Consider the following 44,858-nt stretch of genomic DNA (forward strand, 5'->3'; position numbering starts at 1 on the left):
AAAAATTGTCTATGCAGGCGATGCTGACTTTTGCTGCCATGAATTTGAAGAAGCTGGCCTGCTGGACATGGAAAGGTCCAGTAGCATCATAAAAATAGACCCTCGCAGAGGGCAAAATGCACGATTCTCGCCCATTTTGCAGTTAGTTTCCAAGAAAACCTCATCAAAATTTAAAAAGGGACTTGGAATGAGGCCATTCCAAGTCCCTTTTGTCTACAGTCTGACCGGCGGAAATTTCCGCCGGTTTTTTTATTGCCACACTGGGCCGTTTGCTTCCACATTCAATTGTAAAATATCACAGTCTGGAAACCGCTCCTTGAAAGCCGATGCAATCGCTGCACCTTTGCCGAGCGGCGCCAGAGTCAAAACGGTCGGGCCTGCACCGCTGATAACCGTCGCATACGCCCCGAGCTCTTTCGCCTTCTCGCGCGCTGGAGCAAATTCTTTAATAAGTGCAGCACGGTACGGCTCATGAAAAACATCACGTTCCATCATACGGCCGGCTGTATCATAATCCCGCTGCATAAACGCCGCTGTGAGCATATTGGAAACCGCACTGGCTAAAACCGCGTCCTTACGGCTGAACGAATCCGGCAAAACGTTGCGTGCATCTTCCGTTTTTAATTCATACGGCGGCACAATCGCAATCAAATCTACATCAGGCGCGGGCAAAGACAGCAGCTCCGCCTGCTCTCCCAGCGACACACCGCATACCATACCGCCAAACAGAGAGGCACCGATATTGTCCGGGTGCCCTTCAAATTGATCACCGATGTTTAATTTTTCCGCATCCGTTAACTGTAGGCTGGCAAAGCGGTCGGCAATTTCAATACCTGCTGCAATGGCGGCTGCACTGCTGCCAAGGCCTCTGGCAAGCGGAATCTCACTTTTTAGCACCGCTTCTACCGGCGGCATTTCTACGCCGCGAAGAGCGGCTGTTTTTTTTGCTACGACCGCAATTAAATGGCGGTCATCTTCGGGGAGTCCCGCAAGCAGGTCGGATTCGTGAGAAAATGCCCACTGCTCCGCCTGCTTAACGTCTACCGTTAAATAAAGGTTAAAAGCAAGGCCGATCGAGTCAAATCCAGGCCCTAAATTGGCCGTTGATGCCGGCACTTTCAAAGAGCCGGAAGAAATCATGCTTCCACCACTCCGCGGATAAAGTTAAACACCGCTTCTTCACTGTTTGGCAGAACCGTTGGCTTTTTCTCGATTTGCGCAATCGCTGTTTGCGGATCTTTCAAGCCGTTTCCAGTCAGTACAGCGACAATGTTTGCTCCCTGCTCGATTTCGCCTGATTTCACATGCTTGATGATACCCGCGATCGACGCATTTGATGCAGGTTCTGCAAAAATACCTTCTTCACGTGTCATCATTTCGTATGCTTCTAAAATTTCAGCGTCTGTAACAAAATCGATTTTACCGCCCGACTCATCACGCGCTGCTTCTGCAAATTTCCAGCTGGCCGGGTTACCGATCCGGATTGCCGTTGCCACTGTTTCCGGCTGGGCAATTGGCTCTCCCTGAACGATCGCTGCCGCTCCTTCTGCTTCAAATCCGTGCATGCGCGGAAGGCCCGTGCCGAATTTTTCATTGTATTCTTTAAAGCCTTTCCAGTATGCGGTGATATTACCGGCATTTCCAACCGGGATCGCTAACACATCCGGTGCTTGTCCAAGCTGGTCGCATACTTCAAATGCAGCTGTTTTTTGTCCTTCGATCCGATATGGGTTCACAGAGTTTACAAGTGTAATCGGTGATTTTTCGCTGATATTGCGGACCATTGTCAAAGCTTCATCAAAGTTTCCTTCAATCGCGACAATTTCAGCTCCGTACATCATTGCCTGTGCCAGTTTACCAAGAGCAATTTTGCCGTCAGGAATGACAACAATGGTTTTCATTCCTGCACGCGATGCATACGCAGCCGCTGCGGCAGATGTGTTCCCTGTTGACGCACAGATAACCGTGTTGCTTCCTTCTTCTTTCGCTTTGGCTACTGCCATTACCATACCGCGGTCTTTAAAAGAGCCAGTTGGATTAGCACCCTCTACTTTTACGTGAATGTTCACACCGAGTTTTTTAGAAATATTCACAAGCGGAATCAGCGGTGTGTTTCCTTCCATTAGTGAAAGGGCCGGTGTGTTTTCCGTAACCGGTAAAAATTCTTTGTATTGGTGTAATAAACCTTCCCATTTTGCCATAATTATGCTCCTTCTCCTTCAACGCGGTAGAAACTTTCAATTGAACGAACAACCGCCAAGTCTTTGATTTGTTCCTGCATTTGTTTGTAGCTTTCATCTGATGCTCTGTGTGTAACAATAACAATCTCAGCGACACCGTCTTCTTCAAGCGGCAGCTGAAGAATTTTTTCAAAGCTGATGCCATTACTTGAAAACAGCTTCGTCAGCTCAGAAAACGCGCCTACTTCATCGCGAACGTGAAGACGGATAAAGTATTTCGCAAATTTTTCATCTGATGCTTTCAGCTGCTTTTCAAACTGCGGTACAGCGATGCTTTTTCCATTTACACCGAGTCTCATGTTGGTAATAACGGCAACAAGGTCACTGACGATCGACGTTGCTGTCGGAAGTCCGCCGGCACCCGGTCCGTAAAACATCGTTTCACCAACCGCATCTCCGTACACGTAAACGGCATTGTATTCATCGTTGACAGAAGCAAGCGGGTGATTGTTTGATAGGAACGTTGGCTGCACGCTCACTTCAGCTCCGCCATTTTGCTGATCTGCATAGCCAATTAGCTTCATCGTGTAGCCAAGTGTCTGGCCATGTTTTAAATCGCTGTCTGATACTTTAGAAATTCCGCTTACATCTACATCTTCAAGCTCGATATCCATCGAGAAAGCAAGGCGGGCCAGAATTGCCATTTTACGAGCGGCATCAAGACCTTCTACGTCGGAAGTCGGGTCTGCTTCTGCAAAGCCAAGATCCTGTGCTTCTTGAAGCGCCACTTCGTACGACATGCCTTCTTTGTTCATTTTTGTCAGGATAAAGTTGGTCGTACCGTTGACAATCCCCATCATCGTTCTGATTTTATCAGAAGCAAGTCCATCTGCAAGACCCCGGATAATCGGGATACCGCCGGCAACACTTGCTTCATAGTAAAAGTCACAGCCATTTTCTGCCGCTGCCTTCAGCAGTTCTGACCCGTACAGCGCCACAAGGTCTTTGTTCGCTGTCACAACGTGTTTTTTCTGATGAAGTGCATCCAGCAAAAGCTTTTTCGTTTCATCAATACCGCCCATTACTTCGACGATCACATCCACGTCCGGATCGTTGATTACATCATATGGATCAAGTGTGAGGGACTCTTTTGCCAGCTCCACTTCACGCTTTTTCTCAACATTTTTGACCAATACTTTTGTGACTTCAACCGAGCAGCCAACGCGGTGAGCAAGCTGTTCCTGATGATCCTGAATCATCTTGACAACGCCTGTGCCAACTGTCCCGAGACCGAGTAATCCTACTTTTACATTGTCCTTCATCCTAAACGTCACCTCAACTATGTATTTTTCTGATGTACATTTGTTTTTGTATAGTAGACATTATATCGGTCTTTCTACTTGAATACAACCCTATCTTTTGGAAAAATAGAAAAATCACTTTTTTAATAAAACAATATTTTCGCACAATTCTTATATTATAGAAAACAACCGCTCGTTTCAAGCGGTTGTCGTGTTTTTCGATGAAGCGCTCGTTGCACCCGCCGAAATAGAAAGCGGGCATGGTCCACAATTAACAAAACGGGCATTTTCGATCGTCACATATTCCGGTTTGTTCGCGCCGCCGAATACTTTGAGCGCAGCACCAGCTGTAGCAAAATCACGCATGGCTATGTCGCGAATATGCACATGTTTCGCTTTGTATTGAATACCTGCTACAGGCAGATTTTTATAATCATACGCCGGATCACCAACTGCACGCAGCCCGTTCACCACAACATGATGGTAAGCGGACACAGTTAAAACGCGCGGTTTTGATACAGCATATAGCTCTGTGTAAATAGGGTGAATAGAGACAATGCGCGTTGCGGTAATGAACCGGGCTGTTTTTGAATCCGGATCTTCTGCTGCGTGATGGCCGATATGGCGGAAATTAAATGATCGATTGTCGTTTTCGGACAGATGGCCAATAATATGCACATTGGCAGCCGCTGAACTGGTTGCGTGTGCTTTAATTTCTACACCGCCGAAGCAGCGGGCCGACACATTATTCACGAGCCAGACCGTCCGCGAGCCGTCGTCGACTTCAAATCCGTTGGAGTTTGAAATTCCTTTTTTATGGCTGCGCCCTGATGGATCACACATAAAACAATTCGAAATGAAAATGTAGTCACTGTGATGTGTCGTCACGCCGTCGTCCCCAAAGCCGGTTCCCGTACAGCCGTCAATCCAGACAAAGCGGCTTCCGCCTCTGGCGCGGTGGCCGTCTCCCGAATAATCGTACAGGGTCGAGGATACGTCATAGCAATGCAGGCCAGGATTGATCGCATCACAGTTCCGAATCCAGCCGTATGTGACATTTGCAAAAGTTAAACAGCTTGACCGGTTGTTTCCGCTGGATGACTTTTCATCAGGATGAAGCCGCTCAAGCGACCAATCAAGTGTTAACCCTTCTATTAATATGTGATGGTTGCCTTTCACATGATTTTCATTTGTCAGCACAAAGCTTCTTTTCGGGGCCGTGTCCCGGAGCTTTAGGATCGTTTTTCCTACCCCCGCTCCCCTGACGATGGTATTCGATGGAACGTGCAGTTCATCGACGATGTATGTTCCTTCCGCTAAATAAATGGTTTTTCCGCCTCCAGAAAGTGCGCCTTGAATGTCGTCTCCGGGTTTTACATAAACAGTAGAGACGGCCCGCTCTTCCAGCACGCTGTATTCCCGGTCCAGCACTGGCTTCCAATCTGGATAAGCCCCTGTTTCATCTACAAGTGTACGGTGCAGCTGGATCGGTTCCTCTCGTCTAGTCCATAGAGATTTCAAAACGTCAAACAGCGATTTTTTTTCTTCTTCCGGCTTCCATTCTGCCGCTGAAGCAAAAAAAAGGCTGTTTGTTTCCTCGACAGCTTGAAGCAGCGGCAGGCTGTCTTTAAAATAAGCTTCGATCAAATGCATATTTGTTTTTGGATCATGGCTTCTTTTTAAAGGCATGTTTATTTTTCCTTTCTTTTTGAATTTTGCACATAATGTTATTAGTAAAAATCCAAGGTAAAAGATTGTTCTTTAAAGGGTTTGCCCGATTTAAAAGTCCGCTCTGTCCATTGTGCCTGCCGGCAGCTGTTTACCTGGAGGACAGTAGAGCAGCGCGTACCATAGTGCGGGCTTTCAATAAAAATCGGCGACAGCAGCCGTTCCCACTCGATCGTTACCCCGGTGTCTGGCAGAGCCTCATCGGCTGCGCGCTCCCTGTCTTGAAGCATAGAAAACATCTCTTCTTTTCGCCCAAAAGATTCTTTCATTCCCTGCTTAATTTTGACCGTTTTCGGCCACGGCGTATTTAAAAAAGCATTGCTGATGGCATGAATACCTGGTGGAAGACGAAATGGCCGGCTCCCTGATCGGCTGCTGTATACCCATAACGCTTCTATCGTACCGGCAATTACATTAAAACCGGGATAGCGTTTTTTTTCCCTGTCCAGGTTATTCAAAAACACTTCTGCACTTGCCTCGCTTTCTAAAAAAGAACGGACAATATGGCCGCGTGATGCTTTTTCTTTTCCTTCTACGCCCGGCTCCCGGTAATTCGTCAGCGCACAAAAGCGGCCGTTTTTGGAAAGCTCCATCCAGGTGCCACCCTTTTCCAGATCACGCCCCGCTAAAATGGGGGCTTCCTCCCACCAGTGAGAGGGGAGCGTCGGCCGCCCATAAAATTCATCCCGATTTGCTGCCACAACGAGCGGCTTATCTCTGTTCACCTGATAAGCAATGGCAATTAAACACATATGCTTTCCTCATTTCCTTTTTTTCATTATACGCAGGAGTGGCCAAATAGAACAAACAACACAAAAGGATAGTCAGCTATATGAACTTGCTGCAGAAATTAATTTTTAGAAGCGGATTCGCTTCATGAATTCGGAGAGAAAGTATTAAAGATTGCCTGTATGAAAAGCGGCTGTAATAAGCCGGAAGCGGAAGCGAAGAATATCTCGTAAAAAATGTTTGAACACTTAAAGCAAATGAAAAAGCCGCTGTTATTTAAATGAAATGAAACAAGCCCCAGTCTGAAGGGGCCTGTTTCGTTTATATATTGAGCTCACGGCGCTCTTCTTCAGTAAACACACGCGATCTCGTTAAAAACCGTTTTCCCTCCGGCCCTTCAAGTGAAAACATACCGCCCCGCCCATTTACCACATCAATAATGAGCTGTGTGTGCTTCCAGTATTCATATTGGGCGTCACTGATGTAAAACCTGGCGCCGCCAATTTCACCAAGCAGTTTGTCTGAATCTCCCGTTAAAAATTCACCATCCGGGTAGCACATAGGAGAGCTGCCATCACAGCACCCCCCTGACTGATGAAACATAAGCGGTCCATGCTTTTCCTTCAGCTTTTCAATTAACTCTATGGCCTCGGACGTTGCCGTTACACGGTCTACCATGCTTCTCCCCTCCTGACAAAAAGAACGCCGCCGCACAAAAGCGGCAGCGCGTAATGGTTTAAAAGAATCCAAGTGCGTCTTCTGAATAGCTGACAAGCAGGTTTTTCGTCTGCTGGTAATGATTCAGCATCATCAAATGGTTTTCACGGCCGATACCGGACATTTTATAGCCGCCGAATGCCGCATGCGCCGGATACTGGTGATAACAGTTTGTCCACACACGACCTGCTTGAATGCTGCGACCAAACCGGTATGCCCGGTTTTGATGACGGGACCAGACCCCTGCGCCAAGACCGTACAAAGAATCATTGGCGATTTCAAGGGCTTCCGCTTCATCTTTAAAGGTTGTGACCGACACAACCGGTCCGAAAATCTCTTCCTGGAAAATACGCATTTTATTATGGCCTTTGAAAACCGTCGGCTTAATGTAGTAGCCGTTTTCAAATCCTTCCACCGTATTTCGCTCACCACCGGCCAGGCACTCGGCTCCTTCCTGCTTGCCGATATCAAGGTATGACAGAATTTTTTCCATCTGCTCGTTTGACGCCTGTGCCCCCATCATTGTATCCGTATCAAGCGGGTTGCCTGTTTTAATTTCATTCACCCGTTTAATGACGCGTTCCATAAATTTGTCGTAAATATTTTCGTGAACAAGCGCACGGGATGGGCATGTACATACTTCTCCCTGGTTCAGGGCAAACATGACAAATCCTTCGACCGCTTTGTTTAAAAACGCATCATCTTCTTCCATAATGTCATCAAAGAAAATATTCGGCGACTTGCCGCCAAGCTCCAGCGTGACCGGAATCAAATTTTGCGAAGCATACTGCATAATCAAGCGGCCAGTTGTCGTTTCACCGGTAAACGCAATTTTGGCAATTCGTTTATTAGAAGCAAGCGGCTTTCCGGCTTCGAGCCCAAAGCCATTGACAATATTAACAACGCCTGGCGGCAGCAAATCTTCAATTAGCTCCATAAACACCAGAATAGACGCCGGAGTCTGTTCTGCCGGCTTCAAGACCACACAGTTTCCTGCTGCCAGTGCCGGCGCCAGTTTCCATACACCCATGAGGAGCGGGAAGTTCCACGGAATAATTTGGCCGACAACGCCCAGCGGCTCATGAAAATGGTAGGCGACCGTCGTGTCATCAATTTGTGATAGTGAGCCCTCTTGAGCCCGAATCGCCCCGGCAAAATAACGAAAATGATCAATCGCGAGTGGCAGATCCGCATTAAGCGTTTCCCTGACTGCTTTTCCGTTGTCCCATGTTTCCGCAACTGCCAGCATTTCCAAATTTTCTTCCAGACGATCGGCAATTTTATTTAAAATGTTCGCACGCTCGGCCGGCGACGTTTTGCCCCACGCTTCTCTGGCACCATGTGCAGCATCAAGAGCAAGTTCAATATCCTCCGCCTGAGAACGGGCCACCTCACAAAATACTTCGCCTGTCACAGGCGTCGTATTTTCAAAGTACTGGCCGCCAAGCGGTGCTGTCCACTCGCCATTAATGTAATTGTCGTATTTTGCCTTGAATGTAACCTTTGAGCCTTCCTGTCCTGGATTTGCGTAGATCATATACCCTTTCCCCCTTTGAATGATGGAAACTGTTATATAAAACGCTTACATTTCCAAAATAACGGTTCCCTCTATGAATGTCAACCGATCCGCTTACAAAGTGAGCACAATACGCCCATTAATTTTTCCTTGTGTCATTTTGTCGAATACGCTGTTAACCTCATCAAGCGGTGCCGTTTCTACCTGTGCTTTTACTTTACTGCGCGCCGCAAAGTCAAGTGCTTCTTTCATATCAAGGCGTGTACCGACAATAGAGCTTTTTACAGATACGCCATTTAAAACCGTATTAAAAATCGGAATCGGCAGTTCATCATTTGGCAGTCCTACCACAACAAGCGTCCCACCACGCTTTACAGAACGGTATGCCTGCTCAAAGGCTTTTTTCGTGACAGCCACGCTGATCGCCGCCCGCACACCGCCTACTTTTTCGGTAATGGCTTCGGCCGGGTTCTCGTTCATTCCATTCACTACTTCGTCTGCTCCGAGGCTTTTAGCGAGATCTAGCTTTTCATCCGCAATATTAACGGATGGCTTTGGTACATCTTTGATTTCAAGCTGCTGATGAAACGCATTGACAACGGCTGCTTTCATATTTGTTTGGACTTCAGACTGCTGGTTTTCATTGACGGCTGTTGTTTTCATTTGTTCGTTCCCCCTTTTAATTGGTCGTTCGCTTCTTTTATTGCAAGCGTTGTGCCTATAGTGAAAACGCCGACAAAAAGCGCTTTGTCTGCTGCCTGGGCCCCTTTTTTGGCTCACTGGGCCAAAATAACGGCCTGTGCCGTCAAAAAAACGGCTTTCTCAATATTGAGAAAGCCGCCGGTTAAGCCGATACTCGGTAAAGTGAAACAGCATGATCCAAAAAAACAGCCAGGCAGCACCAATAGAAAAGCCTGCCAGCACATCACTCGGGTAATGAACACCGAGGTAAATGCGCGATAAGCCAATTAACACAATCATACATCCGGCCAGGAGCGCCGCCGTTGTTTTTTTCCATTTTCCTTTCACAAGTCGAAACAGCATAAATGAAAGCGCGCCGTAAAAAATAAAAGATCCCATGGAGTGGCCGCTCGGAAAGCTGTAGCCGCCTTGCTCAATCAATGGCAGCACATCCGGGCGCTGGCGTTGAAACAGCCCTTTTAAAAAGCTGTTAAACACGCCGCCGAGCCCATTGACCAGCACAAAAAAAAGCGCCCAGCCGTACCGTCTGCGGACAACAAGAAAAAGAGAAATTGCCCCGGTGGCAATCGTGAAGAATGTGACCGAGCCAAAGCTCGTTAAAAATACCATTCGGCCCGTTCGGCCTTCGTTTATCCAGGACTGCACTTCATGGATGATTTTTGAATCAAACGCTTCTACCTCATTTTCCCGCAAGGCGTCTACTACTTCGAAAAATCCCCACGTAAACAGTACGAGAAACAGGGCTAGCGAGCCGTAATAAGCGTAGGGACGCCAATTTTTTTTTTGCAATCGCCATCTTCCTTTCAAGATTATAACGATTTTATACCCGTAACTGTTTAAAAAAATCCAGGAATCATTCCTGGATTAAAAAACAGTAGAAGCAAGATACGATTCTACTTCCTCGCGCAGCTGCTCGTATGCCTGCTGTTCGGCGAATGCCTCCTGGTTATGAACCGTAAAATGATGCGGTGTATCAAGATCGACATTGATGGTTCCCTGGAACATATATGTCCCGTTTCCGATTAAATCAATGGAGTACTGCCCGTCTTCATGCACATGCACCTCGCAGCGGACTTTTCCACCGTTGTTATACACGTCAATAGGCGTTTCCATTTCATTTAAACCGAGCTGGCATGTGGTAAGCGTAGAAGCGGACATGGCTGTACCACACGCGTTTGTAAAGCCGACGCCGCGTTCAAACGTCCGTACATACAGGGTTCCTTTTTGGATTGGATACACAAAGCTGACATTTACACCATCCGGCGTAATCTCATTTTTTCCATTTAGCTCTTCTGAAATCCGTTTTTGCTCATCAGAAGCAATCAGTTCCCGGTCCGCCACCACAATCAAATGAGGATTCGGTACGGCGAGCGCGGAAAACCGGATAGAATCGGACAGCTCCGGCACGACTTCATCAAACAAGCGCTCCTTTCCGATCGCCATCGGCAAATCGGCCAGGTTAAACAGAACTGGCGATATTTGTACACGATACGCCGGTACGCCTTTATAAATGTCACCATCCCGCTTTACATACAGGTCTGCTTTATTCGTTTCAACGACAATCTCGTTTTTACCGAGTTTGTCGAGTACATACCGCCCATGCAGACGAAGCCCGTTGCCGCACATAGAAGCTTCTGACCCGTCACTGTTGAAAATGCGCATTTTTGCATCGGCCTGTGCACTTTCCATTACAAACACAATGCCGTCTGCTCCAATTCCCTTTTCCCGGTTGCAAAGCGCCAGCGCGAGATCGCGGCGGTTCTCTTCTGTAAATGTATAGGCGTTTGCCCACTCATCAATTAAAATAAAATCATTGCCTGACCCATGGCCTTTAATGTACGAAATCTCCAACATAACTCCCTCTTTCACAGCTGATTTGCTGTTTAGTATAGCAGATTTAAAGCCGTTGGTGTTGGATTTAGAAGTGTTTGTGTGATTTTTAACAAAAGAAAAACCCGTCCCAGGAGGCGGGTTTTCAGACTGTAGACAAATGATTGATAACCGTGCACATGAACAGACTGGATTGGCGTCGTCCAGGCAGCTCCGCTTTCCATGGGGCAGGCGCTGACCCGGACGCCGCCAAGTGGCTTGCAACAGAATTGTATAGAGCGAATAAAGTTGTATTTTTCTTTTTAAAAAAGAGAGAATGTCTATCTAGTTCTTGGCTGATTGATCTTCAACACCACTTATCGGCTCTTTTGTAAAAGTGAAAGAAGTTGTCTACACACTAAAAAACCCGCCTTGAGAGGCGGATTTTTAGTGAACCATTGTATTCATTAGGAACAGCACCGCGATGACATACATCGGAACGGGTACTTCGCGGAATCGTCCGCGGGTCATTTTTAAAAGAGGATACAAAATGAAGCCCGCCGCAATACCATCTGCAATACTTGATGTAAGCGGAATAAGCGCGATAATCGCAAGCGCCGGAATCGATTCGGTCCAATCAGAAAAAGGCAGACGCCGAATATTCATTGTCATCAGCGTGCCGATGATGATTAAAATTGGAGCAACAGCAGAACCCGGCACCATATTCAAATAAGGTGCTGCGATAAACGCAAGCGGAAACAAAAGACCTGCTGTCAGCGGCACCAGGCCTGTCCGTCCGCCGGATGCAATCGGTGCTGCACTTTCTACCGCGGATACATTGGCGCTTGAGCCGGCAAGTCCGCTTGCTACAACGGCAGCGGCATTTGCCTGGATCGTCCGTTTAAATTTCTCCGGCTGTCTGGCCAGGTTTAAATGGCCGTGTACGAGGCCGATGTTTTCAAATAGCAGCACCATTGTCAAAGAAAAAACGGCCGGTACAAAAACAAACGGTGATACACCCTGAAATGTCCAGGCATTCAGGACATCGGCGTAGCTTTCGAGTCCTACACTACCGGATTCATCCGGCAGCGTGCCAAACAGCCAGGCAATGCCTGTACCGGCTGCGATTACCCAGATAAATGTGCCCGGCACCTTGCGCCAATAAAGAATAAGCGCAAAAGCAAGCGTTAAAAGAGCGGCCCAGGAAAATCCAGCTTTTTCCACTCCGATCACAATTAAAAACAAGCCAAGTCCAATCGTGATCGCTTCTTTTAAAGCGCCTGGCACGACCGCATTTAACCTGCCTGCGAGCGGCGTCAGTGTCACGACCGCAAATAAAAGGCCAGCCATAACCGTAACGCCGAGTGCCTGCTGCCATGTCATGCCCATTTCCTGAACAAACGTGTACGTAAACATGGCATTGATCCCCATACCCGGCACGATGATAACCGGTGCATTAGCCCAAAACGCCATGATCAGGCACCCTGCTGCCGCCGAGATAATAGTTGCAGCAGCCGCTGCTTCAAACGGCATACCTGCTTCTGATAAAATGAGCCCGTTCACTGCAATAATGTAAATGACTGTTAAAAAGCCGGTTACACCCGCAGACCATTCCTTCGCGAAGGTTGTTCCATGTTCGCGAAGCTTAAATATTCCTCCATTCATTTTGAAAACCTGCTTACTGTGAAGCGCCCTCTCCCTACCCGCTGAAAGCCCGCTATTCCAGGATAGCGTTAAGGTTCAAAGACTAAAAGCCGCGGCGTCCTGCCGCAACGTCTTTGTGCCCTGCATCCTGCAGGCCTCAGCCACGAAAGCCATTATATCACGCGTCAAATGAGCGGAGCAAGTTCGCCATTTCAATGGCAGACATTGCTGCATCCCAGCCTTTATTGCCTGCTTTTGTGCCAGCACGTTCAATCGCCTGCTCGATTGTATCGGTTGTTAAAAGACCGAAAATTACCGGTACCCCCGTTTGCATGCCAGCCTGCGCCGTGCCTTTTGCAGCTTCACTGCATACATAGTCAAAGTGAGCTGTTGCGCCGCGGATAACGGCACCCAGTGTAATAATGGCATCGTATTTTCCGCTTTCCGCCATTTTTTTCGCCACAATCGGTAGTTCAAACGCACCCGGCACCCAGGCAATATCGATATTCTCTTCTTCAACACCGTGACGGATAAATCCGTCCTGTGCGCCGCCAATCAGCTTGCTTGTAATAAATTCATTGAAACGGCCGGCAACGATGCCTACTTTTAGTCCTGATCCGATTAAATGTCCCTCAAATGTTTTTCCCATTAGTGATTCTCCTCTTCTACGTGTAATAAATGTCCAAGCTTTGAAATTTTTGTTTTTAAATAATGGCGGTTGTCCTTATTGGGCGGCATTTCGATCGGCACACGCTCCACAATATCAAGACCGTATCCGTTCAAGCCGGCAATTTTGCGCGGGTTGTTTGTTAACAGCCGCATTTTGGAAATGCCGAGGTCACGCAAAATTTGGGCACCAATTCCATAATCACGCAGGTCATCTTTAAACCCGAGCTTTACGTTTGCTTCGACCGTATCATATCCCTGCTCCTGCAGCTCATATGCTTTCAGCTTGTTAATAAGCCCGATGCCGCGGCCTTCCTGGCGCATATACAGAAGCACGCCCCGGCCTTCTTCTTCGATCTGTGCAAGCGCCGCATGAAGCTGCGGTCCGCAGTCACAGCGGTGTGAGCCGAAAATATCACCTGTCAGGCATTCGGAATGAACACGGACAAGCACCGGCTCCCCGCCGGAAATGTCTCCTTTTACAAGCGCAACATGATCCTGGCCTGTTAAATCTTCCTCATAGCCAACTGCACGGAAATGGCCAAAGTCGGTTGGAAGCTGAATGTCCGCTTCGCGGCGAATGAGCGTTTCACGACCACGGCGATACGAGACAAGCTGTTCAATTGTGATCATTTTCAAATCGAATTTTTTTGCCATCACTTCAAGCTCCGGCAGGCGGGCCATCGTGCCGTCATCATTCATCACTTCACAAATGACACCAGCCGGCTTGTGTCCGGCCAGTTTCGCCAGATCGACCGCCGCTTCCGTGTGACCCGTTCTGCGCAGGACGCCGCCGGATTTGGAAATTAGCGGAAAAATATGTCCTGGCCGTTTAAAATCAGCCGGCACCGCTGCATCATCTACGATGGCTTTTACTGTGTCTGCCCGTTCAAATGCACTGATTCCTGTCGTCGTGTTGATATGATCGACGCTGACTGTAAATGCTGTACCGTGGCTGTCTGTGTTGCGCTCCACCATCGAGTGGAACTGAAGGCGGCTGGCGATTTGTTCCTCGACCGGCACGCAAATAAGGCCTCGTCCTTCTTTTGCCATAAAATTAATCATAGCACCATCAGCGAGTTCCGCAATGCCGAGAAGGTCTCCTTCATTTTCACGATCTTCATCGTCGACGACAATGATGACTTTTCCCTTCTTTAAATCTGAAATGGCTTCTTCAATTGTTGAAAACATAGATGTTCCTCCTTACAAATAGCCGTTCTCTTTCAATAAATCCATTGTGACGCCTCGCTTGGGCGCCTCTCTTTTCTCAAGCATGCTGCCCACGTATTTTGCCAGCATATCGCATTCAATATTAACCGGATCACCGACACTTTTAGACGCTAAAATCGTCTCATCCTGTGTGTGGGGAATAAGCGAGACCGTCACGCCTTCTTCTGTTACCCCAAAAAGGGTTAACGATGTGCCGTCAAGGGCAATCGAGCCTTTGTACAAAAAGTAACGGCCCAGCTCTTCCGGATACGAGACGGTCACATACAGGGCATTTTCCTCATGCTTTTTCGAAACAATATGGCCGACGCCATCCACATGCCCGGAGACGAAATGTCCGCCAAACCGGCCGTTAGCCGCCATGGCTCTTTCCAAATTTACACGTGCACCTGGCGTAAGCGCCGCAAGAGCCGTTGATGTAAAGGTTTCAGGCATGACATCTGCTGTAAAGTGCGTTTTTGTAAAAGTCGTGACGGTTAAACAAACACCGCTGACTGCAATACTGTCGCCAAGGTGAACGTCCTCGAGCACTTTTTTGGCCGCAATGGTCAGCTGCAGCGACCGTCCACCGCGTACAATGCGTTCAACGGTGCCAAGCTCTTCTATAATTCCTGTAAACATACGATCACCTTTTTTCCATGACAATTTTCAAGTCCGGCCCGATCTGCTCCATGGATACAAAAGCGAGGTCAAGTGCTTCATCCATTGATGACCCGCCCAGCCCTCCGAATGAAGAAGGAGCGGATTTGCCGCCAATGAGCTTTGGTGCCATATACATAATCAGCCGGTTAAACGCACCGATGTCTAAAAAGGAAGCGTTCATTTCAGCTCCTGCTTCTACAAACAGTGTCATAATGTTCATTTTGCCGAGCTCATCGAGCACTGCATCAATCGACATATGAGGCAGGCGGAGCACCGTAACTCCTTCTTCTTCTAATGCACGCTGTTTTTTTGTCTGGGCATCGGACGCGCAGAAAATAATCGTTTTGGCTTCTTTGTTTTGAACAATGTGAAAATCAAGCGGAACGCGCAAATGCGTGTCCAGTAAAATTCGAATGGGGTTTTTTCCTCCCTGGGGCAGTCGGGAAGTTAAGAGCGGATTGTCAAGCAGCACCGTTCCAATACCAGTTAATATAGCATCATGGCGGCTTCTGAGAAGGTGTACGTCTTCTCTGGCAGCTTCACCTGTAATCCAGCGGCTGTGTCCAGTATGAGCGGCCGTTTTGCCATCGGCGGTAACAGCTGTTTTGATCGTTACATACGGACGTTTTGTTTGAATAAAATGAAAAAATGGCGTTAATAATTCATGTGCGCGTCGTTCGCAAATGCCTGTTTCAACCTCAATGCCGGCTTCCTTGAGTTTTTCGATCCCTTTGCCGCCTACAAGCGGATTTGGGTCAACCGCAGCGATAAATACACGGCGCAGTCCCCGATCGATAATCAAGTCTGCGCAGGGCGGTGTTTTACCAAAATGCGCACATGGCTCCAGGGTTACATAAATATCTGCTCCCTGTGCTGCGTCACCTGCCTGCTTGAGCGCGTTCACTTCCGCATGCGCTTCACCCGCTTTTAAATGAGCGCCCATGCCAAGAATTTGGCCGTCTTTTACAACAACGGCGCCAACAGGAGGGTTGGGTGACGTCTGGTAAGCCGCACTTTCGGCAAGCGATAGGGCTAGATTCATATACTCTTCTTTGTTCACGAGAAAAGCACTCCTCCTTTTTTCAATAGACCGCCTGTACACAAGAAAAGCGCAAGGCGCCCGCTTATCGGCTCATAAGGAACAAAAGCTAAAAACGCAGCATCATGCTGCAACGCTTTTGTGATCCACATCGTGTGGACCTCCGATGGCGCCTGGAGCTAGACAAAACAAGCCCCGCATTGACAGTCAATACGGGGCTTTTTAGCATTAGTAAATAAACGTTTCCCTTTTAAAAATTCAGAAAACGCACGCTGTCCTTTCCTCCCATCCAGACTTTCACTGTCGGCTCCGGAATCGCACCAGATCCACCGCACATATGCGGGTCACGGACTGAGGGCTTGCGCCCAACACCGCCGGTCGGGAGTTGCACCCTGCCCCGGAAAGGTTTATTCGAATGTTGCTTCCATTATGAACCTTGTTTTTACACCCTGTCAAGCCAGTGATTTTTGTTTTTTTAACAGCAGCAGCCGGCAGGAAAACAATCCTCTGCAAATAAAGCGTCTGGATCGGCCTCGTCCCATGCACTTTGCATGCTGATTCCGCATACAATGATGAAAACAGCAGCCACTTAAAAACAGTACTTCCCCGGCCCACCATATCCTTATTCGGCGCGTCGCTGTTTTTTTAAAAATGAAATAAACTAGTCCTTCAGCAAAGCTGTTTATTTTCAGTCCAATCCATCCGCATACGAATGATGAATGCCATCAAGTCCTCCATCTCCGCCAGCAGGCGCCGCATAGGCATATGGCGGTATGAAGAATGTTTGTCCTGTTTCATCCTTTCCTTCAAGCGGTGCACTGGTTATTCGGCAGCGCCCACAATGTCGCTTCCTGTTTTTAGGGCTTTCCGGTCCCATACTTCGTTCAGCACCTGCAGACGGCGTACCGCCAGTTAAGCGGCGCCGGCCATCCAGCTATCTGATGTCCACACCTGCTTACCCGTCGCTCTTTTACTCGTGTGATCCGTGAGTTACCCATTCCATCTTTAAAGCCAATCAATTTTCCTGGTATCTTACCTGTATTTACTTGCTTCTGTCGGCCATTTCTCTTCAAGCGCACCAATCGCCTGGCTCAATACCTTTTACATTTGCTTCAGATCAATTAGTGGAAAGCGCCATCTTTTTCACCCGTTACGTTAGAAGTCGACACTTCATTCAATAAATCGACGGCGACTGGATCCCGTGCTGCCTCAGCGGTTTCAACCCTGGCAAGAAGCAGTTCTGTATCCTTGATCAGCTGCTGCCGTGGTTATGTTGACTGAACTTTTCATTTATTTATCTCATTTTACTCTATACAAATTGGATTTTTTCTCTGTTACAGGATAAAGTAAACCTTTTTTCTTTTACATTTTAAAAACGTGTCGAAAAAATTTTTTATTTGCGTTTAAAACCTATTTTCAAATGGGTAAAAATTTTATATGATGTGAGTAACGACAACATTTTAATGCTAGTTGTGTTGGGAAGGCAAATGGTGCGCCACCGGTTTCTTCAATCGGTTCTAATGGGTTCGATTCCCATCCCGGAATTTTTTTATGGACAGGCTGCTATTGTGACGGTCTTGTTTGCTTATTAAAAAATTTCGAGGGTGAATCGGGACACGTGTGAACCGCTATACCCTCGTTGTGTAAAAAAGAGGAGGGAAAGAAAATGTTGAAGAAACGCGATGTTCATGAAAGTCATGCTTTATTTGAGTTAATGACGCACCCGGATGTGTTCCCTTTTGTGCGCCATAAAGTCCATTCATATGAGGAATTTGTGTTTGCCACAAAGCAGACGATCGAAGCAGAAGAGCGAGGCGAACTCATATCGCGGACGATCATGGATGAATGGGGAAGCCCTATCGGCACCATCAACTTGTACGATATTGAAAATGGCGCGGGTTTTCTCGGCACCTGGCTTGGCAAGCCTTATCATGGCAAGGGCTATAACGCACCGGCCAAAGAAGAATTTTTCAAGGAGCTATTTTATGAAATGGATATTGAATCCATTTATATGTCCATCCGTAAAGTAAATGTGCGCTCGCGTAAAGCAGCTGAAAAACTGCCATATGTTGTGCTGGCCAATGAAACACGACCGGATGTATACGCCAGACTGAATGAAAAAGAAGCTGTATTTGATTTATACGAAGTTCCGAAAGACCTCTTCACGCTTTATTTAATGCGCAACGATCAGGAAAACGAACAGGCAATGGAAGCGTAACAAACAATTCCAAATATCCTCGTCCACATACTCCTTCACTAGTAAAGCGTTGAGTTTTTACCGTAACGCTCATTCAACTGAGACCATAAATCCCAAAAAAGACCGGCTGCCGATGCAGCCGGTTTTTTTCATCCCCAACTATTTATTACGCTTGTTTTTCAAACAAGTATATTCTCGTTTCGTATGGCTGAAGCTCAATGGGCTCTGTGAGGACAGACGGATCGTCCTCGATTGGATAGTTAGACAGGAGAAGACGTCCGAATAAATCGGGCAAATGCTCCCTTTCAACTTCAAAAGAGACCGGCTCTTTTCCGAAATGGCTGATCACCAGCAGTGTCTGCTCCTCTCCCTTCCGCGTATATGCGAAAACGGCCGGGTGGTCCCGTTCGATCAATTGGAATGTCCCATCTGTGACGACCGGCTGTGTTTTTCGAATGTCGATCAAGGCATGATAAAACCAAAAAATGGATTCCGGATCATCCAGTGCCTGCTCAACGTTTACACTTAAATAGTTGTCATTCACTTTGATCCACGGCTCTCCATCCGTAAATCCGGCATTCTCCTCGGCATTCCACTGCATCGGTGTTCTCGCCTGATCGCGGCTGCTTTTGCTTATGTCGGCAAGCACCTTTTCTTTGTTTTCATCCTGTTCATAGTGGCGCTGGTGAAACTCGGTAATGGCCTTGCTGTCCCGAAACTCGTCGATGCTTTCAAACTCTGTATTGGTCATGCCGATTTCTTCTCCCTGGTAAATGTACGGCGTTCCTTTCATCATATGAAGGGTGGCAGCCAGCATTTTAGCGGACGCTGCCCGGTACTCACCATCATCTCCGAACCGAGTGACAATTCGCGGCTCATCGTGATTGCTCCAAAAAAGTGTATTCCAGCCCTTTTTTTCAAGGGTTTTTTGCCATTTTTCCATTATGGTTTTTAACTCGACGAGATCGATTTTTACGCTCGCTTCTGAGCCCGCTTCCTCCACCTGCAGATGCTCAAAGGAAAAAACCATATTGACTTCCTTACGATCCGGATCGGTGTACAAAAGGGCTTCCTCCGGTGTAGCCGAGCCGCTTTCTCCAACCGTCATCATGCCGTATTTTGAAAAAATAGCTTCATTCAAATGACGAACGTATGGATGCGCTCCTTCATCTTTAATAATTTCGACGTGAGGATCGGCTTCTTTGTCCACATATTGTTCGTAGGAAGGCAGTGATTTCTTTTTATCGATGTGGCCAAGCTGGTCAATGCGAAAGCCCGAAACGCCCTTTCGAATCCAGTAGATCATCATTTCTTTTACTTCATGAATCACAGCCGGGTTTTCCCAGTTTAAATCAACCTGGCGCCGGCTGTTCATATGAAGATAGTACTCCCCGGTTGCTTCATCGAATTCCCAGGCGCTTGTATGATAAGTGGACTTCCAATCAGATGGGGGACCGCCCGGCGTGCCCGGGCGCCAGTGATAAAAATCGCGGTACGGACTGTTTTTAGATCCTTTCGCATCAAGAAACCAGCGGTGCTGATCAGAAGTATGATTGTAGACAATATCTAAAATGATCTTTAAGCCATGGCGGTTTGCTTCAAAAATCAATTCCTCCATATCGGTCATCGTGCCATAATCCTCTGAGATCGCCCGGTGGTCTGATACATCATAGCCGTAATCCACGTTCGGCGATTTGTATACCGGGGACAGCCAGATGGCATCTGCCCCCAGTTTCTTCACATAATCCAATCTTGAAATGATCCCCTGCAAATCGCCAATCCCATCCGCGTTGCTGTCTTGAAAACTGCGGGGATAAATATGATAAATAACGGCCGTTTTCCACCACTCGTTTGCCAAACTACTTCCCTCCTGCACATACTTGTTTAGTAGAAAAGTTCCCTTTCCATTCTTTTCTAAACACATATGCAGCACATTGCCCGATGAAAGTGCAGCATCTTTAAACGGAACAATTTGTTCTTTCCCCAAAAACGTTTAATAAAGGTGAATATCCCCTACCAAAACTGTTGCGTTTAATTAACCCCGGCCGCCGGGCCAATCACTATTGCTTTTTCACCTGACGTCTTCCTTTGCTATTGCCGTCATTATACATTAGAATGAAAGTATCTTGTATGATAAAGGAGTTTTTAGTCAATGGAATCAAGAAGAAACATGTTTTTTTCGTATAAACAAGATCCTGAAAAACTGCCTGACATCCAAAAGCTGATCTCCCTCGCTGAAGACCAGGGATTTATCGTGGTGGATGATTACAAAGAAGCAAATATTATCGTAGGGGTAGGCGGTGACGGCGCTTTTTTACAGGCGGTCCGCAAAACTGGCTTCCGTGATGACTGCTTGTACGTCGGTGTGACGGATGAGGTTGAAGCGAGCTTATATTGCGATTTCCATATTCACGATACGGAAGAAATGATTCAAGCGATTCAAACAGCGGGAGTGGAAGTGCGCCGCTATCCGGTGATTGATGTACACCTGGACGGCCATACCCATTTTAAATGTTTAAATGAGCTGTCTGTTCGCTCTTCCATTATTAAAACATTCGTGATGGATGTACATATTGATGACCTGCACTTTGAAACATTCCGCGGTGACGGTATTGTCGTCTCTACGCCAACGGGAAGCACAGCCTACAACCGGTCATTGAACGGAGCGGTCGTGGATCCCCGTATCCCATGCATGCAGGTCAATGAAATGGCTTCATTAAACAACAATCAGTTCCGCACGCTCGGTTCTTCGTTTGTTTTAAGCAGCGACCGCAAGCTGACACTGCGCGTCGTGCAAAACGGCAATGATTATCCGATCATCGGTCTTGATAACGAAGCACTCAGCATTCAAAACGTTCAAAATATTGAAGTCGAAATGACTGGCAGCATTGTTAAAACGGTTAAATTAAAAAACAATTCATTCTGGCATAAAGTACAGCGAACATTTCTGTAACCAAAAAACGGATCCGCGTCGGATCCGTTTTTAACATATATACAAAGAACAGAAGCAGGCTGACGGTCCTTGACACCAAAACGAGTTCGTTTCTTAAGGCTTGTCCACTTTTGGAAAGTACTATTTGTTGGCGATAGAAGACAGTGTTTCATATTCAGATTTTTTGGCAGCAGGCGGATTCGGCCGTCCCGCTTTGTCTCCTTTTTGAATCGACTGGTTCAACAGGCTTTGAAGACCAAGGGCAAAGGTCAATTCTACTTTCGGACTCAGCGTCCCGCCTATTTCAATCAGGTCGCTTAACTCTTCGATTTTGTCTACCATAATATCCCGTATAAATTTAATATCTTCCTTCATCTCCATTTCGGTCCCCTCTCCTCTTAAAAACATTTGTTTCTCCCCATTCATTTTATGCGGCTTGTCCTTTTTATATGCGAATAAAAAGAAAAAGACTTCTTTTTTCACGCGCCAAAAAGCCCTTTCTGGATCCTGTCCAAAAAGGGCTGACTGCTTTATGTTTTCCGTGTCCAAACCCGATCTTTATTCGTGGTATCCGGAAAATCGTCCCCTGCTTTCAGCTTGATGTTTTGCGGATTGTTAACTGATGAGCCGGTTTCGCCGATTTCGATGTAAACGCCGTTATTCGGTGCTTTTTGTCCCGGCTTAAATTGGTTGTTTTGTGCCAATTTGCTTCCTCCTTATCCTTTGCTAGTATCAGCTTCTGCCTTTTCGTCCTGCTTTTGAATTGCGGTTTGCCCCTTTCATCGGGTCCTCTCCGCGGGCAAATTCAACTGAATAATCGGTTTCCTCTACATTTTTCTTTGGTGTTTTGGCGTATTTTTCTACTGCATCTTTTGTTGCTTTTCGTTTCATGCTTGTTCTCTCCCTTCAGCTTACAAAGAATCATCGACAGTTTTCCCCGATTCACGGTTTGTATTCATCGGCGGCTTTCATCTGCTTCTCAGTCACATCCGTCTACCTCTTTCGCATTAAAAATGGTAAAAAGAAAAAGAACGCTTTTTACACGTTCTTTTTCCGATCGTTTACGTGCGCCCATAAAAAATCCGGTAGCCTACAGGTCGATCCGGCTGGCTCATAAAGGTATCATGCGCATCCCACAGATCAAATAATTCCTCTCGAATTGTTTTGGAAGGACGGAGCTCTGTGAAAACGTCCGTATTGGAAGAGGGAGAAATATTCAGCAGGCTAAGCGTAGAGAAGCCGGCTCGTTTCCATTTTTCTCTCCATTGCTCTTCAGTTAGGACTGCTGAGACGCCGTACAGGTGCCGAATTTCCTTTTCCTGCTCCTGGCTCAACGATTTTTCCGCGGTCATTTCAACAGCGATACATGCGCCCCCTTTTTTCAAGACACGTGATGCTTCACAGAGTGCCTGATCAACCGAAGATGTAAAGGAAAGAACAGACTCGGCCAGCACAAAATCAAAGGTTTGATCCCGAAACGCCAGCTGTTCGGCATTTCCGTATAGGACGGTTACGTTTTTCTGCTTTAGTCTTTCTTTTGCTTTTTCCAGCATAATGGAATGATTGTCAATCGCGGTAACAGTGCAGCCAAAAGTCTCCGCTACGTATTCCGCCGTTTGCCCGGTTCCACAGCCGATTTCAAGAAAAGAAGCCCCTGCCGGAAGGTCGATGGCTGAAAAAATCTCCTTCGTTAAAGAAAAGCCGCCGGGATGAGCGCCGCCAATACCAAACTCCGCTAAAAAGTCCAGGTAATGCTTCTTCAATTTTCTTCCTCCTCATTTTCCGTTGATTATTTTATGTGAAAAAGAAGAAGAGGTGCGGCGTATTATTTTTTACATCAACGAGGAAGCAGCACCGGCTGCCCCGCGAAAAGCGGAGCCCTGCGGATGCCGCTTCTTCTACGCTTGAACCAAGCACGTTGACCCATACTGCTAGAGACCTAAACGTTCACAAATGTGTTCGATTTAAACTAGAAAAGATAGAATCAGGTCAGTCCCTTATTTCAACAGAATGAGGGCAGCAAAGTAATTGCTGCCCCGTTTCGCTGTCTCACTTTTCGTGTAGTTGTATACGATGACTATATTAAATTTGTTTTTCTAACCTTCCAGTCGGATTTCTCCAGTGAGAGGAAAATCTGATCGGCAGGCAAAGGCTTCGTAATAAAATACCCCTGTGCTTCATCACATTGGAACTCTCGCAGCTTTTCTAGTATGTCCTCGTTTTCTACACCCTCTGCGGTTACCTTTAACGATAAGTTCTGCGCTAAATGAATAATGGATTTAACAATAATCATATCGTTCCGATCTTGTATCATATCCATAACAAACGATTTATCCACTTTAATTTCATTGACAGGCAGATGCTTTAAGTAAGCCAGGGAAGAGTAGCCTGTACCAAAATCATCGATCGAGAGCACAACCCCCATATTATGTAATTGCGTCAGTACCTCCATAGCTCTTTCCGGGTTCGTCATAATAAAGCTTTCGGTAATCTCAAGCGTAAAGCATTCAGAAGGCACCTCGTATTTTTTTAAAATCTCCTTTAGCTTTTCAGGCAGTCCTTCGTCTTGAAGATTGCGGGCAGAAAGATTCACAGAAATGGTGAGCTGCAGTCCATTGTCGAGCCATCGCCGAATTTGAAAAGCGGCTCGGTCCAATACACAAAGAGTAAGCGAATCAATTAACCCCGATTGCTCGGCGAGTGGAATAAATTCATCCGGAAAAATCAAGCCCAATTCGGGATGGTTCCATCGAACGAGCGCTTCCATCCCTACGACCATATTTGTTTTTATATCCACTTTGGCCTGATAGTGCAGCTCCAGCTCGTTGTTTTGAATGGCAGAGCCTAATTCTCCCATTCGCATCACTTGATCGAGATCCGTTTGCTGCTGTTGTTCGTCCGAATAAAAGGAATAGCCGCTGCTGCTTGTTTTAGCGGTATACATTGCGATATCTGCTTTACGAAGCAGCGTTTCTTCATCCATCCCGTGTTCAGGAAACAGCGCAATCCCTGCACTATGATTGATCATGAGCGGCTTTGCTTCGATGATAAATGGCTGAGATAAAACGCGTTCAATCCGCCCAATGACGTCCATCACATTCGCTTTGGATATATCCTTTACCAGCAGGGCAAATTCATCACCCCCAAGCCGGGCCACAATGTCTCCAGCCCTGCTTACATATCGAAGGCAATATCCTACTTCCTTTAAAAGCTGATCACCCATATGATGCCCAAGCGTGTCATTAATCGCTTTAAATTGATCCAGATCTAATAAAATAAGGGCAAACGACGATCCTTCTGTGTGATGCTCCTCAATTCTTTCTTTTAAAGACTTGTATAAAAAGAACCGGTTAGGCAGGTTTGTCAAAGAATCGTGCGTCGCTTGATATTCCAGCTTTGCTACTTGCTCTTTTCTTTCCGTAATATCACGCATAGCGCAAACAAAAATTCGTTCCTTTCCCTGCTCCACGTATGCCTGTGCCACTTGCAGTTCAATTGGAAAATCACTGCTGTCCCGCTTTTTTCCTTTTTTCTCGACTAACGTTTCTGTTTGTATGTATCCTTCATATTGAAAAAACGGCAGGAGCATCTCGATCGGCTGGCCTGCGAGACTCATTCCTTCATACTGAAAAAGCTGGTGAGCGGCAGGATTTGCCATGATCATGCGGCCTTTTTCGTTAAAAACAATAATGGCATCCAGATTGGTTTCACTTATTACCTCAAATAAAGATTTTGTTTTCTCCAATTCCTTTGCCAGAGAAGAAAGTGCTGTATGTGCTTGCTGCAATTCTTCGTTTTTCTTTTTTAACAGCTTTTGATTTTGATAGATGTCTACAAATCCGCCCACTTTCGCCCGGAGTGTTTCCGGTTCAAACGGTTTAAACATATAATCAATGGCGCCTACAGAGTAACCTGTATACACGTGTTCCAGCTCTTTATTAATGGCGGTTACAAAAATAATGGGAATATGTTTCGTTTTTTCCCGCATTTTAATCATTTTGGCTGTTTCAAAGCCATTCATACCGGGCATTTGCACATCCAGCAAAATAGCGGCATATTCTGCTCTCAACAATAACTTTAAAGCTTCTTCCCCTGAATAAGCACGCACAAGCTCATAAGAATCATCTTCTAAAACAGATTCCAGGGCAAATAAGTTTTCCGGGCGATCATCAACTAATAAAATTTTTATTTTCTTGTCCATTTTTATCTCCCGCCTTCTTTTCTGCATTTACGTTATTTTTCGATAAATCTTTTCTTGAACGTCTACGTCCTTATACTGCTGCGCGTGCTTTGTGAAGCGAATGCTTTCTTTGTTTCCAAGCCCTAAGAATCCAAAAGGGCTTAAGCTTTTGTAAAACAAATCATGAACATGCTCTTGAAGCGTCCGGTTAAAATAAATCAGCACATTCCGGCACAGAATCAGATGAAACTCATTAAACGACTTGTCTGTCACTAGATTGTGCTGGGCAAACACAAGACACTCTTTGAGCGGGGAATGAAACACCGCTTCATTTGATTTCACGGTATAGTAGTCAGAAAGAGCTCGTTTCCCTCCTGCTTTCCTGTAGTTATCTGTATCGTCTTTCATTGTTTTCAGCGAAATCCGACCTTCTGCAGCCTGCTGTAAAACTCGAGCATTCATATCTGTCGCATAAATCCTCGACCTTGAAAGCAAGCCTTCCTCCTCTAACAGAATAGCCAGAGAGAACGCCTCCTCACCGGTCGAGCAGCCCGCCACCCAGATGCGGATAAATGGATAAGTCCGCAGCAGGGGAATCACGTTTTCCCGCATGGAAAGAAAAAACAAAGGATCTCGGAACATCTCTGTCACATTAATGGAAAAATCGTAAAAAAGCCGGTTCATGCAAGCAGGATCACGAATGACTTTTTCTTGAAGCGCCGCAATGCCCGTTACAGCTTCTGCGGCGATCCGATGCCAGACACGCCGCCTGATGGATGGATAAGAATAATTGCGGAAATCATATCCATACCTTCTGAACACCGCCTCTAACAAAAGCTCTATTTCCAGCTTTTCTATTTCTTCAGGCTTCATGGCGTTTTTCTCCCTGTCCATAAAGCCACACCTTCAGCAGCGCGATAAGCTGGTCCGGGTCAATCGGTTTAGCAATATAATCCGATGCCCCTGCTTCTATGCACTTTTCCCGATCATTTTTCATCGCCTTCGCAGTCAGAGCGATCATGGGCAGTGACCGCCAGTTTGTTTTTCTACGGATATGCTGCATCGTTTCATACCCATCCATTTCTGGCATCATGATATCCATCAAAATCAAATCGAAAGGCTCATCTTCTTCCAGCGAGTGGAGAGCTTCCTTCCCGTTTTCTGCAAACGTCACATTGATCTCGTGATCTTCTAAAATACTTGAGACAGAAAACAAATTGCGAACGTCATCATCGACCAGCAGCACCCTTTTCCCTTTTAATACATTGTCCGTAATCGAGGCAGCGGCTGATTGCACCTTCTGCGGCTGAGAGCCCGGCGGCAGCTGAAAAATGGCTGATGTTTCCTGCAAAAGTCTTTCTGGCGACATTGTGTCCTTTATAATAATAGTGTTTGTGTATTTGTTTAAATGCCTTTCCTCTTTTTCCGTCACCTCTCTGCCCGTGTATATGATGATATGAGCCGGTTTGAGGGCCGGCTGTTTTTCTACATTTTGTAAAAAATCAAGTCCCGAAGCGTCGGCAAGCTTTAAGTCCAGAATCATGCAGTCAACATGCTGGGTCTTTAAATAGTGCATCGCTTCTTCTCCCGTAGCTGCTGTATCGATATCGATTGGATAAACGCTCATCAGCTCTTTTACGCTCATCCTTTGTACTTCTTCATCTTCTACAACGAGAAGCTTTTTTCTCCCGGGCTCGGCCTGTTCCTTTTCTATTGTAACGGCGGATTTTTCATTAACCGGCTCAGCTTCCTCAGCTGCTGATGCCAGCCGGCTCTCTAGGATCATAAACGGTTCAGGCATTTGAACCGTTTTTGCCAGCTTTTCTTCCTGATACGGCAAAGACAAGCAGAATGTACTTCCTTTTCCTTCCTCGCTTGCTACACCAATTTCGCCTGAAAGAAGGCGGGCCAGTTCAAGACTAATGGATAGCCCGAGCCCTGTACCTCCATACTTGCGGCTCGTGGTTCCGTCCACTTGTTGAAAAGCTTCAAAAATTAACGACAGCTTGTCCTGAGGAATGCCGATACCTGAATCGGAAATGGAAAACAAAATATTGTCTTCTTTTCTCTTGATCTTGACGGTTACGTGCCCTTTTTGTGTAAATTTCAATGCATTGCTGATCAAATTGTTTAATATTTGATGCAGGCGCATAGGATCTGTCAGTATATGATCAGGAGCGCTCTCTTCGACTATGATGTTAAACGTAATTCCTTTTTGTTCGGCCATCAATGAAAATGCAGCATCAAGGTTCTCAACCACCTGGGCAATAGGGGTTTGCTTCATATACATGTCAATTTTTCCGGATTCAACCTTGGCCAGATCCAATATTTCATTGATCAAACTTAACAGGTCGCTCCCTGAAGAATGTATCGTGCGGGCAAATTCCAGCTGCTTTTCCGTCAGGTTATGCTGTGGATTATCCAGCAATAATTTTGATAAAATCAGCAAACTGTTTAAAGGCGTCCGCAATTCATGAGACATATTGGCTAAAAATTCCGACTTATACTTGGAGCTTAGAGCAAGCTGGTTTGCTTTTTGCTCCAGGTCGACTTTCGCCATCTCTACTTCTTTATTTTTTTGCTCATACCTGCTGTTTTGTTCTTCAAGATCGGCATTTATATGTTCCAGCTCCTGCTGCTGCTGCTGAAGAGATTCCTCCGATGCTTTTAATTCCATCGCCTGTTCTTCTAATTCTTCATTTAACTTTCGCAATTCTTCCTGCTGAGCCTGCAGCTCTTCTGTTTGAACCTGCAATTCCTCTGTCATCACCTGAGATTCCTCAAGCAATTTGGCTAATTGGCTTCTGCTCGAAATGCTGTCCAGAATGATCCCCAGCGTTTGGGTGGTTTCTTTTAACAGCGATTGCTGAATGGAATCAAAACCTTGGAAAGACGCTATTTCTGCCACTCCCCATAGTTTCCCTTCAAATACAATGGGAAGAGCTATAATGGAAAGAGAGGACGACTCCCCAAGCCCGGATCGGATTGTAATATAATTTGATGGTACGTTTTCCAGAAGAATAATCTGTTGCTCGAGCGCACATTGACCAATTATTCCTTCGCCAACAGCAAATCGATTCTCCATATGCTTTCTTTCTTTGAAAGCATATGAACCAGCCAGCCGTAGATCCGGCTGCTGCTCTTCTTTTAAATAAAATACTCCCTGGACTCCCCCGACAAGCGGTGTAATCGTTTGGATATATGTACTGGCTACAAGAAAAATAGACTCCATGCCCTGAAGCTTCGTCGTAATGTCAGCCAGGTTTGTTTTTAACCATCCCTGTTTTTCGATTTCCTGTACATGTTGCTCCAGGGATTGAGCCATTATATTGAAGGCTCTGGCGGCATCGCCTATTTCATCTTTACGTTTAAGGTGAATTCTCGTCGAAAAATCCGCTTTTCCATCTGCAAAGCTTAACATTGTATTTGATACGTATTTCAAACCGTTTGTCAGCGTACGGTGCATCCAAATCAAAAAGCTCAGCCCGACAATGAAAGCGAATAAGCTGAGATAACCCATGTAACGCAGAGCCCTGTCGTACTCGGTTAAAGAATCAACCAGCTTTTCCTCCATTCCTCTTTCATATAAATCGTTCAGCTCATTAATCGTCCCAAAAAAGTTCCGCTCGATCTGTGCTCCTTTTCCTGCCAGATCACTTGCAGCTTCTGCCGTTCTTCCGGCTTCAATATCTTTTATAAATTGATTGCTCAAACCGGCAAATGCACCGTAATGCTGCTCAAGGTTTTCAGCGGCAGCTTTTGCATCACTTTGCGCAGTCATAAAAGTAAGCTCGAACAGCGCGGCATCCATTTTTCTTTTTCCATCCTCCATGTCATTGATAAGCTGCTTCTTCGCCGCAGAAGAATCAGCAAGCAGCAGATCACGCATCGATTTTGCAACGCTATTTCCATCACTTCGAATGGTGGTGGTTAAATCAAGCTTTTTATATTGGCTTTCGGTTAAATCCTGCAGTGTATCATTGAATTGAAAAAACTGCCCAAACCCCAACAAAACAATCATGCTTATAAAAACAAGCCCTATACCAAACCCTGCCCATAACTTCACGCCAATTTTCAAAGATTCTCTACTCCTTACTCGCATATATTCAAATGAAGCCGACCATACAATAATCAATCAAACAGAAGCCTGCTTTTAAAAGCGAAAATATAAAAAAAAGCTTCCTAAAAGATTAGGAAGCGTCAATAAATAAAAAGGGTTTCTCTGCCATAAGGCACCGTACCCTGCTGACTCAAAGATCCAATCCTTTTCGGTAACCGGCTGTCATAGTTTAAAACGTTAGACCCGTGGCTTTGCGTCCTTGCCTTTCGGAAAGTTTGCCTTTAGCGTAGATTTGTCCATTACTGCTGATAGGGTAATACTATTGTATGATGACCATTATAACATATTACCTTATAACATTACCATTAAATAGGAATATTGATTTATTCTCTCGTTACATATAAACCTGTAAGCATGAAAATGCCGGTGTGGAAATAACTAGATTGGCCGATGTAATAGCCAGCGCAATTAAATGTCTGTAGGTGCATGAAAGAAGGCCACTGGCACGAAAAAGTAAGCACCAGCAGCCTTCTTATAGAGTTTTGTTCAAGAGGATCTAGTGATGGACGGGTAAAAACAGATTCATCCCTTCCAATGATTCTTTGAAAAAACGAGGATATTATGAAGCAGTGATAAAAAGCAGAAAGCTGCTATTTGTGATTGTTTTTAATAGCAACCTTTATGGTTGAGAGACTTTTATTCACTCTTTTGCGAAACCATTTTCTAGCCTTGCCTTTCTTGTAAAATCGTTTATCCCCCTCTTTTTATGATGTTTACGATAAAAAATCTTTCTTATCCAGCATTACAATTTAGTATCGGCCCCACCTACGCCAAATACCGCGACGGCCACGCGTGCCATCCAACCCACTTACTACTGTACAAGAAAGCGTTTACATTATCAACGATTTTTGATCGTCAAATGTCGACACCTCTCGTTTAAGCCGCCTGTTTTCCCTGCCTGAAGGAGAAAGGAGAGACCTTTTGCTCCAGTGTCTACATAAGTACATCACTACAAGTAGAGACAAATAAAAAAGCCTTTTACTAAAAGGGGTTCATTCTGCTGAAATAGGATGTTGTCCAGCTGGCTTGATCCTTTGTGTGACCGTTCTTAGGCGAAGCATAGAAAGGCGGCATTCGCGGGATTCTGCTTTCCAAGGGGCAGGCGGTGAGATCGCCTTCGCCACTTCGTGGCAAAGTCGATTTCACCTTTCCCGCTAGTCCCTTAGGAGTCTACGTCCTGCACCTGCCGCCTTTGTGGGGAGGAAAGGAAGATCGTAAAACACGATATGTTTATCCCTCTTTGCTGAAAGGAACAGAAAAACTCTTTCAACCCTCCTTCTTTTCAAACATACAACAGGCGGAGGGTTTTCGGGCAAGCTAAAAAGAAACACATCACATACACTTTTTGCAAAACGAATTTCTTCCTGACTTCTTTGTTTTTCAACACACTGAGCCCCTTACTAAAAGGGGCTGGCGTTAAAACGAAGAATAAATTTTAACTTTCACCGCTCTGTTCTTTCTTGCTCGCTTCCTCTGCGGCTTTTTTTACTGCTTCTTCCATTTTGGCTTTGTAGAGCGGACTCGCAAGTGTTTCTTCAATCACACCTTGAAGATATTTTCTGAATTCCTGGCTTTTTATCGCTGTCTGCATCGTTTTTTGCATTTCTGGGTCCTTCATTACATCGAGCAGCATTTTTTGATAATCTGGATCCTTCATCAGTTCAGTCAGGAGCTTCTTATGTTCTTTTTCCATGCTTTTGGCGTAGCTCTCCACAAATTTCGGATCTTCAAACGCTTTTTGCCAGAACTCCTTGCCTTTCTCAGATGTGAGAGTCGATTGAACGGCTTCTGTCACATCGTTTTGATTCATGATCAAATCCTCGCGCATTTCTTTGTCTGTCATCGCTTCTTGAAGTGCTTTTTTTCCATCGTCGGTTTTTAATATATCCACAACCATTTTTTTCGTTTCTTCGTAGTCGAGCTGATGAGGTGATTCATTCTGGTTGGCACAGCCGGCGGCCAAAGCAATCACAACTGATAATAACAGCATTCTAAAAAGTGCAATGTTCCTCATGTTGCCCAGCTCCTTTTTTTCTTTGCGGTTCGCTCCTTTTATTTTGAATTAGCCGGGTGATTGTATGCGCGGAAAATGATGGACATGCACAAAAGCCCCTCCGTTCCAGGCCGCGGCTGGCTGCATAATGGAGGGGCTGGTGGGTAATCATCTGCCTGCTAAACGCGCTTTATCCAGGGCAATGATACCTTCTTTACTTAATTGTCATGGTGTTCTACTGTTTTTTCCTTTTCCTCTGTTTCAGTTTTTATGTTGTATAAAACGGATCGAATTATACACATACTATCCATGCAAAAATCGTAAAAACAACTGTTTATACGCTCATTTATCTTTGTTCATCCTCAATCGTTCCATCAGCGGGATCGACTGTATAAAACGATTGATGTGTATTTGTTTTTACACGGAACCGGTACGTCCCATCTCGATTTTTGCCCATATACTGTATTTCTTTTACATATTCCCGGAGTCCACTTTCTCCTTTCGGTATATCGAAGGCATACATGATCCATGCCTGTGCTTGTTGAACTGTTAAGTTAAACGGTTCTTCCCTTGTCGTTCTGGAATCCACCCACTCACTCAGCTTCCACTGGCCGTTCCGATTCACAATGGTCCACGTTTCGGTTACCGCTTCATTCAGTCCGTGAGGAGCACGAACGGTCACTTTTATTTTGTTGCTCGTTTTTTCATGAATCACATAAGGCAAACCGTTATCATCTACATCACTGTAAAGCAGCCAATCACATTGTGTGCAGGATACTTCATAAAATTCCTGCATAGCCGACAGCATGGCTCCTTCCGCATATGGTGTTATTTCCTTTTTAAAGGTTGAAAAAGCAGGACGCGTTTTTTGACTGTACTTGTACGCTTCCAAAATCATGTATGGCTTGTTTTGCACTTCACGAATGAAGCCCAATACCTCCTGGTCGTTGTATTCACTGATTGGCTTTTTCTTGTGCGCCCGGTAAAGCAGCATCATCAATTCCGAACGAGTCAGCTTTTTATCCGGTGAGAAGGTAGTGGCTGTTGTGCCAGCCGTTATATTGTTTCTAACCAGTGCTTCCACATAAGGAGCCGCCCAGTTATCCCTTTTCACATCTTTAAAGGGCAGAGAAAAAGACGTTTTTCGCTCATATTCAAAAGCATCGACCAGTAATTTAGCCATTTGTGAACGTGTTAAAATGTCATTCGGCCGCATGGTACGATCTTTAAAGCCCTGCAGGATACCGCGTTCTGCGAGTGCTGCCACTTCGTTATAGTTCTGGTTTAAAACCGTCACGTCCCGAAAGCCTGGATGATTCGTTTCCCGTTTCAACCCAAGAATCCGAGCTATCATAACGGCTGCTTCCATACGGCTCACCTGCTTTGCCGGACGGACCATAAAATCATCATCCTTTGGTTCAAACACCTTTTTCGCAGACAAGCTCCATACTGCCTCATAAGCCCGATGATTCGGAGAAATATCGTTGAACACCGATACAGCAGCAGATGCATGCGAGGAAAACAGAGCAGAAACGAGCAAAATAAAAGCAAGTGGTACTGCGATAAACTTTTTCACACTACAATCTCCTTTCCTTATCTACCATTAATACCTTCGGCACAAAAATGGAAATACCTTCAAAATATTCCATTTTTCCATAATCAGATAAACCCTGTGCAGGCTTACTTTTTTTCAGAATAAAAAATAACCCAAGCCAGTTTGGTGCTCTCCACTCCGGATTAGGTTATGTATTCGTGTTGATTCTCTTTCAAGAAGGGACTCTCGCCACAATACATCAAAGAGCCCTATCTAATCTGTAAAGAAGCAAGGCAAACTGTCCTCTTGTTAAGGGCTGGCTTGTACCGAATTTCGTTTCTGATATGCCTTTGACCACACCAAGCTCCGTAAGCAATGCAACAGGTTCCGCATAACGGCCCGTTACATCAGTAAATTTCCTGGATGTTTCAGCCGGGTAACCTTCACCGTCAGCTTGAAGGGCTGCATAAATTCTCGCAAACAGGATAGCCGCTTCACCACGAGTGATGTTTAACTGGGAGCCAAAATCGGTATCAGACTTTCCGTTCATGATGCCTGCTGCTTTAAGAGCCGATACAGCCGATACAGCACGGGCTGGAACATCTTTGAAGCTTGCTTTCGGAGGGTTCGAATTATCAACGCCGTTAAGGTCCAGGAATTTTGCGGCAATCAAAGCGGCATCTACGCGCTTGATCGATTGATCGACGCCGAATTGGTGAGGCTCTATACCATAAAACAGTCCAGACAAATAATCGACTGCCTCGAATAACTCTGTTCCCATCCTAACATCCTGGAATACACTTGACGTTGAACCAGTACCTGCCGGCTTATCTGCCATAACGGGTGCTTCCGGTGCCGGAATCTTTGCTTCTTCTGCGAATGTAGGAGTGATTGCTGAAGAAAATATGGTACTTGCTAATAGTGTGGCAGCCAATGCTTTGCTGGATTTTTTCATGGTCACAATCTCCTCTTTTATCATTTAATAGAATAAAGTATATCAAATAAATGAAAGAAAATATTTGATTTCTTGAAAAAAAGGGATTTCCAACCATTCACTTATTCGATAAAGCTACATTGAATCTATTTTTACTTTCAGGAAAAAGGACTATTCGTTTGAACAAAAAAGTGGGATTGCTCGAAGTGATACGTGACTGTTGAAAAAGCAAATGGCTGTCCATTGGTTACATGAAAGATGGATTCGACATAAAGGGAAGGTGCTCCATTTTCCAGACATAAATGCTTTGCTTCTTCTCTCTTCAGCTTTCCTGCATGAAGATATACATCCGAAAAGCCGACTTTTACCCCTAACCCTTTCTGGATATAATCGAAAATCGATTCAGAAACGATTTCTTTATTTAAATACGTAACAATCGATTTATTGAAATAGGATTCCTCAAGGCACAGGGCTTGCCCGTTCCTATACCGGACCCTTTTTACATAATAGACATCCTCATCAGGTTCAACATTTACATGATGGGCTGCTTCTTTTGTCGGTTTTTTCACTTCTAACTCAATTACTTTCGAGGTTATATTTTCGGACCCTTGATGAGAAAGAAGGTCCATGTATCCTTTTCTTTTCTGCCTTCTCACAAAAATGCCGCTGCCCCTCACTTGAAATACGGCGCCTTTTTTCTCTAATAGCTCTAACGCTTTCGTAACTGTACTTTTACTTACGTTAAAATGAGTCATTAAAGCTTCTAGCACAGGCAGTTTATCTCCCTGCACAAGGGCATTTTCTTCAATATACGTTTCAATCTCCGCTGCGATTTGCTGGTACTTGATCATATACAAACCCTATTCATCCTCTTATTTTGATCCCTTTGATGCTTTACCGGTCTAATGGAAAGCAGCTGTTTACATATAAATTAAATCTGTCTGCTTTTATTGATCTATATCATTTTGCAGTGACAGTAATTGAATAATGGTTTTCATCACAGCGTCTTCCTCATTTGATCCCGTAATAAAATTGGCTGCATCCTGTACTTCCGGAAACGCATTTCGCATCGCAAAGCTGTATGTACCTGAAGCCATCAGTTCCATATCATTGTAGCCATCGCCGAATACCATCGTTTCCTCTGGCGTAACATGTAAGATTTGCTGCAATTGAGCGATTGTGCTTCCTTTGTGAACATTGGCATTCGTTATATCAATCCAGGCTGCCTCCGAGGCAACAATAAAAGCGCGCTCAAAGAAGGAAGACAGCTTCTCTCTCGTTTCCATACACTGGAGAGCTGGATCATGCACTGTGATCTTTACAAAGTCCTCTGAAATACTGTTAAAGTCTTCTACCTTTATCACATTTGCATAGGATCTCCGCACGATCGCAAACTCTTCGGGAGAAAGTGTTTCTTTTACAACGGCCCCTTTTCTTGTACAGGCGATAATCGAATGATCCAGGCTTATGTCTTCAAGGAGCTGGGTGATTTCTAAGCCCACTTTATTTGATAATAAGGATTCATACACAAACTGCTGATTGTGCTTGATTCGTGTTGCGCTGTCACCCAGAATCCATAGATCATTTGCATCCTCCCCAAACAATTCTTCTATCCGCTCACATTGCTTTCCCGTGCAGGGAGCAAACACCACTCCTTTATCCTTCATGATTTTTTTCGTTTGTTTAAATAAATCTCTATTAAAATCACCTTTATTGTTTAAAAACGTTCCGTCCATATCAGATATCACTAATTTAATCATTTGTTAAACTCCCTGGTTTTCTTTCATGTTAAGTGTGCTCAGATGGCCATTTCGATTCAAAATGCCCTCTTATTTTTTACAATTTTCTATCTTTATAATAATATTCTTTATCCCTGTCTGTAATTTCACGAAATACTCTGCACGGGTTGCCAACTGCAATTACATTTTTGGGAATATCTTTTGTTACCACACTCCCGGCCCCAATGACAGAATTTTCCCCGATGGTCACTCCGGGCAAAATAACAACATTCGCGCCAATCCAAACATTATCACAAATCGTTACTGGAAAAGTGTACATTTCCCCATGCTTACGAAGCTCATGGTGAACGGGATGACCGGTAACAGTAATCGTCACATTGGGGGCAATGAGAACTCCATTCCCAATTGTTATTTGATAATCATCGACCAGTGTTAAATTGGCATTAATATAACAATCGTCTCCAATCGTTACAGTCTTGCCTCTTGCAAAAGTAAGAGGAGGCTCAATCCACACGCTTTTTCCAACTGCCCCAAATATCTCATGAATCAGTTCCATTCTTTTTTCTTTTTCACCTGGTCTTAAATGATTAAAATCATACATCAATTCTTTTGCCCTTGTTTGCGCCTGGAGATATTCTCCTGTATCTGTCCAAAGCAGACCCTTTGCCATTTTTTCTTCTGTATTCATTTTGGCTTCTCCTTTGCATCCGCAGCTTACTTATATAATAATATTCCGCACATATTGATTTTTCTATCACAATAGAATAACTTAATATAACAATCGTATTTTTAAGTATAGGTGATGAAAATGAATTCTATTGATACATTTATTTCTCTTGATGTTTTAGAAGATTCCTCTGAAATTGTTCATTATGACTCGGACAATTTGCCAATCAGGAGTAGAAGAAGCTGGCTTTCTTATTTTCACAACTTATCAGCCGTCTGCCATTGGCATGACGATGTTGAATTTATTGTTGTTCTCCAAGGAGAAATGACTTACTTTGTAAACGGAGAAACATATCTATTAAAAAAGGGGATGGGTATTTTTGTGAACGCTGGGCAATTGCATTATGGATTTTCTGAATCAGGAACAGACTGTGAATTTCTCGTTCTGTTGTTTCACCCCAGATCAATTTCCACGAATGCTTACATTGAATCGGAATATGTCCTGCCTTTCATTCATAATCATCACTGCCCTCTTATCGTTTTTGAGCCTCATATCCCGTGGCAAGCGGAATCAATCCAGGTCGTTAAGGATATTTTTACGATCTGTCAAAAAAAAGAAAAAGGCTACGAATTAAGCGTTCAAAGTTTGTTATATTCTCTTTGGTTAGTCCTTTACAAAAATGCTATGCATAAAGATCATTCTGTAAAAAAAATAGACTTTTCCGAGTTAAAAGCGATGATCGGATACATCCAGCTTAACTACTCGAAAAAAATATCTTTAGAAAAGATTGCCCGGGCTGGCGCAGTCTCACGCAGCAAATGCTGTCAGTTGTTTAAAGATAAAATACAAATGTCTCCTATTCAGTATCTGAACAGGTTTCGGCTCGAAAGGAGTATGGAACTGCTCCGCAATCATTCACTTAGCATTGTAGAAGTGGCTCATGAAAGTGGCTTTTCAGGTGCAAGCTACTATACGGAACTTTTTCACCGGGAAATCGGCATGACACCCAGTGAATTCCGAATGATGTACAATTCAAACAAACAAAAATAACGTTGTATCGCCTTTCATTCTCTGTGATATATAAAAGGACTACACATTTTAAACATTTCTACTCCGTGTGGTCCTTCTGTATCAACGCTCTTACTCGTCTGACTTGCATAGAACATGAAAAACCGTGATTTATATGTCAATTTGTTTGATCACTCTGGCGGGATTTCCTCCAACGACAACATTATCCGGTATATCCTTCGTCACGACTGCACCCGATGCAATCACCACATTGTCTCCTACCGTTACGCCCGGATTGATGACGGTACTTCCGCCAATCCATACATTGTTTCCAAACGTAATCGGTTTTGCATATTCTTTGCCTGAATTACGTTCGGCTGGATGAAGCGGATGTGTTGCTGTATAAATTTGTACGCCCGGTGCAAGCATACAATTATCCCCGAACCGCACTTCACAAACATCTAAAATGGTGCAGTCAAAGTTGGCAAAAAAGTTTTCTCCTACATGTGTGTTATAGCCATAATCAAATCTGATGTTTGGCTCCATGTAGACGTTTTCTCCCGTTGAACCGAGTAACTCCTTCAATAATCGGGTCCGTTTTTCTCCTTCCGTTTCTAACGTTTGATTATAAATTCTCACCCTGCGTCTTGCTTCCTCGCGTTCCTTCCGTAATACCGGATCAGCGGGGTTGTACATTTCGCCCGCTAACATTTTCTCTTTTTCCGTTTTCATATTAAACAGCTCCCGACCTTTTTAATGAAAAACAAGCAGCTTTGTGATTTTTACATCCCGCGTAATTAAAGTACTTTTGAACTTGATTCGTGCTCTGTTGATAGATCATTCTTTTTCAATAAACGATTCAATTTTTCCGAACTGAGGAACATGCCTGCAACAAAAACAACAATACAAAGCGGGAAAATGCCTATTGTGGAATGTGATGCCATAAAGCCGAGAAGCGGCGGCATAAATGTACTGCCTGTATAAGCGACAGCCATTTGATACCCCATAATCGTCTGGGAATGCTTCCTCCCAAAGCGTATCGGCGTTTCATGCAGCATACACGGAAAAATTGGTGCCAATCCGAATCCAACCATGATAAAGCCTGCAAGTGAAAAAATGGCAGGCAATGGCAGGAATAGAAGTGCAGCACCCGCCAAGGCGATGATTTGCCCGATCCGAATAAGGGTACGGTTACTCACTTTAAAGGTAATAAAGCCTGTAATAAATCGGCCAATTGTAATTCCTGCATAATACAGGGACACCCACTGGGCAGCAGTCGCTGCGGGCAGCTCCTTGATATTTACCAGAAAGCTGCTTCCCCAAAGACCCACTGTTGCTTCAGCCCCGCAATAAAATAAGAAGGACACCAGGGCAAATGTAACGCCTTTGATTTGCAAAGGTTTTACCTGTTCAGCTCCTTCATCATCAAATACATCCTTTGAATCTTCCAGCGCTCCATTAGATGCGACATGGCTGTTTTTTGCCGCTCTCGTCCATAGAGGCAAAGTCAGGAAAAGAATGACAACTAATGCAAATTGAATACCCGCAATCGCAAAATATCCACTTCTCCACGAATGCTGTCCTGAAATAAACTGCGCCATAATGATTGGACCTAACGTAGCCCCGACTCCCCAAAAACAGTGCAGCCAGCTCATATGGTGCGCTTTATAGTGTGCTGCAACATAGTTGTTTAATCCTGTATCAACAGCGCCTGCACCCAATCCAAGCGGTATGGTCCATACAATGAACCAGATGAGCGATGGCGCAAAATGGAAGCCGAGTAAAGCACCTGCCGTCATGAAGCAGCTGACAAGAGTGACTTTGCCCGTTCCAAACCGTTTCAGTATCTTTCCACTGGCCAGGCTGGAGACGATCGTGCCGCCGGCAATCATCATAAAAAGGAATCCGGCTGCCTCAAGCGGAGCCCCATAGTCCGCTTGCATCACAGGCCAGGCTGCCCCTAGCAATGAATCCGGTAAACCTAAGCTGATAAAAGCCAAATAAATGATGACTAAAAGAAATAATGCCATGTGTAAACCCCGCTATTCATTTTTTTGTGGTCAGCTGTGCTTTCGATTGTTTTACCTGCTTGTTCCATCCATCATAAGGTCGAGTCCAAGACTTTGCAGCCCGTATAAATAATCCTGTTTCCAATCACTGACTGTAAGCACTGGAAGATGCTCTGACGGGATATATTTTGAGCTGACTATGGAAATTTTGTCCAATACCGCTTCTTCCACTTCATCCTGACAAAAAATGATGGAATGAGGATTAATGATTGCAACAAATGCGGCTACCAGCCGGCTAATGGCATCGATTTCACCATCTCCATGGATCAGCTCTTTCTGGACCCTGCTTCCCTTTTCTAAAGCCTGCCGAAAATTTCGGTCATTATACTGAGGAACGAATGAAACCTCTCCCGAGAAAAAAGTGCTTCCCCGCACCACATCTCCATTGACCATAATTCCTGCACCCGGACCGTTTTGACCCGAATACAAATAAACAAGGGACTCTTTGTTCTTAATTCCCCTGCTATTGTGATATCCGAGAACAGCCGCATTCATGTCGTTCTCTACTACGACAGGTATGGAAAAATGATTCTCATAGTATCCTTTTACATCAAAATGTTGAAACTGCTCGTATCCTGGTATGAAAAAAATCCGACCATGATCAACGGAGCCAGGAACACCAATTGCCAGGGAACTGATTTTCGGATGCTTCGTCATGATGTTTTCGATGCAATCTGTTAACAAATGCAAGCCCTCATTCACCAGTACACTCGGCGCTTTCCCCTGTTTCTTTACTTCTCCCGCGCAATTAAAAACCGTATAATGTGTTTCTGTTCCCTCTAAAAATATCGCCAGACCTAGCATATGCTCAGGATTATATGTATATCTTTTTGCTCTCCTTCCGCCGCTGGACTCATCTAAACCGACAGAAAAAATTTCCCCCTCCTTTTCCATCTGTGCCAGAAACTTGCTGATGGTCGGGAAACTAATTTCTAATGTTTGGCTGAGTTCAGCTTTTGTGGCACTTCCCTGCTTTAAAAGAGCTGTACGAATACCTCGAAGTATTAATCTCTTTATCGATTTTGGAGCAGCCCGTAATTCATCCATTTGATTCACCTCCTACAACTTATTAAAGAACTTTAATAAGTGGATAAAAATATACATTCAAAAACTTATTAAACTTCTTTAATAAGTTTGAAGACAATATAACATATAACCATGTTTAAAACAATGAAGATTGAATAGTAAAGCAATGGCTCTCTTAAATAGTAATGTTAATTTCTTTCAACTAATAAGAGGTCAGCTTACCTGGATAAAAGTTCTTAAATCGTCTATTGTAAAAATAAATGAGCAAGAAAGGAGAAGGAAATATTGAAAATACGATTTCTTGTGATACCTTTTACACTTTTGGCTTTGGCAGGTTGTACATTTAATGATGCAACAAATGATATTTATTTGATTCCAGAAGGTTATGAAGGATACGTTTATGCATTTTATCATGTAAAAGGCGCTCCTGAAATTAAAAAAGAAGGCGATTATGAAATTCACGATATAAATGAGGACGGTTACTTTGCTACTTCCGCTCCCGATATGGATTATGGGAGGGTTACAGATAAATACTATTATGTAGACAAAAACGGGCAAAGAACCAGCATTGATAAAGAATGTATTAGAGGGATGGGAACAGGCAGCTCTGAAAATGATCCGGACAGTCCGAATAAAATCCATATTAACTATACTGGAATTGAAGTAGTGAAAAATGGATGTGGTCAAGAATTTAAAGAACCTGGTAATGGGGTAGATAGCGAGGATTTAGATTCCATACTCTCGAAAGTATTGCGAAAATACTATGGAGTAGAATCGATGCTGGATGCTAATTGAATGCTGTAAAAAGCTTTACTATTGCTTGTTTTATTAACATTATCAAGAGCCAGGAAACCATTAATACTTTTGGTTAACTGCTGTCTAAGGTAAGGTTAGTCCAACTTACTTGTATGGACGAACTTTTGAGTAACAATTTGAGTTGTTTTGCTTTTGATGTTTTAGGAATCGTTAATTGGCAGTTTTAATATTCCATTAAAAGAACAAATAAAGGAGCCAGTACACTCCTTTATTTGTTCTCTCTTTAACTAACCGCCCCATTAGTTCAATAACCATTCCTTCTAAAGATGTAATTTCAATCCCTCATGCGATGCCTTAAAACCTAACTTTTCATAGAAATGAAGTGCTTCGGGTCTCTTTTTATCTGTTGTTAGTTGAACCATATGACACCCACGCTCTTTGGCGCGTTGAATGGCCCATCGAATTAACATAGATCCTATACCTTTCCCACGTTCTAAAGATGCGGTACGAACACCTTCAATTGTAGCTCTCCATCCGCCTTGATGAGTCATGTATGGAGTAAATGTAATCTGTTGAACACCTACTATCTCTTCACCATAACAAGCTACAATCAATTCATTATTTGGGTCCGTATTAATAGATTGAAATGCTTTTATGTAACTTTCCGGCAAAGGCTGTTTATAAAGCTCTCTTTTGTTTCCTAAAACGTCATCTGAAAGCATATACACAATGCGGTCGAGGTCTTGTATGGTTGCTTCTCTAAATGTAACTTGATTTGTATTCACTGAAATTTCCCCTCCAATGTAACCACGATAAATTTTTGTTCCATTAGATGACAGCCGAAATAGTAAATAAAAGCCTCCATCAGCCCAAGTGTTCACACGCAAAGACTTTAGTATTTTTTAATGAAAACCGGATTACTTGAAATACCATTTTAAAGCGTTTGTATACAAGATTTTATCAGCAGCTTTTTCATCAAATAGCTGCTGAATCAATTCAATATCTTCATATTCAAATGGTCTTTTCGCTCTTGTTGATGGTAGATCTGTGCCAAACATCAATGCATCAGGATTTGTTTTATATATAGATTTTAAAGCGTTTTCAACATTCAGCTCCACGCGCCCAAAACCTGTTGCTTTTACGTGTATACCTTTATCAACTAATTTTAATAAATGTGTTAGTCCCTCTTCAGACAATCCTAAATGGTCAATCGAGATAGCAGGTAATTTTTCAATCGTCGATGCAATTTCCGGTAACTCTTTTGCATCAATATAAAGTTCACTATGCCACCCGGCCAAATCATGCACTCTTCTTGCAAAGTAATCGAGCTTTGATAAATCTTCTGAACCGCCTCGTTTGATATTAAACCGTAATGCTCTTACCCCATTGTTATGCAAGCTTATAATTTCATCATCCGTTACAGTAAAGGGCAATTGTGTCACGCCGCAAAATGCTGGACCCATTTGTTTCAGTGCCTTCAATAAATATTCCTGATCAAATCCTTGAAAAGACCCAGATACAATCACTCCGCCTACTACATTCCAATCAGTCGTTTCATCTTGATAATCTGCTACAACATAGCTCGGTGGTGTATATCCCTGGTTTTCGATAATCGGAAAATCAAAATCAATAATATGAAAATGTGCATCAAAAATTCTCATGATCATTCCCCTTTCTTTTTTTAACATATCAAACATGATACATAAGGGGAATTATAAATTATTAATAAAGACCCATAACTATATCTTATTGATTAAAACTCTTTTTTAATTGAAAAAAGGCCGGCCGAAACAGCAGCCGGTTTTTTACACTCTTGCCCCCGATAGTTAAAGAATGAAAGGAAAGCCTGCCCCAGATGAGCCGTTCTCAAATTCAAATTTAGCTATCTATGTAAAATTTAAATCCTTAATGAGCCGCGGAAACCCCTTGCGCTATAGTAGGATTCTGCTCCATTGTGATACACAAAAACAGTGTCGTAACGACGATCACAAAAAAGAGCCCCGCCGAGTTTTCTAATAGTAGCAGGTGTTTGCACCCAGCTCGACGTTTTCATATCGACATTTTCAAGTTTCTGCAGCTCCCGGTATTGTTCTTCCGTTAAAAGTTCAATGCCCATGGCAGCTGCCATATCAATCGCGCTATTTTCTGGTTTGTGTTTTTTCCTTGACTCCAGCGCTTCACGGTCGTAACAAACACTTCTGCGACCTTTAGGGCTTTCTGCTGAACAATCATAAAAAATGTATTCATCCGTCTTTTTATCATGTCCCACTACATCCGGTTCACCGCCTGTTCCTTCCATTTCATTGAGCGACCACAGTTTTTCAGTGTTAGCTTCAAGCTTAGCTTGTACTTTAGCCCATTCAATACCTTTATGACGGTTCATACTTTTCTCAAAACGGTCTTTTAAAGTTCTGAGTAGTTCTTCACGTTGTTCTAAGGATAACTCCTTATTTCTTTTTGTCATATTCATTTCCCCCTTACTGTTTTTTTATAGACTAAATGCCCCGATAGCTGAATAGTCTCTTCCGTTTCAGTTTCTATAATCAAGTCAATAATTCCTTTAAAAGAAATTTGAAGGGAGAGATGGATTTTGTTATTGCCACAAGCATGGGAAATGTAGGATAAGCAAATAGAAGGATTCTTGCCCAAAATATTAAAGTTCACATTATTAGCTCACCGTGTTCATTCAATAAAATCGCTTCTTTGCTGGTCATATGAGGAAGGACATATTAATATAAACCCTTTGGCTAAGATGAAAGAGCCAAAGGCAGGGAAACGAATTCCAAAGTTTTTAACAGAAAGGGCGTGCGTATTGATTATTTTAATTCTAAATCCCACCGTTCTTCCACAAGCCTCTGCCCCCATAATAATTGTTCCTCTTTTGTTTCAGTAATCTCAAATCCGAATTTTTCATATAATCGTCGGGCTGTCGTCATATTGCTTACAGTCCACAAAAGTACTCGTTCATATTGTTGCTTCTTGCAGTAATCAAGTAATGTTTGAACTAATTGTGTACCTACACCTTTTCCACGCATGGACGATTCCACAATGAACCACCTTAACTGAGCCGTTTTGTTCGTTTCTTCAATTAATCCGACACAACCTGCAAATTCTCCGTTATCTTCTGCAATCCAAATTTTTTCGATTTTCTCATCAAAGGTCTTATAAAGATAGTCTAGAAATGTTTCATCAAACCCATAGTTATCTGCATAAAAAGCTCTTTGTGTTTCAATGATAAGCTCTTTATCTTCGGCAGTATTACCTTCTCTTATAGAAATAATTGATTCTTTTTGATCAAGAGGCTCCGACAAAACCATTTCAATTGTTTTCATTGCTTTGATAAGCTTTTGTTGATTGTTGAAATCTATATTTCTTAGTAAAAATTCAATTTGCTGGTTGGATTCGTTATCTAAACCCTGGTATATTTTTTCTCCTGTTTCAGTTAAATGAATAAAACAAGTACGACCATCTTTCTCACATTTCTGTTTATAGATCATATTTTGTTCTTCAAAACGTTTTAGTATTCTACTCACATAACCACGATCTAAACCCAATTCTTCTTGCAGTATCTTTGCTGTACAATTACTTTTACTTTTAATTTCAAATAAAATCCGTGTTTCTGTTAAAGAAAAAGGACTATCATATACTTTCTGCTTGAGTAAACCAAGAACATTGGTATAAAAACGATTAAACTTTCTCACTTCAGATACGCTTGAAACAGTCGGTTGCGTCATACTTAAATAACTCCTTTAATCTGTAGTAATTGACTTTGTCAACTATGATAAAAGCATAAAACAATATAG

The 44,858-nt window shown here is 44.1% G+C and carries 41 protein-coding genes, 1 pseudogene and 2 riboswitches; of the genes and pseudogenes, 4 read left to right on the top strand and 38 right to left on the bottom strand.

The genetic code is table 11. The features are described from left to right. Positions 1–249: 249 nt before the first annotated feature. The 17 genes and pseudogenes from thrB to VP97_RS18200 all read right to left on the bottom strand — a co-directional run bounded on the left by thrB (position 250) and on the right by VP97_RS18200 (position 16,777). Positions 250–1,140: a homoserine kinase gene (gene thrB, locus VP97_RS18120; protein WP_050183492.1), complete on the bottom strand. Its 891-nt coding sequence runs from the start codon at positions 1,138–1,140 to the stop codon at positions 250–252. Beyond that, positions 1,137–2,201 carry a threonine synthase gene (thrC, locus tag VP97_RS18125; RefSeq protein ID WP_050183493.1) on the bottom strand — a complete coding sequence of 355 codons (1,065 nt, stop codon included), beginning with the start codon at positions 2,199–2,201 and terminating at the stop codon, positions 1,137–1,139. The genes thrB and thrC overlap by 4 nt, the downstream gene beginning before the upstream one ends. Positions 2,202–2,203: 2 nt before the next feature. After that, a complete protein-coding gene (locus VP97_RS18130) occupies positions 2,204–3,502 on the bottom strand; it encodes a homoserine dehydrogenase (RefSeq protein ID WP_050183494.1) in 1,299 nt (432 codons plus the stop codon). Between the two features lie 177 nt (positions 3,503–3,679). Continuing rightward, positions 3,680–5,170 carry a pectate lyase family protein gene (locus tag VP97_RS18135; protein ID WP_050183495.1) on the bottom strand — a complete coding sequence of 497 codons (1,491 nt, stop codon included), beginning with the start codon at positions 5,168–5,170 and terminating at the stop codon, positions 3,680–3,682. A gap of 41 nt (positions 5,171–5,211) precedes the next feature. Beyond that, positions 5,212–5,961: an NRDE family protein gene (locus tag VP97_RS18140; RefSeq protein WP_050183496.1), complete on the bottom strand. Its 750-nt coding sequence runs from the start codon at positions 5,959–5,961 to the stop codon at positions 5,212–5,214. Positions 5,962–6,259: 298 nt separating this feature from the next. Continuing rightward, on the bottom strand, positions 6,260–6,616 hold the full coding sequence (locus VP97_RS18145) for a DUF779 domain-containing protein (RefSeq protein ID WP_050183497.1): 357 nt from the start codon (positions 6,614–6,616) through the stop codon (positions 6,260–6,262). Positions 6,617–6,674: 58 nt separating this feature from the next. Further along, positions 6,675–8,192, bottom strand: coding sequence for an aldehyde dehydrogenase (gene adh, locus VP97_RS18150; protein ID WP_050183498.1), 1,518 nt, complete (start codon positions 8,190–8,192; stop codon positions 6,675–6,677). A 93-nt stretch (positions 8,193–8,285) separates the two neighbouring features. Next, a pseudogene (locus tag VP97_RS18155) lies at positions 8,286–8,720 on the bottom strand (zinc-binding dehydrogenase); the annotation flags it as partial. A 273-nt stretch (positions 8,721–8,993) separates the two neighbouring features. Further along, complete coding sequence (locus tag VP97_RS18160) at positions 8,994–9,662, bottom strand: phosphatase PAP2 family protein (RefSeq protein WP_050183499.1); 669 nt, start codon at positions 9,660–9,662, stop codon at positions 8,994–8,996. A 75-nt stretch (positions 9,663–9,737) separates the two neighbouring features. Further along, entirely contained in the window at positions 9,738–10,724 is a 987-nt protein-coding gene (gene dapF, locus VP97_RS18165; protein ID WP_050183528.1) for a diaminopimelate epimerase, read from the bottom strand. A gap of 405 nt (positions 10,725–11,129) precedes the next feature. Further along, positions 11,130–12,347 carry an NCS2 family permease gene (locus VP97_RS18175; protein ID WP_050183501.1) on the bottom strand — a complete coding sequence of 406 codons (1,218 nt, stop codon included), beginning with the start codon at positions 12,345–12,347 and terminating at the stop codon, positions 11,130–11,132. A 157-nt stretch (positions 12,348–12,504) separates the two neighbouring features. Next, on the bottom strand, positions 12,505–12,975 hold the full coding sequence (gene ribH, locus VP97_RS18180) for a 6,7-dimethyl-8-ribityllumazine synthase (protein WP_050183502.1): 471 nt from the start codon (positions 12,973–12,975) through the stop codon (positions 12,505–12,507). Then, positions 12,975–14,183 (bottom strand): bifunctional 3,4-dihydroxy-2-butanone-4-phosphate synthase/GTP cyclohydrolase II, encoded by a 1,209-nt coding sequence (locus tag VP97_RS18185; RefSeq protein ID WP_050183503.1) that lies wholly within the window; start codon positions 14,181–14,183, stop codon positions 12,975–12,977. The genes ribH and VP97_RS18185 overlap by 1 nt, the downstream gene beginning before the upstream one ends. Positions 14,184–14,195: 12 nt before the next feature. Further along, the gene (ribE, locus tag VP97_RS18190; RefSeq protein WP_050183504.1) at positions 14,196–14,840 is read right to left on the bottom strand and encodes a riboflavin synthase; all 645 of its coding nucleotides are present in this window, start codon (positions 14,838–14,840) and stop codon (positions 14,196–14,198) included. 4 nt (positions 14,841–14,844) lie between these two features. Further along, positions 14,845–15,921: a bifunctional diaminohydroxyphosphoribosylaminopyrimidine deaminase/5-amino-6-(5-phosphoribosylamino)uracil reductase RibD gene (ribD, locus tag VP97_RS18195; RefSeq protein WP_050183505.1), complete on the bottom strand. Its 1,077-nt coding sequence runs from the start codon at positions 15,919–15,921 to the stop codon at positions 14,845–14,847. Beyond that, on the bottom strand, positions 15,918–16,052 hold the full coding sequence (locus VP97_RS24785; RefSeq protein ID WP_281175119.1) for a hypothetical protein: 135 nt from the start codon (positions 16,050–16,052) through the stop codon (positions 15,918–15,920). The genes ribD and VP97_RS24785 overlap by 4 nt, the downstream gene beginning before the upstream one ends. Positions 16,053–16,173: 121 nt before the next feature. Continuing rightward, a riboswitch (FMN riboswitch) is annotated at positions 16,174–16,309 on the bottom strand. Between the two features lie 279 nt (positions 16,310–16,588). Beyond that, a complete protein-coding gene (locus VP97_RS18200; protein ID WP_050183506.1) occupies positions 16,589–16,777 on the bottom strand; it encodes a hypothetical protein in 189 nt (62 codons plus the stop codon). A 789-nt stretch (positions 16,778–17,566) separates the two neighbouring features. Between VP97_RS18200 and VP97_RS18205 the strand changes: the two genes are divergently transcribed. Further along, entirely contained in the window at positions 17,567–18,118 is a 552-nt protein-coding gene (locus tag VP97_RS18205) for a GNAT family N-acetyltransferase (protein WP_050183507.1), read from the top strand. 145 nt (positions 18,119–18,263) lie between these two features. On the opposite strand, the gene VP97_RS18210 is transcribed toward VP97_RS18205, so the two are convergent. Continuing rightward, positions 18,264–19,955, bottom strand: coding sequence for a glycoside hydrolase family 13 protein (locus VP97_RS18210; protein ID WP_050183508.1), 1,692 nt, complete (start codon positions 19,953–19,955; stop codon positions 18,264–18,266). A 294-nt stretch (positions 19,956–20,249) separates the two neighbouring features. Between VP97_RS18210 and VP97_RS18215 the strand changes: the two genes are divergently transcribed. Further along, on the top strand, positions 20,250–21,050 hold the full coding sequence (locus VP97_RS18215; protein WP_050183509.1) for an NAD kinase: 801 nt from the start codon (positions 20,250–20,252) through the stop codon (positions 21,048–21,050). 120 nt (positions 21,051–21,170) lie between these two features. On the opposite strand, the gene VP97_RS24000 is transcribed toward VP97_RS18215, so the two are convergent. The 13 genes from VP97_RS24000 to VP97_RS18270 all read right to left on the bottom strand — a co-directional run bounded on the left by VP97_RS24000 (position 21,171) and on the right by VP97_RS18270 (position 36,217). Continuing rightward, positions 21,171–21,410, bottom strand: coding sequence for a hypothetical protein (locus VP97_RS24000; RefSeq protein WP_156153550.1), 240 nt, complete (start codon positions 21,408–21,410; stop codon positions 21,171–21,173). Between the two features lie 149 nt (positions 21,411–21,559). Further along, positions 21,560–21,733, bottom strand: a complete 174-nt coding sequence (locus VP97_RS23450) for a YjzC family protein (protein ID WP_082220436.1) — start codon at positions 21,731–21,733, stop codon at positions 21,560–21,562. Between the two features lie 28 nt (positions 21,734–21,761). Beyond that, positions 21,762–21,920, bottom strand: coding sequence for a hypothetical protein (locus VP97_RS24275; RefSeq protein ID WP_172656809.1), 159 nt, complete (start codon positions 21,918–21,920; stop codon positions 21,762–21,764). A 170-nt stretch (positions 21,921–22,090) separates the two neighbouring features. Further along, complete coding sequence (locus VP97_RS18225; protein ID WP_050183511.1) at positions 22,091–22,792, bottom strand: class I SAM-dependent methyltransferase; 702 nt, start codon at positions 22,790–22,792, stop codon at positions 22,091–22,093. A 314-nt stretch (positions 22,793–23,106) separates the two neighbouring features. Further along, a complete protein-coding gene (locus VP97_RS18230) occupies positions 23,107–25,230 on the bottom strand; it encodes an EAL domain-containing protein (protein ID WP_050183512.1) in 2,124 nt (707 codons plus the stop codon). Positions 25,231–25,257: 27 nt separating this feature from the next. After that, positions 25,258–26,082 carry a CheR family methyltransferase gene (locus VP97_RS18235; RefSeq protein WP_082220438.1) on the bottom strand — a complete coding sequence of 275 codons (825 nt, stop codon included), beginning with the start codon at positions 26,080–26,082 and terminating at the stop codon, positions 25,258–25,260. Beyond that, positions 26,072–29,287, bottom strand: a complete 3,216-nt coding sequence (locus VP97_RS18240) for a response regulator (RefSeq protein ID WP_050183514.1) — start codon at positions 29,285–29,287, stop codon at positions 26,072–26,074. Before VP97_RS18240 ends, VP97_RS18235 begins: the two co-directional genes overlap by 11 nt. Positions 29,288–29,476: 189 nt before the next feature. Beyond that, positions 29,477–29,559, bottom strand: a riboswitch (cyclic di-GMP riboswitch). A gap of 1,205 nt (positions 29,560–30,764) precedes the next feature. Next, a complete protein-coding gene (gene gerD / locus VP97_RS18245) occupies positions 30,765–31,343 on the bottom strand; it encodes a spore germination lipoprotein GerD (protein ID WP_050183515.1) in 579 nt (192 codons plus the stop codon). Positions 31,344–31,668: 325 nt separating this feature from the next. After that, on the bottom strand, positions 31,669–32,898 hold the full coding sequence (locus VP97_RS18250) for an S-layer homology domain-containing protein (protein ID WP_050183516.1): 1,230 nt from the start codon (positions 32,896–32,898) through the stop codon (positions 31,669–31,671). A 217-nt stretch (positions 32,899–33,115) separates the two neighbouring features. Beyond that, the gene (locus tag VP97_RS18255; protein ID WP_050183517.1) at positions 33,116–33,811 is read right to left on the bottom strand and encodes an S-layer homology domain-containing protein; all 696 of its coding nucleotides are present in this window, start codon (positions 33,809–33,811) and stop codon (positions 33,116–33,118) included. Positions 33,812–33,948: 137 nt separating this feature from the next. Then, entirely contained in the window at positions 33,949–34,641 is a 693-nt protein-coding gene (locus tag VP97_RS18260) for a GntR family transcriptional regulator (RefSeq protein WP_050183529.1), read from the bottom strand. A gap of 96 nt (positions 34,642–34,737) precedes the next feature. Then, positions 34,738–35,550 (bottom strand): HAD family hydrolase, encoded by an 813-nt coding sequence (locus tag VP97_RS18265; protein ID WP_050183518.1) that lies wholly within the window; start codon positions 35,548–35,550, stop codon positions 34,738–34,740. Positions 35,551–35,626: 76 nt separating this feature from the next. Beyond that, entirely contained in the window at positions 35,627–36,217 is a 591-nt protein-coding gene (locus tag VP97_RS18270; protein ID WP_050183519.1) for a DapH/DapD/GlmU-related protein, read from the bottom strand. A gap of 120 nt (positions 36,218–36,337) precedes the next feature. Here VP97_RS18270 and VP97_RS18275 point away from each other — a divergent pair, with 120 nt between their 5' ends. After that, positions 36,338–37,246: an AraC family transcriptional regulator gene (locus VP97_RS18275; RefSeq protein ID WP_050183520.1), complete on the top strand. Its 909-nt coding sequence runs from the start codon at positions 36,338–36,340 to the stop codon at positions 37,244–37,246. Between the two features lie 129 nt (positions 37,247–37,375). Here the strand turns inward: VP97_RS18275 and VP97_RS18280 are convergent, their stop codons facing one another. From VP97_RS18280 to VP97_RS18290, 3 genes are all read right to left on the bottom strand, one after another. After that, positions 37,376–37,936, bottom strand: a complete 561-nt coding sequence (locus VP97_RS18280) for a sugar O-acetyltransferase (RefSeq protein ID WP_050183521.1) — start codon at positions 37,934–37,936, stop codon at positions 37,376–37,378. A gap of 65 nt (positions 37,937–38,001) precedes the next feature. After that, positions 38,002–39,234 carry an MFS transporter gene (locus tag VP97_RS18285; protein WP_050183522.1) on the bottom strand — a complete coding sequence of 411 codons (1,233 nt, stop codon included), beginning with the start codon at positions 39,232–39,234 and terminating at the stop codon, positions 38,002–38,004. 51 nt (positions 39,235–39,285) lie between these two features. Next, entirely contained in the window at positions 39,286–40,320 is a 1,035-nt protein-coding gene (locus VP97_RS18290; RefSeq protein WP_050183523.1) for an ROK family transcriptional regulator, read from the bottom strand. Positions 40,321–40,584: 264 nt separating this feature from the next. Here VP97_RS18290 and VP97_RS18295 point away from each other — a divergent pair, with 264 nt between their 5' ends. Beyond that, a complete protein-coding gene (locus VP97_RS18295) occupies positions 40,585–41,094 on the top strand; it encodes a DUF6843 domain-containing protein (protein ID WP_050183524.1) in 510 nt (169 codons plus the stop codon). A 281-nt stretch (positions 41,095–41,375) separates the two neighbouring features. On the opposite strand, the gene VP97_RS18300 is transcribed toward VP97_RS18295, so the two are convergent. The 4 genes from VP97_RS18300 to VP97_RS18315 all read right to left on the bottom strand — a co-directional run bounded on the left by VP97_RS18300 (position 41,376) and on the right by VP97_RS18315 (position 44,789). Next, positions 41,376–41,777 carry a GNAT family N-acetyltransferase gene (locus VP97_RS18300; RefSeq protein WP_050183530.1) on the bottom strand — a complete coding sequence of 134 codons (402 nt, stop codon included), beginning with the start codon at positions 41,775–41,777 and terminating at the stop codon, positions 41,376–41,378. A gap of 195 nt (positions 41,778–41,972) precedes the next feature. Then, the gene (locus tag VP97_RS18305; protein WP_050183525.1) at positions 41,973–42,716 is read right to left on the bottom strand and encodes an amidohydrolase family protein; all 744 of its coding nucleotides are present in this window, start codon (positions 42,714–42,716) and stop codon (positions 41,973–41,975) included. Between the two features lie 236 nt (positions 42,717–42,952). Further along, positions 42,953–43,519 carry a DUF4256 domain-containing protein gene (locus tag VP97_RS18310; RefSeq protein WP_050183526.1) on the bottom strand — a complete coding sequence of 189 codons (567 nt, stop codon included), beginning with the start codon at positions 43,517–43,519 and terminating at the stop codon, positions 42,953–42,955. Between the two features lie 352 nt (positions 43,520–43,871). Beyond that, positions 43,872–44,789, bottom strand: a complete 918-nt coding sequence (locus VP97_RS18315) for a bifunctional helix-turn-helix transcriptional regulator/GNAT family N-acetyltransferase (protein ID WP_050183527.1) — start codon at positions 44,787–44,789, stop codon at positions 43,872–43,874. Positions 44,790–44,858: the final 69 nt, after the last annotated feature.

The sequence above is a fragment of the Domibacillus robiginosus genome (assembly GCF_000966195.1).
GTDB classification, from domain to species: Bacteria; Bacillota; Bacilli; order Bacillales; family Domibacillaceae; genus Domibacillus; species Domibacillus robiginosus.

What these genes read in the sequence shown, in the direction of transcription:
- thrB (WP_050183492.1), bottom strand. Translation starts at nt 1,140, where the DNA reads ATGATTTCTTCCGGCTCTTTGAAAGTGCCGGCATCAACGGCCAATTTA.
- thrC (WP_050183493.1), bottom strand. Translation starts at nt 2,201, where the DNA reads ATGGCAAAATGGGAAGGTTTATTACACCAATACAAAGAATTTTTACCG.
- VP97_RS18130 (WP_050183494.1), bottom strand. Translation starts at nt 3,502, where the DNA reads ATGAAGGACAATGTAAAAGTAGGATTACTCGGTCTCGGGACAGTTGGC.
- VP97_RS18135 (WP_050183495.1), bottom strand. Translation starts at nt 5,170, where the DNA reads ATGCCTTTAAAAAGAAGCCATGATCCAAAAACAAATATGCATTTGATC.
- VP97_RS18140 (WP_050183496.1), bottom strand. Translation starts at nt 5,961, where the DNA reads ATGTGTTTAATTGCCATTGCTTATCAGGTGAACAGAGATAAGCCGCTC.
- VP97_RS18145 (WP_050183497.1), bottom strand. Translation starts at nt 6,616, where the DNA reads ATGGTAGACCGTGTAACGGCAACGTCCGAGGCCATAGAGTTAATTGAA.
- adh (WP_050183498.1), bottom strand. Translation starts at nt 8,192, where the DNA reads ATGATCTACGCAAATCCAGGACAGGAAGGCTCAAAGGTTACATTCAAG.
- VP97_RS18175 (WP_050183501.1), bottom strand. Translation starts at nt 12,347, where the DNA reads ATGAATGGAGGAATATTTAAGCTTCGCGAACATGGAACAACCTTCGCG.
- ribH (WP_050183502.1), bottom strand. Translation starts at nt 12,975, where the DNA reads ATGGGAAAAACATTTGAGGGACATTTAATCGGATCAGGACTAAAAGTA.
- VP97_RS18185 (WP_050183503.1), bottom strand. Translation starts at nt 14,183, where the DNA reads ATGTTTTCAACAATTGAAGAAGCCATTTCAGATTTAAAGAAGGGAAAA.
- ribE (WP_050183504.1), bottom strand. Translation starts at nt 14,840, where the DNA reads ATGTTTACAGGAATTATAGAAGAGCTTGGCACCGTTGAACGCATTGTA.
- VP97_RS24785 (WP_281175119.1), bottom strand. Translation starts at nt 16,052, where the DNA reads ATGTGGATCACAAAAGCGTTGCAGCATGATGCTGCGTTTTTAGCTTTT.
- VP97_RS18200 (WP_050183506.1), bottom strand. Translation starts at nt 16,777, where the DNA reads ATGGGACCGGAAAGCCCTAAAAACAGGAAGCGACATTGTGGGCGCTGC.
- VP97_RS18205 (WP_050183507.1), top strand. Translation starts at nt 17,567, where the DNA reads ATGTTGAAGAAACGCGATGTTCATGAAAGTCATGCTTTATTTGAGTTA.
- VP97_RS18215 (WP_050183509.1), top strand. Translation starts at nt 20,250, where the DNA reads ATGGAATCAAGAAGAAACATGTTTTTTTCGTATAAACAAGATCCTGAA.
- VP97_RS24000 (WP_156153550.1), bottom strand. Translation starts at nt 21,410, where the DNA reads ATGGAGATGAAGGAAGATATTAAATTTATACGGGATATTATGGTAGAC.
- VP97_RS24275 (WP_172656809.1), bottom strand. Translation starts at nt 21,920, where the DNA reads ATGAAACGAAAAGCAACAAAAGATGCAGTAGAAAAATACGCCAAAACA.
- VP97_RS18230 (WP_050183512.1), bottom strand. Translation starts at nt 25,230, where the DNA reads ATGGACAAGAAAATAAAAATTTTATTAGTTGATGATCGCCCGGAAAAC.
- VP97_RS18235 (WP_082220438.1), bottom strand. Translation starts at nt 26,082, where the DNA reads ATGAAGCCTGAAGAAATAGAAAAGCTGGAAATAGAGCTTTTGTTAGAG.
- gerD (WP_050183515.1), bottom strand. Translation starts at nt 31,343, where the DNA reads ATGAGGAACATTGCACTTTTTAGAATGCTGTTATTATCAGTTGTGATT.
- VP97_RS18255 (WP_050183517.1), bottom strand. Translation starts at nt 33,811, where the DNA reads ATGAAAAAATCCAGCAAAGCATTGGCTGCCACACTATTAGCAAGTACC.
- VP97_RS18260 (WP_050183529.1), bottom strand. Translation starts at nt 34,641, where the DNA reads ATGATCAAGTACCAGCAAATCGCAGCGGAGATTGAAACGTATATTGAA.
- VP97_RS18265 (WP_050183518.1), bottom strand. Translation starts at nt 35,550, where the DNA reads ATGATTAAATTAGTGATATCTGATATGGACGGAACGTTTTTAAACAAT.
- VP97_RS18270 (WP_050183519.1), bottom strand. Translation starts at nt 36,217, where the DNA reads ATGAATACAGAAGAAAAAATGGCAAAGGGTCTGCTTTGGACAGATACA.
- VP97_RS18275 (WP_050183520.1), top strand. Translation starts at nt 36,338, where the DNA reads ATGAATTCTATTGATACATTTATTTCTCTTGATGTTTTAGAAGATTCC.
- VP97_RS18280 (WP_050183521.1), bottom strand. Translation starts at nt 37,936, where the DNA reads ATGAAAACGGAAAAAGAGAAAATGTTAGCGGGCGAAATGTACAACCCC.
- VP97_RS18285 (WP_050183522.1), bottom strand. Translation starts at nt 39,234, where the DNA reads ATGGCATTATTTCTTTTAGTCATCATTTATTTGGCTTTTATCAGCTTA.
- VP97_RS18290 (WP_050183523.1), bottom strand. Translation starts at nt 40,320, where the DNA reads ATGGATGAATTACGGGCTGCTCCAAAATCGATAAAGAGATTAATACTT.
- VP97_RS18300 (WP_050183530.1), bottom strand. Translation starts at nt 41,777, where the DNA reads ATGCTTTCAGATGACGTTTTAGGAAACAAAAGAGAGCTTTATAAACAG.
- VP97_RS18305 (WP_050183525.1), bottom strand. Translation starts at nt 42,716, where the DNA reads ATGAGAATTTTTGATGCACATTTTCATATTATTGATTTTGATTTTCCG.
- VP97_RS18310 (WP_050183526.1), bottom strand. Translation starts at nt 43,519, where the DNA reads ATGACAAAAAGAAATAAGGAGTTATCCTTAGAACAACGTGAAGAACTA.
- VP97_RS18315 (WP_050183527.1), bottom strand. Translation starts at nt 44,789, where the DNA reads ATGACGCAACCGACTGTTTCAAGCGTATCTGAAGTGAGAAAGTTTAAT.